The following is a 57,671-nucleotide window of genomic DNA, read 5'->3' as shown; positions in this document are numbered from 1 at the left end:
GAGCGGCCGCTTTCCACAGCCGTCACCACCACCTCGGCGGGCGAGAAGAGAGCGCCGTCGATAGCATAGAAATCGCCGTTGAACTTCTTGAAAACCTCGGCAAACGGGGATCCGTAGTCGCGCGAGGTGCGGCTCGGCAGATTCTTCGACAGGGCTTCCGCCTCGTCGTCCGGGCCGGTGACATAGAGGTGCACCCGGCCGCCGTAGATGATGGCGTCGTTGGTGCGGCCCATGGCGGCGACGAAGTCCGGGTGCGGGGGCGACAGGGGCGCGACGCCGATGCCGTCGATCACGCGCTCCAGCGGGAAGTGCAGGGTGTGGACCTTGTGGAGCGCCACCTCCAGCACGCGGCCGACCACCTGGGTGGCGCCGGCCAGCGACTGGGTGGGAGCGTAGAGGAAGGTGATGCCGTCGGCGGCGACGCCGGTCGCCTCCATCACCTTGGCGACCACACTCTCCGGCGGCGGGCTCGCGGCCTCCAGCACCAAGGCGATGCCGCTGGCATTGTCCTTGTAGGCGAGCTCCTCGTAGAGGGTCTCGACCGCGGCGGTTGCGCGGCCGGGGCCGGAGCCGAGGGCGAACCAGTTGGGATCGTCCTCACCGCCGGCGAGCGCCCAGCCGGCGTACTGGCTGCCGAGGCAGGCGGTCACCGGGTCGGTGGAGCCGACCTGGATGGAATAGGGCCAGATGCCGAGGCTGGAGATCGTCGGCACGATGGTGACCTGGCCGAGACCGCCGAGGCAGATCTCGGTCAGTCGGCGCCCGGCCTCCAGGCCGCCCGGCACGGACGCGCCGGCATCGACGAGACGGCAGCCGCGCGGGCCGGTGGAGACCTTGACGCGCAGGCGTTCGGCGTCAGCGACGAAGGCCTCCACCAGGGGCGCCACCAGGGCGCCGACGCTGGGGCGGCTCGGTTGACCAGTCATGGTGCGTTTCCTCTCAAGAGCTCTTTCAGGGCCTCGGCTCTCATGGCCAGGAGCCGTTCGGCGATGGCGATGGTCGGGGCTGCGGCGGCGACCGTCGCCAGCGGCGCGCCGGATGGAGGGCGGTCGCCGGCGGCCGGCCGGTCCAGCACCCAGCCGGGCCAGCGGACCACGGGGACCGGGGGATAATCCGCCTCCGCGTAGACCACAAGCGTCGCGCGAATTGTCGCATCGGGCGGAGAGAGCGGCGGCAGGCGGCCGGCGGCGGCCTCGCAGTGGGCGGCGAAGAGGGGCGTGCCGAAGAGCGGGCCAGCGGACCCGCCCTCCCCGTCCGCCCAGGCGGCGGCCGAGGCGTCGAGCACGTCGAGGGACGCGCCGGGCCGCGGATTGATCTCCAGGAGGTGCCAGCGGTCGGCGTCGACCATCAGGTCGAGGCTGACGAGGCCTTTGAGGCCGAACCGACGGCTGAGCGCCGCGGCGGCGCCCTCCACGGCGGTGCGGACGGGGGGCGGCGGCTCCACCGGGCCGAGGACGCCGGCGAATCGGAAGGGCTGGTCGAGGGTGGGCGCGGGCGACTGGCGGGTGAAGGCGAGGACGCGGGCGTCGCGGCCGTCGGCAAGGACGGCGGCGGAGACGGGCGCGCCGGGGACACGGGCCATGGCCACGTGGCCCGCGGGGACCGGACCGGCGGCGGTGGCGACACGGATGTGGGTGCCGCCGGTGCCGGCGCGGCGGCGGACCAGCCAGGCATCCGGCTGGAAGGGTGCCGGCACGTCGGTGCGGACGGCCGGGTGCGGCACGGCGAGGTCGCGGCAAGCGTCCGCGAGGGCGAACGGGTCCTTCACCGCCCGAACGGCGGCGGGGTCGGTGCCGATGAGGGGCAGGCGGTCGGCGATGGACGCCATCAGGCGGGTCCGATCCTCAAAGCCGCTGCCGAGGACGACGCCGACCGGCGCGCTGGGCGCCGCGGCGACGAGCGCCTCGATCAGCGGCATCAGGCGGGCGCGGCGGAACCCGCAGCGAAGACCGCCGGGCTGACGGAGCGCGAGGCCGGCGGCGGCGCGGGTGTCGTCGTCGGCGAAGAAGTCGATCGTCAGGGGATGGTAGCCCGCGCGCACGGCGGCTTCCGCCAAGGCGCGCGCGGACTGTGCGACGATCAGGACGACGGGGCGGGTCGCCGGTCCGCTCATCCCTTGATGAAGGCGCGGGCCTCCTCGAAGGCGTGACGGAAGTCGAGCGACAGGGCGGTGTCGGTGGCGATCATCTTCTTGAAGAGCAGATGCTGCGCCTGGTACTTCACGTTGCCGATGGCGAGCGCGCCGAGGGCGAGGCCCTTGGCCGACCCGGGGATGGGCTCGCCGTTGGCCATCACGTCCACGCCGGCGATGCCGGGCGGCGGCACGGCGTTCACGTCGGCGGCGACGAGCAGGCCGGCGACCGACTTGATCTGCTCCTCGTTGAGGATCTGCACGCCGGCCGGACCGGCGGAGAAGATGATCTCCGCGCCGTCGGCGGCGGCGAGATTGGCCTCCGCCGAGGAGCCGTCGGCGGGCTCCACGTCGACGCCGAAGCGAGCCTTCATGTCGGCCGCAATGGCCGTGACGCGCTTGGTGCCGTCGTAGCCAGTGATGACCACGGAGGCGCCTTCCAGCGCCGCGATCACCGCCGAGGAGAAGGCGACGACGCCGGTGCCGCCGTAAATCACCACGCGCTTGCCCTTGAGCGTGGTGTCGAACTTCGTCTTCAGGAGCGCCTCGGTGGACGCCACCATGCCGGCCGCGGTGGTGAAGGAACCGGCCGGATCGGCGAAGAGGTTGACGACGAAGGGCGGCACGAAGGCCTCCTCGGCGCTCTTCATCATGTCGAGCGCCGCGATGGCGTTCTTGCCGGCGAAGAAGATGCCGGTCTTGACCGCGTCGTTCGGCGAGCGGGAGAAGATGGCGTCCTGCACCAGGCCGCGAACCTCCTCGGGCGTCACCGCCTCGTAGGTGGCGAGCACGTCGTAGCCCGCGTCCGCCGCCATGTTGACGTCGAACGGGCTCATGTGCTTCAGCGGCGTGATCATGTGAAGGATGGTCTTGGCCATATTTCCCCCGGACTTCTCGTCAGGACCGGCGACGCTCCCCCGGGCGCGTCGCCGCCAATGGACGCGCCTATGGCGCCATAGATCCAGACATTTGATTCAGTTGACGGTTTCGATCGTCGCGCCCCGGTTTCTGCCCGCCGCGACCACGAAGTTCAAGCGCTCGTTCGTGTGACAGTTCCGCACAAGATGATCCTTGAGGGCAAGGGCCTCGTCCTCGGACGCCACAAGGGCGAACCCGGTGGGCCCCCAGGACGACTGGCCGACACCGGCGGCGCCGGCCTCCGCGGCGCGCGTCAGGGCTTCCGACACGACCGGCGAGGCGAAGCGGCGGCCGCCCTGGGCGGGGGCGAAATGATCGCCGAGACGGGCCTGGATTTCGGTGAGGGCATCGCCGACGGACCCGATGTCGGCCTCGGCGAGGCCGGGCAGCAAGCGCATCATCACGAGGCGGCAGAGGTGGGCGGCGGCGGCTTCGGGAAAGCGCGGCAGATCGCGGAAGGCGGCCGCCTCCTCCTTGCCGTGCACGCCCTCGGCGGCGGTGTCGAGGATGAGGACGATGCGCCAGGCCTGCGGGAAGGATAAGCGGGCGATGACCGGCGGCACGTCGCCCCCGGGCTTGCGGCCGCCGTCGACAAGGAAGCCGCCGTCGAGGAAGGCCGAGACGCCGATGCCGGAGCGGGCACCCCGGTCGAGCGTGCCGCCGAGGGCGCGGATGTCGGCCGCAACGCCGCGGAGCCGGGCGAGGCCCGCCGCCATCGCAAGGGCGATCTGGGTGCCGGAGCCGAAGCCGGCGTGGGCGGGCATGGCCTCCAGGATGCTGACGGAGACCGCATCGGAGACGCCGAGGGCGGCAGCGGCGTCGGTCAGGTAGCGGCGCGCCCGGTCGGCCTCGGGGCCTTCGACGGCGAGGCGGTCGGCGGGGCGAAGCTCGACGACGGCGCGCGGCCGGTCGACCGCAAGGCCGATCGACCCGAAGCTGCGGCCGAGCCCGCCGTGCATGTCGATCAGGCCGAGATGCAGGCGGGCCGGCGCCTCCACACGGACGCCGCCTGCGCGATCCCCTGCAGCCATCCGTCTCCGCTCCCTGACTGTGATTGACGTGGCCGAACCGTTCGGACCTCCGTATCATCCCGGCGACCCGTCCGTCGACCGCCTCGAGGCGCCTGCCGCGCGCGCAGGGCCTCCTTCACCAGGGAGAGAGCACCATGGCCGACAAGACCTATACCGCCGAGGAGGTGACCGCCCGCCTTGCCGCCGAACTGCCCGCCTGGCGGCTGGAGGACGGCTGGATCCGCCGCACCTACAAGACGGCCTCGTGGAAGAGCACGCTGATGGTGATCAACACCGTCGGCCACCTGGCCGAAGCCGCCTGGCACCACCCGGACATCACCGCCTCCTACGCCTGGGTGGAGGTGCGCCTGATGAACCACCACGCCAAGGGCATCACCGACAAGGACTTCGCGCTGGCGAAGAAGATCGAGGAGGTGGTGATGTGGCAGCCGGGCCTCGAGGGCGAGGGCCTGGAAGGCACGCCGGCGGACGACCAGCGGTTCGCGTACATCAAGTACAAGTGAGGGTGTGTGGGGGCCTCGGGGTCGTCGTGGGTCGCGAAGGCGGACCATGACGATGGGGGTGTTCCCGGGCGGCTGGACCGTCGTCCCGGCGGACGCACCGTCATCCCGGCGGACGCCGGGATTCAGCCGAGGGTGCGGGGTCGGTGACGGTGCGGATGAGGGCGCCGACGGTTGGGCCCCGGCGTTCGCCGGGGTGACGACCGGGGGAGAGCGAGGGCGCGCGATCGTCATGGTCCGCGAAGGCGGACCAGCCACGCTTTTCGCGGGGATAGGGTGATGCGTACTGGTTCGAACCGGTAGCGCGGACCCGAATGCGTGGGTGGTCCGCCTTCGCGGACCATGACGATGGGGGTGTTCCCGGGCGGCTGGACCGTCATCCCGGCGGACGCACCGTCATCCCGGCGGACGCCGGGATCCAGCCGAGGGTGCGGGGTCGGTGACGGTGCGGATGAGGGTGCCGACGGTTGGGCCCCGGTGTTCGCCGGGGTGACGACCGGGGGAGAATGGGGCCTCGCGATCGTCATGGTCCGCGAAGGCGGACCAGCCACGCTTTTCGCGGGGATAGGGTGATGCATACTCGTTCAAGCCGGTAGCGCGGACCCGAATGCGTGGGTGGTCCGCCTTCGCGGACCATGACGATGGGGGTGTTCCCGGGCGGCTGGACGGTCATCCCGGCAGCTGCCGGGCGATGTTGCCCCGCCCTACCCTCCCCTTCGCGCCATTGCCCCGTCCTACCATCCCCCCTTCCCCTCCCCGCCAACGACAAGCCCCACCCCCCGCCCGCGACAAACCACGTCAGAGGCGTGCCTTGCCGGGCTTCCGTCGCGGGACCATGATGCGGCCAACGAGAATCAAGTGCGGGGGGAGGCCTTGTCCGTTTTGTCGGGACATCCTGAAACCGGCGCCGACCCGGCGATCGGGCGCGCCGCGGCGCTGCTCGGCGGCGCGCGGCGGCCGGTGATCGCCGGCCTCGGCTGCGATGTGGACGGCGTGCGCGCCGCCCTCCGGCTTGCCGCCGCCCTCGGCGCCAGCGTCGACCACGCCGCACGGGCGCACGGGCGCTCGGAACTGCGCGTGCTCGCCGACAGCGGCGTGATGACCACCACGGTGGCGGAAGCCCGCCACCGGTCCGACCTGATCGTGCTCGCCGGACCCGGCGCGGTCGCCTGGGCCGACCACGCCAAGGCGTTCGCGGATGCGGGCGGGCTCTATTCCTGGCGCGGCGAGCGGGGCGTGCTCTGCCTTGCCACCGGCGGCGCCCGGCCCGCCCACGTGGCGACCGGCACCCCCGTCGCGGCGCTCGGAGACGGGATGTCGCTGCACCGGGTGCTGTCGCTCCTTCGGGCGCGGGTCGGCCAGAAGCCGGTCGCGCCGCTCCCGGGCAACGGGCCGGCGCTCGCCGCCATCGACGCGGTGGCGCTGCAGATGAAGTCCGCCGCGTTCGGGGTGATGATCGTGGACGCCAACGACGCGGACCACGTGACGCTCGACGCCCTGCAGGCGCTGGTCAAGGATCTCAACAAGGAGACGCGCTTCACCACCCTCGGCGTGCCGGCGCACCACCACGGCCGCGGCGCGCACCTCGTTTCCGCCTGGACCACGGGCGGGCATCTGCCGGTCGGGCTCGGGCGCGGCTATCCGGAACAGGACGACTGGGTGCACGACGCGGAACGCCGGGTGACGGCGGGCGAGGCGGACGCGCTCCTTTGGATCGGCGCCCTCGGGCCGGACCTGCCCGCCTGGGCGGCGGGCGTGCCGACGGTGGCGCTCATCCACCACGGCGCGACGGCGAACACGGCGGACGTGGTGATCGAGGTCGGCGTGCCGGGCGTCACCCACGGCGGCGTGCTGATGGACGCGGTGCGGGACGGCTTCGCCGCCGTGGACGCCAAGGCGCCGCAGCCGCTGCCGAGCGTTGCCGCGGTGATCGCCGGCATCGAGGCCGCGCTTATCGGAGGAAACCCATGACGACGATCAGGCTGAAGGGCGGCCGCGTCGTCGACCCGGTGTCGGGCGCCACGAGCCAGCGCGACCTCTATCTGGTGGACGGCCGCGTGGCGGCCGCCCTGCCGGCGGACGGCCGGGTGGACGATACCTACGACTGCACCGGCAAGATCGTGATGGCCGGCGCGGTGGACGTGCACAGCCATATCGCGGGCGGCAACGTGACCATGTCGCGCCTGCTCCTGCCGGAGCTGCACGTCTCCGAGGTGGCCGGGCCGGACGGCATGCCCTTCTCCACCGCCAAGTGGTCGGGCTGGGAGACGGGCCGGCTCTACGCGGAGATGGGCTACACCACAGTGATCGAGCCGGCGCTCGCCCCGGTGCACGCGCTGCAGACGCACCTGGAGCTCGCCGACATCCCGCTGATCGACCGCGGCGCCCTGACGGTGGTGGGCAACGACGACCACTTCCTGTCGCTTCTGCGCGACCGGGAGGGCGAGACGGCGATCCGCGACGCGGTCGCCTACCAGCTGGCCACCTCCAAGGGCCTCGGCCTCAAGGTGATCAACGCGGGCGGACCGGCGGCCTTCCACTCGGGGCTTCGCACGTTCGAGCTCGACGACGTGGTGCCGCACTATGGCGTGTCGTCCCGGCAGATCCTGACGACGCTCCTGACCGCCGTCGACCAGATCGGCGTGCCGCATCCGCTCCACGTGCACGCCAACAACCTCGGCGTTCCGGGCGCGCCGCTGACGATCGAGGACACGATCGCGGCGGCGGAGGGGCGGCGCATGCACTTCGCCCACATCCAGTTCTATTCCTACGGCAAGGACGCCGAGGGCATGATGACCTCCGGCGCCGAGGAGATCGCCCGGTCGCTGGAGGCGGCGCCGAACGTGTCGTGCGACGTCGGCCAGGTGATGTTCGGGCCGACGGTGACCATCTCGCTCGACCTGATGAAGCAGTGGCAGGGCGCCGCCTACGCCAGCCCGAAGAAGTTCTCGCTGACGGACGGCGACGCGGAGGGCGGCGGCGTGGTGCCGCTGGTCTATGCGAAGACCAACTGGATCAACCAGCTGCAGTGGGCGATCGGGCTTGAGATCTTCCTCCTGTCGCCGGATCCCTGGCGCGTGATGATGACCACCGACCATCCGAACGGCGGTTCGTTCACAACCTATCCACAGATCATCCACCTGTTGATGGACAGTGGAGAACGCGCCCGCTGGATGGAGGCGATGCCGCAGAAGGCCAAGGAGCGCACCGGCCTTGCCGATCTCACCCGCGAGTACACGATGGAGGAGATCGCCATCATGACCCGGGCGGCGCCGGCGAAGATCCTCGGCCTTCACGACCGCGGACATTTGAAGGACGGCGCGGTGGCGGACGTGGCGGTCTACGACGACCTCGCCGACCGCACGGCCATGTTCAGCCGCGCCCGCTACGTGTTCAAGAGCGGCCGCCTGACGGTGCGCGACGGCCAGGCGCTCGGCTGGATCAGCGGCCTCACCTCCATCCTGGCGCCGGAGGTGGACACCCAGATGGAAAGCCGCATGGCCGACTACATCACCGACCGCTTCGGCGTCGGTCCCGCCGCCTTCGCGGTGCCCGAGCGCGCCTTCGGCGACCGCACCATCTTCAAGGTGGAACCATGCCAGACCTGAGCCTCAACGGCGTTCGCATCGACGACACGTTCGCCGAGGCCTTCGACATGGCGGCGACCGGGGTGATCATCACCGCGCCGACCGCCAAGTGGGCGGAGATCGCGGCGAAGACCATGACCGGGTTCGCCACCTCGGTGATCGCCTGCGGCTGCGAGGCCGGCATCGACCGGGTGCTGTCGCCGGAAGAGACGCCGGACGGCCGGCCGGGCGTGCGCTGCCTGATCTTCGGCTTCGACGCGGCGGGCCTGGAGCTGCAGCTGCGCAACCGGGTGGGCCAGTGCGTGCTGACCTCGCCGGGGTCGGCCTGCTTCTCCGGCATCGACGGCGGCAAGCGCCTGAAGCTCGGCGCCACGCTGCGCTTCTTCGGCGACGGGCACCAGATCTCCAAGAAGCTCGGCCCCAAGCGCTACTGGCGCGTGCCCGTGATGGACGGTGAGTTCACCGTGGAGCACGACACGGGTCTGGCCGAAAGCACCATCGGCGGCGGCAACATCCTGATCCTCGGCAAGACGTTCGATCAGGTGCTGGTGGCGGCCGAGGCGGCCGTGGAGGCGGCGAGCACGGTGGACGGCGTGATCCTGCCCTTCCCGGGCGGCATCGTGCGGTCGGGGTCCAAGGTCGGGTCCAAGTACCCGGTCCTGATGGCCTCCACCAACGACGCCTTCTCGCCGGTGCTGCGCGGCAACGCCAACAGCCTTCTGGAGCCGGACACCGGCGCCGTGCTGGAGCTGGTGATGGACGGCCTCGACTTTGCCGGCGTGAAGGAGAGCATGCGGCGGGCGCTGCACGCGGCCTGCTCGCTCGGACCCAACAGCGGCATCCAGCGGATCTCCGCCGGCAACTACGGCGGCAACCTCGGCCGCCATCACTTCCACCTCCGGGATCTCCTCTGATGGCCGCGCTCACCTTCACGCTGAAAGCGACGCCGCCGGAACGGCTGGACCTCTCGGCCCTGGTGCTGGAGCGGCTGACCGGCCTGGACGCCGACGCCATCAAGGCCCTCGTGGTCGGCACCAGCCGGGACGGGCTGACGGTCGGCGACCTGTTCGACGTCAGCGGCGACGACCCGGCCGACATCCGCCTCTCCGGGGACGAGCGGCTCGACAACATCGGCCGCGGCCTGAAGGGCGGGCGGATCACGGTGGAGGGCGACGCCGGCATCTATCTCGGCCGCGCCATGAAGGCAGGGCTGATCGCCGTGTCCGGCTCCGTGCGCGGGCCCTACGCGGGCACCGCCATGACGGGCGGCACCATCCGCATCGCCGGGGACGCGGCGGACGCGGTAGGCGGCGCCGTGCCGGGCGCCATGCACGGGCAGGCCGGCGGGCTGATCACGGTCGCCGGCCACGTGGGCGCCTACGCGGGCGACCGCATGCGGCGCGGCGTCTTGGTGGTGGAGGGCTATGTGGGCGACGCGGCCGGCGCGCGCATGGTGGGCGGCACCATCCTCGCCCGCACGCTCGGCACCCGGGCGGGCGCCGGCATGAAACGCGGCACGCTGATCGCCAAGACCGTGGCCGACCTGGAGCCGACCTTCGTGCCGACCGGCACCTACGCCATGCCCTTCCTGACCATCCTGCGGAAGTGGGTGGAGAGCGAGGTGCCCGGCGCCGGCGCGCTGGTGCCGTCGAACCCCATGCGCTACCGCGGGGACATGGCGGCGCTAGGCAAGGGCGAGGTGATCGTGGGGTAGGTGGGGTGGGTTGGGAAGGCGTGGATGGTCCGCCTTCGCGAACCATGACGATCGTGTGCGTCGGGCGGCGGGTGAACGCATTCGTCGACCGGGCTGCGGCCGATGCCCACCAATCCCTCGACCTCGTCATGGTCCGCGAAGGCGGACCACCCACGATTTCGGGCCGCGCGGACAGGACAGTGCGTGGGTGGTCCGGCTGAACCGGACCATGACGAGGTTGAGGTGACGGGCGGAATATCCGGCCAGGGTCGTTCGCGCGCCTTCCTCACGATCGTCATGGTTCGCGAAGGCGGACCATCCACGCTTTTCGTGACCCGCTCCGATCACCCTCCCGCCGCCTTCAGGTGTTCCAGGAACTGGGCGCGGGCGGGTGTGAGGGGTTCGCCGCGGGGGGTGGCGACGTGGCGGTCGAGGAAGTAGCCGGTCAGGCGGAAGGCGGCGAGGAGGTCGGCGGGGGTCGGCACCTCGGCTTCGCCGCCGGGGGCGAGAAAGCGCGGGAGAGGCAGGAGCTTGTCGCGGTAGGGGGCGCCGGCGGCGGCGCTGACCGCGCGGGCGCTCTTCGGGCTGACGTAGACGAGATCGGTGATGGCGCCGGTCGCCGCGCAGGCGGTGAGGTCGAGGCCGAAGCCGAGGTCGTCGAGGACCGCGAGTTCAAAGCGGACGAGCAGCCGGCCGGCGTCGATCGGGTCGGCCAGATGGTCGGCCGCGATGGTGGCGGCCTCGAAGAGGGCGGGATGCGGATCCCGCTCCGGCAGGTAGCGCAGGAGCGCGGTCAGCACCTGCACGCCATAGACGCCCGCGGCGGTCTCCATCAGGCGCGCCGCCCGGCCGGTGACGAGCTCGGCGGTGAACATGCCGAGGTGGGCGTCGAGCCGCGCCCGCCAGGTGAGCTGCACGGTGTTGCCGGGCTGCAGGATGGGGGCGACGCGGCGGGACCGGCCGCCTTTCACGAGCCCCAGGTGCCGCCCGCGCTCGCCCGTCATTACCTCCAGGATGACGCTGCCCTCGCCATGCGGCCGGCTGCCGAGAACGAGGGCTTCGGACGTCCATTCCATGCGCGACCTGCAGGTGCGGGGTTGAGCCCCACAGATACCCGGTTCGGCGCGGCCGTCCAGGGTCGCCGTGGGGCCGAACACGACCCAGCCCGTCCAGCCTCCCGCTCATCGGGGTCTGGTTCAACCGGACGAGCCACCGATGCGGCGCGGTCAGACAAGGAAAGCGTGGGTGGTCCGCCTGCGCGGACCATGACGATCGAGGTGGGACACCTCGGGCGGTGCGGCCTTGGGTGGTGCCCTACTTGCGCGGATACTCCAGGCCCATCTCGCGGTAACGCTCCGGGTCGTCGGACCAGTTCTCGCGGACCTTGACGAAGAGGAAAAGGTGGACCGGGCGCTCCATGATGCCCTGCAGCTCCTCGCGGGAGGCCATGGAGATGGCCCGGATGGTCTGGCCGCCCTTGCCGAGGACGATCTTCCGCTGGCTCTCGCGCTCCACGAAGATCACCTGCTCGATGCGCACGCCCCCGTCCTTCAGCTCCTTCCAGCCTTCCGTCTCCACCGTGGAGGCGTAGGGCAGCTCGTCGTGGAGGCGCAGGAAGACCTTCTCGCGGGTGATCTCGGAGGCGAGCATGCGCATGGGGAGATCGGAGATCTGGTCTTCCGGATAGAGCCAGGGGCTCTCCGGCAGGGTCTTGGAGAAGTGGCGCAGGAGATCCTTCACGCCGGAGCCGTTCAGCGCCGACACCATGAAGGTGGCGTCGAAGTCGACGCGGGCGTTGAGGTCGGCGGAAAGCGCCAGGAGGCTGTCGCGCTTGACCGTGTCGATCTTGTTGAGGATCAGGATCTTGCGGCGCTTCAGGTCGCGCAGGCGATCGACGATGGGGGCGATGTCCGCGTCGATGCCCTTCTTCACGTCGATGAGCAGCGCCACCATGTCGGCGTCGGCGGCGCCGCCCCAGGCGGTGTCCACCATGGCGCGGTCGAGCCGGCGCTTGGGCGCGAAGATGCCCGGCGTGTCGACGAAGATGACCTGCGCCCGGCCCGTCATGGCGATGCCGCGCATGATGGCGCGGGTGGTCTGCACCTTGTGGCTGACGATGGACACCTTGGCGCCGACGAGCTGGTTGAGGAGCGTCGACTTGCCGGCGTTGGGCGCGCCGATGAGGGCGACGAAGCCGGCGCGGGTCGGGGCATCCGGATCAGCGTCGTCGGCGTCGTCCTCGGCCTCTTCATCCTCGTCGCCGTCGTCGTCGAGGTCGTCTTCGCTTTCGATGTCGTCCGCGTCGTCGAGACCCTCGGCGCTGAGGTCTTCGTTGTCGTTGTCGGCGGCGGTGTCCAGATCGTCGGCGGCGGGCGTGGGCGCGAGGGCCTCGGGCTCAGTCGGTCCGGCGTCGTCTCCGCGCTTGCGGTCATCCATTGTCGGCACTCCAGATCCCCTCACGGACCAGAACGCCCGTGGCGGCGGTCATTTCCGCCTCGCGTTTCGATTTTCCCCGCCCCTCGCCGCACGGACCGCCCGTGATGCTCACCGCGACGGTGAACTCGGGGGCGTGGTCCGGGCCGGAACGGTCGGTCATGACATAGGTCGGCGTGGGCAGGCCCTTGCCCTGCGCCCACTCCTGAAGGGTCGTCTTAGCGTCGCGGAGCGGCCCGGACAGGGCCTCCATACGGGGCCGCCAGTTGCGGTCCACGAAGGCGCGCGCCGCGTCGAACCCGCCGTCAAGATAGATAGCGGCAATCACCGCCTCGGCCACGTCGGCGAGGATCGCGCCCTTGCGCCGGCCGCCGGACTGCCGCTCGCCGGCGCCAAGCCGGATGCCGGCGCCGAGATCGAGAGCGATCGCCACCTCGGCGCAGGTCTCCTTGCGGACGAGCTGGTTGAGCCTGCGGGCGAGATCGCCCTCGTCGGCCCGCGGGTGGGCGCGGATCAGCATATCGGCGACGACGAGGGCGAGCACCCGGTCGCCGAGGAATTCGTCGCGCTGGTAGCTTTCGTGGGCGACCCGGTCACCCGGCACCGCGCTGCGGTGGGTGAGCGCCCGCGCCACGAGCGACCGGTCGCGGAAGGCGTAGGCGATCCGCTGCTCCAGGGCCTCGATGGCCTTTTCGAAGTTCGGTGACATTATCCAAGCGTCTGGAGCATGCGATCCCACCGGACGGACCATGGCCATGTCCAGACCATCCAGGGCTTCGCGTTCTCGTCCATGGAGAAGAAGATGATGTCGGCCCGGCCGATCAGGTTCTCGAACGGCACGTAGCCGACGCCGGAGCCGGCCACGCGGCTGTCGGCGGAGTTGTCGCGGTTGTCGCCCATCATGAAGTAATGGCCCGGCGGCACCTCGAACACCGGCGTGTCGTCGGCGGAGGAATCGGGCACGAGGTCGAGCGTGTAGTAGCTGACGCCGTTCGGCAGCGTCTCGCGGTAGCGCGGCACGCTGACGGTGCGGCCGAGGGGATCGGTCTCGACGAAATCCTCCACCCGCTGACGTTGCACCGGCTGGCCGTTGAGGAAGAGCGCGCCGCCCTGCATCTGCACGGTGTCGCCCGGCAGGCCGACGACGCGCTTGATGTAGTCGGTGCTGTTGTCGGCCGGCAGCTTGAACACCGCCACGTCGCCCCGCTCCGGTGCCGCCGACCAGAGCCGCCCGTCGATCGGCGCGAGGCCGAACGGGAAGGAATAGCGGCTGAAACCATAGGAGAATTTAGAGACGAACAGATAGTCGCCGACAAGGAGAGTCGACTTCATGGAGCCCGAGGGAATCGAGAAGGGCTGGTAGAGGAAGGTTCGGACCACCAGCGCCAGAAGCAGCGCCTGAATGATCACCTTCACGGTTTCGCCGATCCCGCCCTTTGCGGAGTCCTTGTCGCTCGTCACGCTCATCGTCACTTCCATGGAGGGGGATCGTCAACCTTCAGGCGCCTTGTACCGGGTCGACCGCAAGGGCGCAACGCGTGACGCTGAAAACGAGCGGAATTGCGGCGGTGACGGCCGGGTCGAGACGGGGCGGCACGCGGCGCCGGACGCCGGGCCGACCGGTCGCTGGACGCCGGGCCGACCGGTCGCTGGACGGCCCCGATCCGGCACCAGGAGCCGCGCGTATACCCTTCCTTCAGCACGCTCATGCGATGTTATGCATAGCGGACCGGCGCCAAGAACATGGGCGACAAACGGCTGATCCGTACATATCGCAACGGAGGACATGCCTCATGGACACGGCCGCGCGGCTGCAACCCGCTCTCCGACCGACGCCCGCCGGGCCCTCCGAAACGGCCGACGCCTATGCCTACCTGCCGCGGACGGCGCTGCGCGCCATGTTGGCGATGGGCGGACAGCAGAAGGGGCCGCCCGCCGCCGGGCTGGTGGCGACCGCGGCGGCACGGCCGGAGATTCTCGCCGAGGTGGTCGGCGCCCTCACCGACCAGGACCCGGACGTGCGACGCCACGCGGCGCGCGTGATCGACGCCCTGGTGCGGGCCGGGCAGCGGGTGCTGGAGCCGCACGCCGGCCGGATCCGCGCTCTCTTCATGAGCCACGACGATGCCCACGTGCAGGCGGCGCTGGCGGCGGCGGTCAGCGGCCGGCGCTGGTCGGACGCCGAGATCCCGGCGATCGCAGACCGGTTGATGGTGCTCAGGGCCGGCCCTTCGGCCGCCGTCCGCAACGCGGCGCTCGACGCACTCTTCCGTCTGTCGCGGCGGTCCACCGCAGTGGCGGCGCTCTATGCGGCCGAGTGGGAGAAGGCGAACGTCGGCACCGCATCGGAGAAGGCGCGCGCCCGGGTGCTCGCCAAGGCGGCCGCGGCACCGCCGCCCATGGGCCGGCGCTCCACCGACCACGTGGTCCAGATCGCCCGCCGCCGTCAACCGGCGGCGTGAGGGCCGACGCGACGCTCCTCATTTCAAGCGCGGGGCGGCCAGACCTCGGGCCAGGCAGAGATGACCACGAAGGCCTGCGCCAGCGGATAGTCGTCCGTGATGGTGAGGTCGATCCGGGCCACGAGGCCCGGCGGCGTGAGGCTCTGCAGCCGTTCCAACGCCGACCCGGTGAGCGTCAGGGTGGGCTGGCCGGACGGCAGGTTGACGACGCCCATCTCGCGCCAGTTCACCCCCATGCGGATGCCCGTGCCGAGCGCCTTGGAGCACGCCTCCTTGGCGGCGAAGCGCTTGGCGTAGGAGGCCGCGCGCTCGTGGCGGCGGTCGGACCGGGCGCGCTCGATCTCGGTGAAGACGCGGTTGGTGAAGCGCTCGCCGAACCGCTCCAGGGTCTTCTCCACCCGGCGGATGTCGATCAAGTCGCTGCCGATGCCGACGATCATGGTGCCACGCTCTCGCTCTGCGGCGCGGTCTGAAGCGCCGCGCGTCCGCGCCGGATCCGTTCGCGGCGGCGGTTCTGGAAGCCGCTGACGGCCGGATAGACCACGACGAAGCAGATGAAGCCGGCAATCAGGCCGAGCGGCACGCTGCCGACCAGCATGGGCTTCAGCACCGGCCAGAGCCGGTGAAAGCCCGCCTGGAACAACCCCTCGGTGAGGACGGCGGTTCCGTTCGAGGCCGCGACCTCCACCGGCGAGGCGATCGGGTTGGCGCCGCCGGAGAGGACCCACTTGCCGACCTCGTGGGTGGCGGCCCAGATCAGCGGGAAGGTCAGCGGGTTGCCGACCGCCGTGCCGAGCGCCGCCGCCAGCATGTTGGCGCGCACCAGGTAGGCAACCAGGAAGGCCAGCAGGAAGTGGAGCCCGATGAAGGGCGTGAAGGACGCGAAGGCCCCGGCCGCGACGCCGGCCGCGATGGCATAGGGCGTCGCCGTCAGCCGGATGATCCGCTTCCAGACGTAGGCGGACGTGCGCCTCCAGCCCCGCTTCGGCCAGAGCGCATGCCGCACGCTCTGCCGCCAGTCCCGCCTGTGACGCCGTGCGAACACCCGTTCCCGTCTCCCTCACGCGCCACCGGGGCACCCTCCCCCCATGTAACGGGAGAGGGCGGGGAAATCCAGATGCGGGGTGGGAAGGGGGTGGGGGTGAGGCGGGACGGGGGGGGGGGGGGGGGGGGGGGGGGGGGGGGGGGGGGGGACGCCGCTCCGGCTCGACGTCATCCCGGCGAAGGCCGGGATCCAGCCGACGGCGGCGGTGCGTGGAGCGTCGAGGCGGTCGGAGAGGACGGTTGGGCCCCGGCGTGCGCCGGGGTGACGATCTGGGGGGAGGTGGAGGGAGCGGGTTGAACCGCGGTCGTTCCGCCAGCGGTTGCGGTGGTTCCGCAAGCGGTAGCGTTCTTTCCGCCGGCGGTAGCGGTCGTTCCGCCGGCGGTCCACGGACCATCTCCGCCGCCCTTGCCACCGCGCCGACATCGTCATGGTCCGGTTCAGCCGGACCAGCCACGCATTCCGCCATGCACTGTTGCCCGACGAACATGCGTGGGTGGTCCGCCTCCGCGGACCATGACGATCGAGAGCGTGGTGCAGCGGCGGTCCACGGACCATCTCCGCCGCCCTTGCCACCGCGCCGACATCGTCATGGTCCGGTTCAGCCGGACCAGCCACGCATTCCGCCATGCACTGTTGCCCGACGAACATGCGTGGGTGGTCCGCCTCCGCGGACCATGACGATCGAGAGCGTGGTGCAGCGGCGGTCCACGGACCATCTCCGCCGCCCTTGCCACCGCGCCGACATCGTCATGGTCCGGTTCAGCCGGACCAGCCACGCATTCCGCCATGCACTGTTGCCCGACGAACATGCGTGGGTGGTCCGCCTCCGCGGACCATGACGATCGAGAGCGAGTGCCGTCCGGGCACGCCGCCGTGCAAACGGGTGCTTGGTGCCGTCCGGGCACGCCGCCGTGCGATCGGGGGCGTGGTGCTATCGGATCATGCCGGTCTGCAAGCGATCAGAGGCCCTTCGCCATCCGGTCACGCCGCTGCCCATGTCCGCCCCCACCCCCCTCACACGCGCACGACCCCCCTCAACCCGCCCTACCCGTTCACCCGCTCCACGCGGCTGACGTTCGGGACGGTGCGCAGTTGGTTGATGATGCGGTTGAGGTGTTTCAGGTCGTAGACTTCCAGGTCGATAACCACCTCGTGGAAGTCGGAGGTGCGGCGGGCCATGCGGATGTTGTCGATGTTGCCGTCGTTGTCCGAGATCGTCTGGGCGATGCGGGCGAGCGAGCCCGGCTCGTTGAAGGAGTGGATGGCGATCTGGGCCGGGAAGCGGACGGGGTCGTGGGCGTCGATGTCCCAGCGCACGTCGAGCCAGACGTCCGGCTGCTCGTCGTAGGCCTTCAGGGCCGGCGACTGGATCGGGTAGATGGTGATCCCCTCCCCCGGCGTGATGATGCCGACGATGCGGTCGCCCGGCACGGCGCCGCCGTTCGGGGCGAAGCGCACGGGCATGTCGGCCGCGATGGAGCGGACCGGCAGGCCGCGGCCGCCGGTCTCGTCGGAATTCATGTGGCGGAACTTCATGCCGGTCTGGCCGGCGAAGGAGAACCAGCCCTCCTCGGCCCGGTTGAGCTCGCCGCGGACGGCGACCGAGGAGGCGCGCTCGTCCTTGTAGTCCGGGTAGGCGGCCTTGAGGACGTCGTTGGACGGGATCTCGGCGCGGCCGACGGCGGCGAGAAGATCGGCCACCGACGGCTGGCCGAGGCGCGGCAGGGCGAGTTCCAGGAGGCTGTCGGTGAGGTCGCGCTTGGCGCGGGCGAAGGCGGTCTGCAGCACCTGCCGGCCGAGGCTGGCGAACTGCTTGCGGGTGGCGTCGCGCGTCGCCCGGCGGATGGCGGCGCGCGCCTTGCCGGTGATGGCGATGGTCTCCCAGGTGGGCGGCGGCACCTGCGCCTTGGAGCGGATGATCTCCACCTCGTCGCCGTTCTGGAGTTGGGTGACGAGCGGCATGATGCGGCCGTTCACCTTGCAGCCGACGCAGGTGTTGCCGACGTCCGTGTGCACCGCGTAGGCGAAGTCGATGGGCGTCGCGCCGCGCGGCAGGTTGATGAGCCGGCCCTTCGGCGTGAAGCAGAACACCTGGTCCTGGAAGAGCTCCAGCTTGGTGTTCTCCAGGAACTCCTCCGGGCTCGATCCGTCGGAGAGGGATTCGATGGTGCGGCGGAGCCAGGCGTAGGCGCGGCTCTCGTCGGAGAGCTGGGGCTGCACCGCCAGACCGGCGGGCCGCGCACCCGGCGCGTCCTTGTAGAGCGCGTGGGCGGCGATGCCGTACTCGGCGATGCGGTTCATGTCCTGGGTGCGGATCTGCAGCTCGACGCGCTGGCGGTGCGGGCCGACCACGGTGGTGTGCAGCGACCGGTAATCGTTCTGCTTCGGCGTGGAGATGTAGTCCTTGAACCGCCCCGGCACGGACGCCCAGATGGTGTGGACGACGCCGAGGGTGCGGTAGCAGGTGTCGAGATCGTCGACGAGCACGCGGAAGCCGTAGATGTCCGACAGCTGCTCGAAGCCGAGCTGCTTGGTGATCATCTTGCGGAAGATCGAATAGGGCCGCTTCTGGCGCCCCTTCACCACGGCGCCGATGCCGCGCTGGCCGAGATGGTCGGAGAGCTCCCGCTCGATGTCGCCGATCAGCGACAGGTTCTTGGAGCGGATCTCGTCGAGCCGCTGGGAGATGGTCTGGTAGGCCTCCGGATGGAGGGTCTTGAAGGCGAGGTGCTCCAGCTCCTCGCGCATGTCCTGCATGCCCATGCGGCCGGCGAGCGGCGCATAGATGTCCATGGTCTCCTCGGCGATGCGGCCGCGCTTGTGCTCCGGCACGTAGTGGAGCGTGCGCATGTTGTGGAGCCGGTCGGCGAGCTTGACGAGGAGAACCCGCACGTCCTCGGCGATGGCGAGGAGGAGCTTGCGAAGGTTCTCGGCCTGTTCGGTGCGCTTGGAGACGAGGTCCAGCTTCTTCAGCTTGGTGAGGCCCTCCACCAGGTTGCCGATCTCCGGCCCGAACAGGGTGTCGATCTCCTGGCGGGTGGCGTCGGTGTCCTCGATCGTGTCATGCAGGAGCGCGATCACGATGGTGGCCTCGTCCACATGGAGGCCGGTCAGGATGGCGGCGACCTCCAGCGGATGGGAAAAGTAGGGGTCGCCGGAGGCGCGCTTCTGCAGGCCGTGCTTCTGCATGGCGTACACGTAGGCACGGTTGAGGAGGCCTTCGTCGCAATCGGGATTGTAGGTCTGAACCCGCTCCACGAGTTCGTATTGCCGCATCATCGAAGCCAGCACCCTCTGAGCGCGCGGATCCCACCAGACTGTCGCGCGGGCCCGACGCGGCGGGCCTCCTCCGCGCGGGGTCCGGCGCCGGTGCTCCCGCGGGCACCGGCCGATCATTGGCGCCCGGCAAGGCGCGCCGCCCGGGGGCGATCGCCCGGGCGCCTTCACGACGAAGGCCCCGCACCCGGCGCTGGTGCCGCCAGGGTGCGAGGCCATCGGTCGATCGGGTCTGGTACCCGGCTCATGCCGGCCGGTTACATCCGACCCTCATGAGCGTTGCGGCCTGACCGGTCGGCGCCCCGACGGGTGCGCCGCCGGGATCAGATCTCTTCCACCTTCTCCGGCGGCACGAGACCTTCCAGGCCCTTCAAAAGCTCTTCCTCCGACATCTGGTCGAAGGCGATCTCGTCGTCCGGCGCGTCGTCGCTGGCACTGCCGATGAGGCCGGCGACCGGCTCCTGCTCGGGCTCGTCCACTTCCACGTACTTCTGCAGGGAGTGGATCAGGTCCTCCTTGAGGTCCGACGTGGAGACGGTCACGTCGGCGATCTCGCGGAGCGCCACGACCGGGTTCTTGTCGTTGTCGCGATCGATCGTCAGCGGCGAGCCCGACGAGATCATCCGGGCGCGGTGACTGGCGAGGAGAACCAATTCGAAGCGGTTCTCGACCTTGTCGATGCAGTCTTCGACGGTGACACGGGCCATAATGCTATCTCCTCGGCATCCGGATCGGGCGTGGCGGCGGCTGGGTCGGGGCGAACCGGCCACAGGACGGTGGGCGCCACCATGCGCCATCCGAAGGTGCGCGTTCCGAAAGGGTTCGGTGGCGCCCAGCGGCGGCGGTTGAACGCGGCGCCGGAGACATTTCCACCTGTGTGCTCGTGTGGTGACATAAATCGCGCTCGACAGGAATGCAAGCCTCGCCTATCCTTTCGGCGATTGCGAACAAGAGACAACGATCCTATCGGTCCCATCCCCAGGAACTTTCTTCCGCGCCGATCAGGGTTCGATTGACCCGTCGGCGTCGTCCGACGTCGTTCTCTGAAATCTATTCGTGCTCTCTGAACCTATTCGTTTTTTTTGACATTCCCGATGATCGCCGCGGCCCGGTCGCTCCGGTCGGACCCAGACAATCGCCGGATCCCAGGCTGCCGGAAACATGGATCGATCCGGTCGTTCCGATCACCCGTGGCGTCGAACCGGGTGATCCGACCTTCCGTCTCGCCCTCGGGCGTTCCAGTCCGGCAGGCTTTCGTCAGGAAAAATTAGGGTTAGAGCCTTAACTAAGAACAAGCCTTGAGCTGAAGAAGAGGTGAGAAGTTTTCCTGATGTTCGACGAACGCGAAAAGATCGCCCTGTTCATCGACGGCGCCAACCTCTATGCGACCGCGAAGGCACTGGGCTTCGATATCGACTACCGTCGACTCCTGAAGGAGTTCAGCGCGAAGGGGTATCTCCTTCGGGCGCTCTACTACACCGCGCTTGCCGAGGACCAGGAGTATTCATCGATTCGGCCGCTGATCGACTGGCTGGATTACAACGGCTACAAGGTCGTCACAAAGCCGACGAAGGAGTTTTTCGACAGCACAGGGCGCCGGAAGATCAAGGGTTCGATGGATATCGAACTTGCCGTCGACGCCATGGAGCTGGCTGAATACATCGATCACATCGTTCTCTTCTCCGGCGACGGAGATTTCCGGTCGCTGGTCGAGGCGATCCAGCGCAAGGGCCGGAAGGTGAGCGTGGTGTCCACGCTTCAGACGCAGCCGGCCATGGTGGCCGACGAGTTGCGCCGGCAGGCCGACCACTTCATCGACCTCGCCACCCTGGCGGCCCGAATCGGCCGCGACCCGGCCGAACGGGCGGCGCGCGCCGCCGAGCGCGCCACGCAGGCGCAGCAGGAAGACGACCGGGACTGATTCGCCGGCGCCTGCCTGAAGACCGGACCGCCATCCCCGGCGGGACCGGCCCGCGCCGGGCGCGGTGCCCGCTCTCCCGCCGCCCGCCAGACAAGGGAATCGCGGCCCCGCGCCGCGCCTTTTCCGCACCAGCCGAGCGGCCATGCCACCAATGCCCCTGCCCGATGACGCCCCCTTCGGCCTCGAGCCGCCGCGGGACTGCCCGCGCTGCCCGCGCCTCAAGGCCTTTCGCGAAACCCACCGCGCGCTGGAGCCCACCTGGCACAACGCCCCGGTGCCGTCCTTCCTGCCGGTGGAGGGACCGGGCGCGGCGCGGCTGATGGTCGTCGGCCTGGCGCCCGGCCTTCGCGGCGCGAACCGGACCGGCCGGCCGTTCACCGGGGATTTCGCGGGCGACCTTCTCTACGACACCCTGATCGACTTCGGCTTCGCGGCCGGCACCTTCCGGGCCGACCCGGACGACGGCCTGCGGCTGACCGACGCGACCATCACCAACGCGGTCCGCTGCGTGCCGCCGGAGAACAAGCCGGTGGGCGCCGAGATCGCCAACTGCCGGCCGTTCTTCGCGGCGACGCTGGCGGCCGGCACGGGGGTGCGGGCCATCGTGGCGCTCGGGCGAATCGCCCACGACCAGGTGCTCCGGACGCTGAACCGCCCGGCCGCCTCGGCCCCGTTCGCGCACGGGGCGGTGCATGAGTTGGACGGACGGCGCGCGCTCTACGACAGCTACCACTGCTCACGGTACAACACGAACACGGGCCGGCTGACGCGGGCGATGTTCCGGGCGGTGTTCGAGCGGGTGCGGGCGGATCTGGAGGGGTGAAGGGGGGGTGGGACACACCGACGTGCTTCCTCTCCCCTTGAGGGAGAGGGGGACCGTCGCGGATGCGGAATGCGGGGGTGGGCGACGTTGGGCGGGGGTCGCCAGACCCTCCGACGCGCCCCCTCTCCCCTTGAGGGAGAGGGTTGGGGTGAGGAGTGTCGGCGCCGAGGCGTGGGGGGAGGCGTTGATGGGGTGTGAGACGGCTGGCGGAGGCGGTTCACCCCTCTCCCCAACCCTCTCCCTCAAGGGGAGAGGGAGAATGGTGGGGCCCGGACGACAGGAGGAGGCGGTTCACCCCTCTCCCCGACCCTCTCCCTCAAGGGGAGAGGGGGACCGTCGCGGATGCGGGAGAGGGGGTGTGTCGCGGATGCGGAATGCGGGGGTGGGCGACGTTGGGCGGGGGTCGCCAGACCCTCCGACGCGCCCCCTCTCCCCTTGAGGGAGAGGGTTGGGGTGAGGGGTGTCGGCGCTGCGGGATGAGGGGCGGCGTTGAGGGAGTGTGAGACGGCTGGCGGAGGCGGTTCACCCCTCTCCCCGACCCTCTCCCTCAAGGGGAGAGGGGAGTATGTCGCGGGTGGGGGGCCGTCGCGGGGTGGACCGTCGCGAGTGAAAGGACCGTCGCGGGCGGTCTGCTCGATGACGCGCCTCAGGCGACCAGTTCCACCTCCACCACGCCGGGGACGGAGCGGAGGGCGCCGGCGATCTGGGGGGAGACCTTGTAGCCGCCGGGGAGTTTGACTTCGACCTCGCCCTTGCCGCCTCCGGAGACGACGATGAGCGAGACGGGGCTGTCGCCGGTGGGCTCCAGGCGCTTGGCGATGGCCTCCAGGGGCTGATCGTCGCGCAGGAACACGCGGAGGCTGTTCTTCAGCCGGCCGGCGGCCTGGTCGAGCGGTTCGACCGTGTCTATGCGCACCGAGATGCCCTCCGGCTTGTCCTCGGCGGAAACGAGCAGGATGACCGAGTGGCCGGGCTCCAGGAGCTCGCGGTAGTGGTTGAGGCCCTCGGAGAAGATCACCGCCTCGTACTGGCCGCTCGGGTCGGAGATGCCGAGGATGCCCATCTTGTTGCCGGTCTTGGTCTTGCGCTCCTGGCGGGCGACCACGGTGCCGGCGAGGCGGCCGGCGGTGGAGCCGCGCTTCACGGCGGCGGAGAACTCGCCCCAGGTCTGCACCCGCAGGCGGCCGAGGATGGCCTGATAGGCGTCGAGCGGGTGGGCGGAAAGGTAGAAGCCGATGGCGCCGTGCTCGCGCTGGAGCCGCTCCTCCTGCAGCCAGTCCTGCACGGCCGGAAGGCGGACCGGTTCGGGCTCCCCGCCCCCACCGAACATGTCGTTCTGTCCGCTCGTCTGAAGGTCGACCCGGCGGGCCGCGACGGCGAGGATGATGTCGAGCCCTTCCACGATGCGAGCGCGGTTCGGCTCCAGGCCGTCGAAGGCGCCGGCGGCGGCGAGGCTTTCCAGCACGCGCTTGTTGAGCGCCTTCGGCTGGATGCGGTCGGCGAAGTCGGCGATCGAGGCGAACGGCCGGTCGCCGCGCACCTCCACGATATGCTCCACCGCCTGCCGGCCGACGCCCTTCACGGCGGCGAGCGCGTAGAGGATGCGGCCGTCCCGGACCTCGAACTCCACGTCCGATTCGGTGACGGACGGCGGCTGGACCTTGATGCCGAGGCGGATGGCGTCGCGGCGGAAGTCGTTGATCTTGTCGGTGTTGGCCATGTCGAGCGTCATCGACGCGGCGAGGAACTCGGTCGGGAAGTTGGCCTTGAGGTAGGCGGTCTGGTAGGCGACGAGGGCGTAGGCGGCGGCGTGGCTCTTGTTGAAGCCATAGTCGGCGAATTTTGCCAGAAGGTCGAAGATCATGTCGGCCTGCGCCTTGTCGATCCCGCGCTCCACCGCGCCGGAGACGAAGCGGGCGCGCTGGGCGTCCATCTCGGCCTTGATCTTCTTGCCCATGGCGCGGCGGAGGAGATCGGCCTCGCCGAGGGAATAGCCCGACAGGATCTGGGCGATCTGCATCACCTGCTCCTGGTAGACGATGATGCCGTAGGTCTCCTTCAGCACCGGTTCCAGGCTCGGGTGCAGGTAGTCCGGCTCTTCGAGGCCGTACTTGCGGGCGCCGTAGACGGGGATGTTGGCCATCGGGCCCGGCCGGTAGAGGGCGACGAGGGCGATGATGTCCTCGAACCGGTCCGGCTTGATCTCCGAGATGGCCTTGCGCATGCCCATGGATTCCAGCTGGAACACGCCGACGGTCTCGGAGCGGGCCAGCATGGCGTAGGTGGGCGCGTCGTCGAGCGGCAGGGCCGAGAGGTCGATGGTGACGCCCTTGCGCTCGATCAGGCGGAGCGCCTTTTCCAGGACGGTGAGGGTCTTCAGGCCGAGGAAGTCGAACTTCACGAGGCCGGCGCTCTCCACCCACTTCATGTTGTACTGGGTGACCGGCATGTCGGAGCGCGGGTCGCGGTAGAGCGGCACCAGCCGGTCGAGCGGCCGGTCGCCGATGACGATGCCGGCCGCGTGGGTGGAGGCGTGGCGGTAGAGTCCTTCCAGGCGCAGCGACATGTCGATCAGGCGGTCGACGATGGGCTCGTCGCGCCGGGCCTCGCGCAGGCGCGGCTCGTCGGTGATGGCCTGGGCGAGCGTGACCGGGTTGGCGGGGTTCTGCGGCACCAGCTTGCAGAGCTTGTCCACCTGGCCGTAGGGCATCTGCAGCACGCGGCCGACGTCGCGAAGGACCGCGCGGGCCTGGAGCGTGCCGAAGGTGATGATCTGCGCCACCTGCTCGCGGCCGTACTTCTGCTGCACGTAGCGGATCACCTCCTCGCGCCGGTCCTGGCAGAAGTCGATATCGAAGTCCGGCATCGACACGCGTTCCGGGTTGAGGAAGCGCTCGAAGAGGAGCGCGAACCGCATGGGATCGAGATCGGTGATGGTGAGCGCGAAGGCGACGAGGGAGCCGGCGCCGGAGCCGCGGCCCGGGCCGACGGGGATGCGGTTCGCCTTCGCCCACTTGATGAAGTCGGCCACGATCAGGAAGTAGCCGGGAAATTTCATCTTGGTGATGATGCCGAGCTCGAACTCCAGCCGGTCGCGGTAGTCCTGCTCGCTGGTGCCGGGGGCGCAGCCGTGGACCTTGAGGCGCGCGTCGAGGCCCTCCCAGGCCTGACGGGTGAGCTCTGCCGCCTCGGCGCGCTCCGCCTCGGCCACGTCCCCGACGTCGCCGCCGGCAAAGCGCGGCAGGATGGGCTTGCGCTTCTTCGGCCGGTAGGCGCAGCGCATAGCGATCTCGACCGTGTTGTCGACCGCCTCCGGCAGATCGGCGAACACGGCCCGCATCTCGCGGCGGGACTTGAAATAGTGCTCCGGCGTCAGGCGGCGGCGGTCGTCCTCGGCAAGGACGCGGCCCTCCGCGATGGCGATCAGGGCGTCGTGCGCCTCGTAGTCGTCGCGGGCGGGAAAGAAGCAGGCGTTGGTGGCGACGAGCGGGATGCCCCGGTCGTAGGCGAAGTCGATGAGGTCCGGCTCGACCTGCCGCTCCTCGTCGGTGCCGTGGCGCTGCAGCTCCATGTAGAGTCGGTCGCCGAACAGCTCCTCCAGCCGGGTGAGCCGGGCGGCGGCGCTGTCCCGGTCGCCGCGGACGAGCGCCTGGTCGACCGGCCCGCCGGGGCCGCCGGTGAGGGCGATGAGGCCGGCGGTCACCCCCTGGAGCGCGGCAAGCGGCACGTGCGGCCGGGCGCCGGGCTCGGTCTCCATGAAGGAGCGGGAGACGAGGAGGACGAGGTTGTCGAAGCCCGCCTCGGTGCCGGCGAGGAGCACGATCGACGGCAGGCTCGCCGGCATGCCGCCGCGCCGGCGGTCCACCGGCTCGTCGCCGAAATCGACGGTGAGCTCGCAGCCGACGATAGGCTGGATGCCCTTCTCGGCGGCTTTCTCGGAAAACTCCAGGGCGCCGAACAGATTGCCCGTGTCGGTGACCGCGATGGCCGGCTGGCCGTCCGCGTCGGCGAGCTTCAGGATCTTGCCGAGCGGCAGCGCGCCTTCCAGGAGCGAATAGGCGGAGTGGACCCGAAGGTGCACGAATCCGAGATCGTCCGCGCCCCGTTCGCCCGCCACGACACAGCCTCCTCACCCGTTCTTCCGCCCGCCGTACCCTGTGTCGCAAGGCGCGGCCCGATGCTCAATCGTCAGAGCCCGCGACGGCGGCCTTATGCACAGATCCCGGCCCGGCGGGACGGCGACGTCAGAGCCCCGGGTCGCCGCCGAGGATGAGAGCCAGCATGGTGGAGAAGAGGATGAGCGCCCCGAAGGCCGCCACGTCGCGCACCAGGGCTGCCTGCACGAGGCTCGCGGCAAGGCGGCGGTGAGGCGGGATCATGAAGTCGGCGACCGTGAGCACCATGGTGTCGTCCGCTTCGCGCGCCCGGATCAGCGGCACCAGCGGCGCGCGGCGGCCGGGCTGGCGGCGCGCCGTCAACCGGGCCGAAGCCGGACCGCGGGGCGCGGGCGCTGCGAGGGTCTGGGTGCTGGTCCGCATGATGTCCTCCAATCCTGTTCTGTTTTAAGAATGTTCCTCTTATGTTCTTTCGTCAAGAGCCTTTCATCCTCCATCCGGGTGATGCGCCGCCCAAGACCGCGTTCGTTTGTTCGCGTCGTGTCCTGTTTGTCGCAGCGCCGCGACCGCGATGGCTGAACCGTCACTGTACGGCACGGTCGTCGGCGCCCTATGGTCGGCGGCGGGCGCGGCGGGGCCATGAGCCTGCCGACGGTAGCGTCCGTTGCTGACATCCCCTGTCCGCATTGGCGTCCATGGCTCGCCCGGGCCGACAGAGCTTGGAGAGCGTTGCATGATCGGCGACAGGTCGCGGGGACTGGGCATCGCGCTGGTGGCCGGCGGGACGGTGCTCTGGAGCACGGCCGGGCTCTTCATGCGGGCGCTGGACCTCACCCTCTGGACGGTGCTCGGCTGGAGGGCGCTCTTCGGCGGGCTCGCCCTGGCGCTGATCGTCGTCGTCCGGCACGGCCGGCGGTCCGGCGAGGCCGTCCGCTCGCTCGGGGTCGCCGGGCTGGTGGCGGTGCCGCTGACGGCGGTGTCCATGCTCTCCTATGTGGCGGCGTTGAAGCTGACCACGGTGGCGAACGTGCTGGCGGTCTACGCCACGGTGCCGTTCCTGGCGGCCGGGATCGCCTGGCTCTGGCTCGGCGAGCGGGCGACCGTTCGGGTGATGCAGGCGAGCGGCATCGCGCTCGTCGGCATCCTGGTGGTGACCGGCTTCGCGGCCCGGCCTGACGACGTGGCGGGCAGCGCCCTCGCCTTCGTGATGACCGCCTCCTTCGCGGTGGTGCTGGTGATGGCGCGCCGCTATCCGAACATGGAGATGGCCTCGCTCAACGCGCTCGGCGCCGGGCTCTGCGCGCTCGTCTGCTGGCCGCTGATGAGCGAGGGGATTCCCTCGGCACGCGATCTGGTGATCCTGGCCGGGTTCGGCATCGTGACCTCGGGAATCGCCTACCTGCTCTTCCTCATCGGCGGGCGGCTGATCCGCTCCAGCGAGGCGGGCCTCATCGGCACGACGGACGTGGTGATGGGTCCGCTCTGGGTCTGGCTGGTGTTCGGCGAGGATCCGGGCCGGGCGGCGATCATCGGCGGCGCCATCGTGATCCTGGCGGTCGCCTGGTATCTGGCGGACGCGCTGAAGGCCGACGCGGTGGCGCCGGCCGCGTGATCGCGCCGGGGCCGGCGGAGGATGCCGCGCGCGCCCCATGGCCCCGCCGCCCCGCATGCGCTAAAGCCGGGCGACCCTGTCCGCCTTCCTGGTCTTCCGCAGCCCCGCCCCATGCGCCCTCACCTTCTCAACCCGCTGTTCGCGCCGCTCTCCGCCCTCCCCGGCGTCGGGCCGAAGCTGGCGCCGAAGCTTGCCCGGCTGGTGGGGCCGACCGGCGAGACGGCGCGCGAGGCGGTGATCGCCGACCTCCTTCTCCACCTGCCGCGCGAGGTGGTGGACCGCTCGCGCGAGGCGCTGGTGGCGACGGCGCCGGAGGGCGCGATCGTGACGCTCCGGGTGCGGGTGGACCGGCACAAGCCGTCGCCGCCGAACAACCCGCGCATGCCCTACCGGGTGATGGTGCAGGACGAGAGCGGCGAGCTGGCGCTCACCTATTTTCACGCCGAGAAGGGCTGGCTGGAGAAGCTGTTTCCCGTGGGGGAGACGCGGCTCGTCTCCGGCCGCATCGAGTGGTTCGCCGGCTCGCCGCAGATGGTGCATCCGGACCACGTGGTGAGCCTGGAGGCGGCCGAGACGCTGCCGCGCATGGAGCCGGTCTACCCGCTGACGGAGGGGGTTTCGGCCAAGGTGCTGCGGAAGGCCGCCGAGGCGGCGCTCGACCGGCTGCCGGAATTGCCGGAGTGGCAGGATCCTTCCGTGCTGCGGCAGGAGGGCTGGGCCGGGTTCGGCGAGGCGCTGCGGCGCCAGCACCGGCCGCTGGAGCCCTCGGACCTTGCCGAGGACAACCCCTATCTCGCCCGCCTCGCCTATGACGAGCTGATGGCCGACCAGCTGGCGCTCGCCCTGGTGCGGCGGTCGCTGCGCACCATCAGCGGGCGGGTGCGCCGGCCGACGGGCGCCCTTTCGGGCAAGCTTCGGGCCGCCCTGCCCTTCTCGCTCACGGGCTCGCAGGAGGCGGCGATCCGCGATGTGGTGGCCGACATGGCGGCGCCGACGCGGATGATCCGCCTCGTTCAGGGCGACGTCGGGTCCGGCAAGACCATGGTGGCGCTGTTCGCGGCCGCCGCGGCGGTGGAGGCGGGCGGACAGGCGGCCTTCATGGCGCCGACGGAACTCCTCGCCCGCCAGCACGCCCGCTCAATGGCGCCGCTCTGCGAGGCGGCCGGCATCCGCCTTGCGGTGATGACCGGCGCCGACCGGCCGAAGCAGCGCAAGGAGACGCTGGAGGCGGTGGCGATCGGCGAGGTGGACATCCTCGTCGGCACCCACGCGCTGTTCCAGCAGGGCATCCAGTTCCGCGACCTGGCGCTCGCCGTGGTGGACGAGCAGCACCGGTTCGGCGTGCACCAGCGGCTGGCGCTTTCGGCCAAGGGCGACCGCACCGACCTGCTGGTGATGACCGCGACGCCGATTCCGCGGACGCTGCAGCTCTCCTATTTCGGCGACATGGACGTCTCGCAGCTCACCGAGAAGCCGGCGGGGCGCAAGCCCATCGTGACGCGGACCGTGTCGCTCGACCGGCTGGACGAGGTGGTGGAGCGGATCGAGGCGGCGGTGGGACAGGAGGGCGCCAAGGCCTATTGGGTCTGCCCGCTGGTGGAGGAGAGCGAGGTGAGCGACCTCGCCGCCGCGACGGAACGCTACGAGATACTGCGGACGGTGTTCGGCGAGGCGGTCGCCCTCGTCCATGGCCGCATGAAGCCGGCCGAGAAGGAGGCCGCCATGAAGCGCTTCGCCTTCGGCGAGGCGCGGGTGCTGGTAGCGACGACGGTGATCGAGGTGGGCGTCGACGTGCCGGACGCCACCATCATGGTGATCGAGCACGCGGAACGCTTCGGCCTCGCCCAGTTGCACCAGCTGCGCGGGCGGGTCGGCCGCGGCAAGGCGGCGTCCACCTGCCTGCTCCTCTTCAAGGGGCCGCTCGGCGAGACCGCCAAGGCGCGGCTCGCGGTGATGCGCGAGAGCGAGGACGGCTTCCGCATCGCCGAGGAGGACCTCCGCCTCCGCGGCGGCGGCGAACTGCTCGGCACCCGCCAGAGCGGCACGCCGGGCTTCCGGCTGATGCGGCCGGAGATCCACGGCCGGCTGGTGGAAATGGCCCGCGACGACGCGGCGCTGGTGTTGACGCGGGATCCGGACTTGAAGGGCGAGCGGGGCCAGGCGCTTCGGGTGCTGATGTACCTGTTCGGGCGGGACGAGGCTGTGCGGCTGATCCGGGCGGGATAGGAAAGGCGGGATGCGATTGCACTCGCACGGCATGGGCGTCGGTTGTAGTCTGGGCATACCGACTTGGAGCTCAGGATGACGGACGGGAACGAACGCGCTGAAGTCGTCGATCGTGCCAACGATGGCGCGGATGCTGGCGAGCGCGTGTCGGGTCGCCCGCGTCGGACGGCGACGCAGACGGAGATCGACGCCTACCGGGAGGAGAACCGGGCCGCCGCGCTGGCTTGGAACCGTTGGCTTGAAGAGACTGGAAATCCATTCGACGGTGATCAACTGATCTGATGGGCCGGTTCGCGGTGCACCGCTACCCCCGCGGAAGTACCGGATTGGTTGTGGACGTCCAGGCCGATGGCTTGGCCGACCTTTCCACCCGCGTGGTCATCCCACTGGTGAGAAGGCCTGAATTTTCCGCGGCAATGCGTGCCCTGCATCCGACGCTCGTCATCGACGGTGCGGACTATGTGCTTGCGACACACTTGATGACGGCTATTCCCCGGCAACGACTGGGACCCCAGGTCGGCACAGTCGCGCCCATTGCGGATGTTGTGAAGAGGGCGCTTGATCGCCTGCTTTTCGACATCTGAGCGATGTGCTCGCCGCATTCGCGTCTGCTGCGACCCGGGTGCGGAGCGGCAAGGATCGGGAGATGTGCCCTTGCCGGCCAAGTGATCGACGAGCAGCGGGAGAGGCCATTTCACCACCCCAGCCATCGTCATGGTCCGGTTCAGCCGGACCAGCCACGCATTCCCTTGAAGCGATCGAGAAAGCGTGGCTGGTCCGCCTGCGCGGACCATGACGATCGAGGAGGATGGGGCGGGGTGTAGGGCGAACGCACCAAAGCAGGCGCGGCCGGTTTGTTCCTCACCCACCATCGTCATGGTCCGGTTCAGCCGGACCAGCCATGCATTCCCTTGAAGCGATTGAGAAAGCGTGGGTGGTCCGCCTGCGCGGACCATGACGATCGAGGCGAGGAGGCAGTCCGGCGCGTCGCACGGGTGACGGACGAACTACATCCTTCAATACCACCCCCACCCTCGTCATGGTCCGGTTCAGCCGGACCAGCCACGCATTCACTCGACGCTCTGGAGAAAGCGTGGGTGGTCCGCCTGCGCGGACCATGACGATCGAGGCGGATGGGGCCGGGTGTGGGGCGAACGCAGCGCTGCGGGAGAGGCCGGTTTGCCCCTCCCGCGCGTATTGTGTCTCCTCAGGTGATCACGTCCGGGGCTTCGCGGCCGGTGCGGGTCTTGATCTGGGCGAGCGTCTCGGCGGCCTCGATGACGGGCTTCAGGGCGTCCTGGGCGTCGAGGCCGTGGCGGGCGGGGTCTTTTTCGTAGTTCTCCAGGTAGACGCGGAGGGTGGCGCCCTCGGTGCCGGTGCCGGAGAGGCGGAAGACGAGGCGTTCGCCGCCCTTGAAGAGGATGCGGATGCCCTGCTTCGTGGTGGTCGAGCCGTCGATCGGGTCGAGGTAGGAGAAGTCGTCGGCGGTGGTGACGGTGAGGCCGGCGACGGTCTGGCCGGGGAGGTCCGGCAGCATGGCGCGGAGGTGCTCCATCAGGCCTTCCGCCGAGGGGGCGTCCACCGCCTCGTAGTCGTGGCGGGTGTAGAAGGTGCGGCCGAACTCGGCCCAGTGCTTCTCCTGGATGGATTTCAGGCTCTCCTTGCGGACGGCGAGGATGTTGAGCCAGAGGAGCACCGCCCAGAGGCCGTCCTTCTCGCGCACATGGTCGGAACCTGTGCCGGCGCTCTCCTCGCCGCAGAGGGTGCAGAGGCCCGCGTCGAGGAGGTTGCCGAAGAACTTCCAGCCGGTCGGCGTCTCGTAGGCCTTGATGCCGAGCTTGGCGGCCACCCGGTCGACGGCGCGGCTGGTGGGCATCGAGCGGGCGACGCCGGCGAGGCCGCGCTTGTAGCCTTTGGCGAGGTGGGCGTTGGCGGCCAGCATGGCGAGGCTGTCGGACGGGGTGACCACGGCGCCGCGGCCGAGCACGATGTTGCGGTCGCCGTCGCCGTCTGAGGCGGCGCCGAAGTCGGGCGCGTCCGGCCCGGCCATCAGGTCGTAGAGCTCCTTGGCGTAGATGGGATTCGGGTCCGGGTGGCCGCCGCCGAAGTCGGGCAGAGGGACGGCGTTGACCACCGTGCCCTCCGGGGCGCCGAGGACGTCCTCCAGGATGCGCTTGGCGTAGGGGCCGGTCGCCGCGTGCATGGCGTCGAAGCGCATGGTGAAGCCGGAGCGGAAGAGGGCCGCGATGGCGTCGAAGTCGAACAGGTGCTCCATCAGGCCGACGTAGTCTTCCACCGGGTCAACGATGTCGACCACGCTGTCGTCGAGGGCGGCGGTGCCGAGGGTGTCGAGCCGGAGGTCGGCGACGGCGGTGAAGTGGAACTCGCTGATGGTCTTCGTGCGGGCGAAGATCTCGGCGGTGACGCTTTCCGGCGCCGGGCCGCCGTTGGCGCCGTTGAACTTGATGCCGAAGTCGCCGTCCTCGCCGCCGGGATTGTGGCTGGCGGAAAGGATGATGCCGCCGAAAGCGCCGAGCTTGCGGATCATGTTGGATGCGGCGGGGGTGGAGAAGAGGCCGTTGCGGCCGACCACCAGGCGCTTCACGCCGTTGGCCAAGGCCATCTTGATGATGATCTGGATGGCGGTGTCGTTGAAGAAGCGGCCGTCGCCGCCGATCACGAGGGTCTGGCCCTTGATGCCGCCGACACCGTCGAAGATGGCCTGCACGTAATTCTCAAGGTAGCCGGGCTCCATGAAGACGCGGGTCTTCTTGCGAAGGCCCGAGGTGCCGGGCTTCTGGCCCTCGATGGGGGTGGTGGCGACGGTCGTGATGGTCATGCCCCGTGCTCCGCGGTTGTCTTGGTCGGGCGTTTGCGCTTGTCGAGGACGCCTTCGGCAAAGGCCAGGATCGAGCGACCCTGCATTTCGAGGGTGCGTCCGGGCGGAAGTGTGGCCGTGGCGGACGGCAGGCCCGCCGGGGCGTCGGTGGCGAGGACCGGCTGCCAGCCGTGGCCGGCCTTGCCGCGCGGCAGCGTGACAGGCATCGACTCAGCCCCGGCATTGACGAAGAGGAGGACAGCCGGGCCTTCGTCGTCCTGGTGCGGCAGGGCGGCGCCGCGAAGGACGACGCCGAACGCCCGCATGGTGCGCTGGCGCCAGTCGTCGGCCCCGGCGGCGTGGCCGCGGGTGTTGAACCACTGCACGTCGAGCATGCCGTCGGACGGCCGCTCCTCCGCGTGGAGGAAGCGGCTCTGGCGGAGCACCGGGTAGGTGCGCCGGAGCGTCGCCAGATGGGCGGTGAAGGCGACGAGGTCCGGATCGCGGGACAGCGCCGGCCAGTCGACCCAGCCGGTGGGGTTGTCCTGGCAGTAGGCGTTGTTGTTGCCGCCCTGGCTGTTGCCGAGCTCGTCGCCCGCCGTCAGCATGGGCACGCCCTGGCTGAGGAAGAGCGTGGCAAGAAAGTTGCGCACCTGCCGCCGGCGGATCGCGAGCACGCCCGGCAGGCCGGTCGCCCCCTCGACGCCGTAGTTGGCGGAGTGGTTGTCCGAGTGGCCGTCGCGGTTGTCTTCCAGGTTCGCTTCGTTGTGCTTGTGGCCGTAGGAGACCAGGTCCTGCAGGGTGAAGCCGTCGTGGGCGGTGACGAAGTTGAGCGACGCCCAAGGCCGCCGGCCGCGCCGGTCGAACAGGTCGGCGGAGCCGAGGAGGCGGGCGGCGAACTCGGGGGCGACGCCCTCGTCGCCGCGCCAGAAGCGGCGGACCGTGTCGCGGAAGCGGTCGTTCCACTCGGAATGGCCGGGCGGGAAGTTGCCGACCTGGTAGCCGCCGGGGCCGATGTCCCAGGGCTCGGCGATGAGCTTGACGGTGGAGAGAACGGGATCCTGCCGGAGCGCGCCGAGGAAGCGGCCGTTCGGGTCGAACCCGGTGGGCTCGCGGCCGAGGGTGGCGGCGAGATCGAAGCGGAAGCCGTCGATGCCGATCGCGGTGACCCAGTAGCGCAGGCTGTCGAGGACGAGCTGGGTGACGCGCGGGTGGCCGACGTTGAGCGTGTTGCCGGTGCCGGTGTCGTTCACGTACCAGCGCGGCCGGTTGGGGTTGAGCCGGTAGTAGCTGGCGTTGTCGAGGCCGCGGAAGGAGAGCGTGGGGCCGAGCTGGTCCACCTCGCCGGTGTGGTTGTAGACCACGTCGAGGATGACCTCGATGCCGGCGGCGTGGAAGCGGTCCACCATGGCGCGCACCCGCTCCACGGTGCCGATGCCGCGGCTGGTCTGGTCGTAGCGCGGCTCCGGGGCGAAATAGGCGATGGACGAATAGCCCCAGTAGTTGGTGAGGCCCTTCCGGACGAGGAAGCCCTCGTCGACGAAGGCCTGGATCGGCAGGAGCTCCACGGCGGTGACGCCGATCCGCACCAGATGCTCCAGGATGGCCGGGTGGGTGAGCGCCTCGTAGCGGCCGCGCACCTCTTCGGGCACGGCCGGGTGGCGCATGGTGAGGCCGCGGGCGTGCGCCTCGTAGAGAATGCTGTCGGCCATCGCCCGGTTCGGCCGCCCCGTGACCGGCGGCAGGAGATGCGGGTCGGCGACGAGCGCCTTCGGCACCACGGGAGCGCTGTCGCGGGTGTCGAAGGTGAGATCGTCGTGGGTCAGCGCCTGGTAGCCGGCCATCACGTCGGCGGTGCGGATGCGGCCCGTCAGCACCTTGGCGTAGGGGTCGATGAGGAGCTTGTTCGGGTTGAACCGGTGACCGGCCTCCGGGTCGTAGGGCCCGTGGGCCCTAAGGCCGTAGACGGTGCCGGGCTTCAGCCCCGCGATGTGGCCGTGCCAGACCTCGTCGGTCAGCTCCGGCAGGCGGACGCGGGCGTATTCGTGGCCGGTCAGCGGGGCGAACAGGCAGACGTCGATGGCGGTCGCGTGGGCGGAGAAGACGGCGAAGTTCACGCCGTCGCCGTCGAAGGTGGCGCCGAGCGGATAGGGCCGGCCGGTGGTGGCGGCGACCGCCGATCCCGCGCTCATGTCAGACGGAGCGAGTGCCGAGGAGGTCATCGTAGAGCGCCATGTATTCTGCGGCGGAGGATTCCCAGCCGACCGGGTGAGCCATCGCCTTGGCCTGGATCTTCTTCCACGTCTTCTTGTCGGCCCAGAGGTCGAACGCCCGTTCGAGAGCAAAGCCGAGGCCGGCGGCGGTGACCGGCGAGAACTGGATGCCGGTGGCCGTGCCGGTGCGGACCGCCGCCTCGTTGGCGTCGATCACCGTGTCGGCGAGGCCGCCCGTGCGCGACACGATGGGCAGCGTGCCGTAGCGAAGCCCGTAGAGCTGGGTGAGGCCGCAGGGCTCGAACCGCGACGGGATCAGGATGGCGTCGGCGCCGCCCTGCAGGCCGTGCGCCATTACCTCGTCATAGCCGATGACGGCCGCGACCCGGCCCGGGTAGCGGGCGGCGGCCTCGGTGAAGTGGCGCTCCAGGCCCGGCTCGCCGGTGCCGAGCACGGCGAGTTGGCCGCCGCGGGCGACGATGCTGTCGAGGTGCGGCAGCACCAGGTCGAGGCCCTTCTGGCCGGTCAGCCGGCTGACGACGCAGAAGAGAAGCGCCTCCGGATCGTCGGCAAGACCCAGACGGCGTTGGATCTCGGCCTTGCAGCGAGCCTTGCCCTGGGGTCGGCGGGCCGAGTAGACGGCCGGCAGGAGGGGGTCCGTCTCCGGATCCCACTCGCCGTCGTCGATGCCGTTGACGATGCCGGAGAGCACCTCCGCCCGCTCGTTGAGGATGCCCTCCATGCCGAGGCCAAACTCGGGCGTGCGCAACTCGCGCGCATAGGTGGGGCTTACGGTGGTGAGCCGGTCGGCGAAGACGAGGCCGGCCTTCATGAAAGAGGCGTTGCCGTAGAATTCCACCCCGCCGGGGGAGAAGAACCAGCTGGGCAGGCCGAGCCCGGCGAACTCGCTGGCCGAGCAGACGCCCTGGAAGGCCACGTTGTGGATGGTGAAGACGACCGGCGGGTGCGGATCCTCCGAGACGGCCAGATAGGCGGGGGTGAGACCGGCCTGCCAGTCGTGGGCGTGGACGACGTCCGGGTGCCAGCCGCTGGCGCCGAAGCGGGCGACGGACGCGCCGATCGCCCCGAGGGCGGCGAACCGGCGCGGGTTGTCGGACCAGTCGCGGCCCTCCGGCCCCACATAGATGCTGCCCGGCCGGTCGTAGAGGTGCGGCGCTTCCAGCGCCATCACCTTCAGGCCGTCGCGGGTGGTGCCGAGAAGGAGGCGGCCCGGCCCGCCGAACACGTCGCCATAGGTGGCGACCTCCTGGACGGCGTCGAGCTTGTCGACCACGCCGCGGTAGGCCGGGATCATCACCCGCACGTCGCCGCCGAGGCGGCCGAGCGCCAGCGGCAGCGCGCCGACCACATCGGCGAGGCCGCCGGTCTTGATCAGCGGGTAGCATTCCGAGGCGACGAAGAGAATGCGCACGTAAGAGAGCTCCGTTCAGGCGCAGATCGAGACCAGACCAACCGGTATCGTACGCGGACGCGTCGCGTCCGTGGCTTCCGTCGTCGTGTGAGGGATCAGTGTCCGCCCCGCCCCGTTCGTGAGGGCGGACCGGGATCAGCCCACCCTCGTCTCATGACGGCGCCCGCCTTCGGGGCGGGCGCCAACTGGTATCGCCGACCGCGTCGCGCCGAGGCGCGCGCAGGCGGTCAAATGGGTTGGGCAAGGACCCGACTGCCCGGCCCCCGCCGGACGCGCGCGTTCCCACCCTTCTGCCTCAGCCCACCGCCTTGTCGACCATCTGCTGGGTGACCAGGCAGATGCCGGCCTCGGTGCGCCGGAACCGGCGCGCATCTTCGTCCGGGTCTTCGCCGATCACAAGCCCCGCCGGGATCACGACACCCCGGTCGATGACGCACCGCTTCAGGCGGGCGCCGCGGTTGATGGTCACGTAAGGCATCGCCACGCAATGCTCCAGATCGGAGAAGGAGTGCGCATGGACGCCGGTGAAGAGCAGCGACTTGTCGATGCGCGCGCCGGAGATGATGCAGGCGCCCGACACGAGCGACGACGTGGCCATGCCGCGCCGGCCGTCCTCATCGTGCACGAACTTGGCCGGCGGCACGATCTCCGCGTAGGTCCAGATCGGCCAGTCGCGGTCGTAGAGGTCGAGAGCGGGGACGAAATCGGTGAGATCGATGTTCGCTTCCCAGAAGGCGTCGATGGTGCCGACGTCCCGCCAGTAGGGCTCCTCCTCGGTGGAGGCGCGCACGCAGCTCTCGGAAAACTGGTGGGCGACCGCCTTCCCGTTCTTGACGATGTGCGGGATGATGTCCTTGCCGAAGTCGTGGCTGGAGTTGGCGTCGTCCTCGTCCTGGCGGAGAAGGTCGAGCAGGAAATCCGTCCTGAAGACGTAGATGCCCATGGAGGCGAGCGCCACGTCCGGTTTGCCGGGCATGGCCGGCGGATCCTCCGGCTTTTCCACGAAGGCCAGGATCCGGCCGGTCTCGTCGATGTGCATGACGCCGAAGCCCGTGGCTTCCATGCGTGGCACCTCGATGCAGCCCACCGTCACGTCCGCCGCGGACGTGATGTGCTGCTCCAGCATGATCTCGTAGTCCTGCTTGTAGATGTGGTCGCCGGCCAGGATGATGATGTATTCCGGCGCGTAGCTCTCGATGATGTCGATGTTCTGGGTTACCGCGTCGGCGGTGCCGAGATACCACTTGTCCTCGGCGACGCGCTGGGACGCCGGCAGGATGTCGAAGCTCTCGTTGCGCTCGGGGCGGAAGAAGTTCCAGCCGTTCTGCAGGTGGCGGATCAGGCTGTGAGCCTTGTACTGGGTCGCCACGGAGATGCGCCGGATGCCCGAGTTGAGGGCGTTGGAGAGCGCGAAATCGATGATGCGGCTCTTGCCGCCGAAGTAGACCGCGGGCTTCGCCCGCCGGTTGGTGAGTTCCTTCAGGCGACTGCCGCGACCGCCCGCGAGCACGAATGCCATGGCGGATCGTGCGAGCCGACGCTGCCCTCGATGATCGTCCCTCATGCCGTCCTCCCATCACCGGCGACTGGCCCGCCCGCCCCGAGGACCCGCGCGGCGGCGCCGCAGCAACCCTCGACAGGACGACCACAGCCGCGAATCGCTTCTGCGACTTTCACATGCCCGGCACACGTCACTATGGCGGTTCAGGTGCGGTTTGTCTCCCCCCGCGCCACCCCCGCGGAGGCGGCCGCGGCGCGGAAAAGGGATGAGGGAACAGGCGACTGCCTCTGTTTTCAGAGGATAGGGAGTCCGTGCCGAACCGTTTCGGGAAAGACAATGCATGGGTGGTCCGCCTTCGCGGACCATGACGGAGCAGGAGCGCGGGTCGCACACCTAAGCCAGCCGGTCCCCGGTGGTTTTGGACACCCTCCGGAGCAGTTGGAAAAGGTCACGAATAGAGCGGGTTGCCCTCGACGACCGCGACCTCGGTGCCGGTGGGGATGCGCTCGTAGAGGTCGATGGCGTCCTGGTTGATCATGCGGATGCAGCCGGAGGAGACGTTGGAGCCGATGGTCCAGGGCTCGTTGGTGCCGTGGATGCGGTAGAGCGTGTCGCGGCCCCCCTGGTAGAGGTAGAGCGCGCGGGCGCCGAGCGGGTTGGCGAGGCCGCCGGGCATGCCGTTGGCCCACTTGGCCGATTCCGGATCGCGCTCCTGCATCTCCACCGGCGGGTGCCAGGAGGGCCATTCGGCCTTGCGGCGGATCACCGCGCGGCCGGACCAGCCGAAGCCCTCCCGGCCGACGCCGATGCCGTAGCGCATGGCCCGGCCGCCGGGCTGCACGAGGTAGAGGTACTTGTCGTAGGGCTCCACCACGATGGTGCCGGGCGCTTCGTCGGTGATGTAGTCGACCTCGCGACGGAAATAGCGCGGATCGATCTGGCGAAGGTCGATCGCCGGGATCGGGAAGGCCTCGTTCGGCTGCGGTCCGTACATGGCGAGGTAGCGCGGGTCGCGGCGCGGGTCGGTCACGATCTCGGCCATCGGCACCCCGCCGCCGGCGCAGGCCGACAGGGCGAGCGGGAGGCCGGCGAGAAATAGCCGGCGGGACACCACCGAAGGCGACGATCCACGACCGGCGGTGGACCCGAATTCATCTTGCATGGGAAACCTTCGAGACAAAAAACAGACAAGACCATGTTCATCCGGTGAACGCCGCCACAATGCAGCGGGTTCGACGGCCAGAGCGTCACATGGGCGTGAGGTAAACCGGGATTGAAGAACGCCGCGCCGTTCTGTTGCCGAGGAGACACATGGTTCGTTTCCTAAGGGAAGTGACGATCGCGCACGCGGCACGCCTATCCACAAGCCGGTGACCGGCGCGCGTGACGGCGAACCGGGCCTTGAGAGGCGTCGAAACGGGCGATCTCGACAGGGCACCGATGTTCTTCTAGGACATTCGACACCGCCGTGCCTGCCGTTACGCCGCGTTTCCGTGCGGTGTCCGCGGGCCGGGCCTCCTCTTTCGACCGGACGGAGCCGAACGCGCTTGACCGACACGCCCGCCTTCCTCCGTCCGCCGGCGCTGAACCCGCTGCTCGTCGCCACCGACGTGCCGCCCATCCCGGCGGCGCAGGGCTGGGCGGCCGCCTACGACGGGCGTCACGGTCCGCTCGTCAACCTCGCGCAGGCGGTGCCGGGCGATCCGCCGCCGACGGCGCTGCTCGACCGGCTGGCCGCGGCGGCCGCCACGCCGGCGGCGGCGACCTACGGCTCGATCTTCGGCGATCTCGCCCTTCGCGAGGCGCTGGCGGCGGACGTGTCGGCGCTCTACGGCGGGACGGTCGGGGCGGACGCGGTGGCCATCACGGCGGGCTGCAACCAGGCCTTCTTCGTCACCGCCCTGGCGCTCGCCGGGGCCGGCGACGAGATCATCCTGCCGACGCCCTGGTACTTCAATCACAAGATGACGCTCGACATGCTCGGCATCCGCGCCGTTCCCCTGCCCTGCCGGGCGGCGGACGGCTTCGTGCCGGACGTGGAGGCGGCCGGCGCCCTGATCGGGCCGCGCACCCGCGCGATCCTCCTTGTGACGCCGAACAACCCGACCGGCGCCGCCTACCCGCCGGCCGTGGTGGCGGCGTTCGCGGATCTCGCGGAGCGGTCCGGGATCGCCCTGGTGCTGGACGAGACCTACCGGGACTTCCTGCCGCCCGGCACCGGGCGGCCGCACGACCTCTTCGCCGCGGACCGGACGGCCAACGTGATCCAGCTCTATTCCTTCTCCAAGGCCTACGCGATCCCGGGCCATCGGCTCGGATCGGTGATCGCCGCGCCGGCGGTGATCGCCGAGATCGGCAAGGTGCTGGACTGCGTGCAGATCTGCCCGCCGCGCGCCGCGCAGGCGGCCGTCGCCTGGGCCGTGGCCGGGATTGCGCCCTGGCGGCAGGAAACGCGCGACCGCATCCACGCCCGCGCCCGCGGCTTCGCCGACCTGGTGGCGGCGGCGCCCGGCTGGTCCATCTCGGCAATCGGCGCCTACTTCGCCTATGTGCGGCACCCGTTCGCGGCGACCGGCGAGGCGGTGGCCGAACGGCTTGCCCGCGAGGCCGGCGTGCTCGCCCTGCCCGGCGCCTTCTTCGGCCCGAAGGGCGACGCCGACCAGGACCGGCACCTGCGCTTCGCCTTCGCCAATGTGGACGAGGCCGCCCTCTCGGTGGTGCCCGCGCGCCTCGCCGTTCTCGCCTCCTGATCCTGCCGGAAACCGAAGCGTCTGCCATGTCCGATCCGCATCCCGCTGCCGACCTCCTGACCGTCCGCGATCTCCTGCGTTATGCGGTCAGCCGCTACCGGGAGGGCGGGGTCGTCACCGGCCACGGGGTGACGGGGGAGCTGGACGACGCGGTGTTCCTGATCCTGGAGACGCTGCGCCTTCCGATCGACGACGTGAACCCGTGGCTCGACGCGCGGCTGACGACGGCGGAGCGGCGGCGGATCGTGGACCTCGTCGAGACCCGCGTGGCGACGCGCCGGCCGACGCCCTACCTCGTCGGCCGCGCCTACATCCAGGGCCTGCCGTTCCGGGTGGACGAGCGGGTGCTGATCCCGCGCTCCTTCATCGGCGAAATCCTGTTCTCCGACCGCATCGGCGGCGATGAATTCGCGCTGGTGGACGAGCCGGAGGCGGTCGGGCGGGTGCTCGACCTCTGTACCGGATCCGGGTGCCTCGCGATCCTGGCCGCCATGGTGTTCCCGAATGCCGCGGTGGACGCGGTGGACATCTCAGCGGACGCGCTCGCCGTCGCCCGGGCGAACGTGGACGACCACGGCGTCGCCGACCGGGTGACGCTGATCGAGGGCGACCTCTTCGCCCCCCTTCACGGGCGGACCTACGACCTGATCCTCACCAACCCGCCCTACGTGGAGGCGGCGGTGATGGACGCCCTTCCGGCGGAGTATCGCCACGAGCCGGACCTCGCGCTGGCCGGCGGCGAGGACGGGCTCGACATCGTCCGCCGCATCCTCGCCGCCGCGCCCGCGCATCTGGCGCTCGGCGGCGGCCTCCTCTGCGAGATCGGCACCGGCCGGGAGATCCTCGAGGCGGAATACCCGGACCTTTCCTTCCTGTGGCTCGACACGGAGGAAAGCGACGGCGAAGTGTTCTGGCTGGAGGCCGATCATCTATCGGGCGCCTGAGCCGGAGAGCCGTTTATTCGACTGCGGAGGCGGCGACGCGCCGCCACGCCATGGCCGTTTTCGTCCGGTAATCGGACAATAATCGGCGGACGCTCCCCCGCCTTGCACTCACGTCAAGGCGCTGGGCCGAGGCACCGCTTGAATGCATAGTTCGCGGGTTGGTTTTTACGAATTTTACCCACATAACGGGCATAGTGGGTGCGTTGCGGTTCGGCGTCCTGGACGGGGCGGGGCCGGCATCGAGATCTTGACGGGGCAGCGGCAGCCCGACACCGGACGATGATGGCCCCCGCCATCGACCGGCTGACGGGCGCTAACGGCAGTGAAAATCGGGCACGCATGCGGGCACCTTTGGGCCGCACCGCAGACGCGCGACTTCAAACCGGCCCCCAGCGGAGGGGATGACGCATGAACATCAAGCCGGACAATCAGGCCGCCATGACGGCCTCGGCCGAGCCGAGGCCAATCGACGCGGAGGCGCTGAAGCGCGCCATCGTGGAGAAACTCGCCTATGTGGTGGGCAAGGACCCGACGCACGCGACGGTGCGGGACTGGTCCACCGCCCTCTCCATGGCGGTGCGCGACCATGTGGTCGACGCCTGGTTCGAGTCGACCCGCCGCGGCTACATGAAGCAGCAGAAGCGCGTCTACTATCTTTCCATGGAATTCCTGATCGGCCGGCTGCTCAATGACGCGGTCGCCAACCTGCAGCTCGAGACGGCCGTGCGCGCCGCCGCCGAGGATCTCGGGGTGGACTACGAGACCCTCGTCAAGCAGGAGAGCGACGCCGCGCTCGGCAACGGCGGCCTCGGGCGCCTCGCCGCCTGCTTCCTGGACAGCATGTCGACCGTCGGGATCCCGGCCTTCGGCTACGGCATCCGCTACGAGCATGGGCTGTTCCGCCAGCGCTTCCATGACGGCTGGCAGGTGGAGGAGCCGGAGGACTGGCTCGTCTCCGGCCACGTGTGGGAGTTCGAGCGGCTGGAAGTCGCCTACCCGATCAAGTTCGGCGGGCACATCTCGTTCGACAGCCGGGGCAAGACCTACTGGCATGCGGAGGAGACCGTTCTGGCGGTCGCCTACGACACCCCGATCGCCGGCTGGAAAGGGCGCCACGTCAACACCTTGCGGCTTTGGGCTTCCAAGCCGGTGGAGGTGCTGGACCTTCGCCGCTTCAACCACGGCGACTATGTGTCGGCGGCCGAGAAGGGCATCCGCGCGGAGACCATCAGCCGCGTGCTCTATCCGGACGACACCACGCCGGAGGGCAAGGAACTCCGCCTCAAGCAGGAGTATTTCTTCACCTCCGCCTCGCTGCAGGACCTTCTGCGCCGCTACACGTCGGAGTTCGACGACATCCGCCAGCTCGGCGAGCATGTGGCGATCCAGATGAACGACACGCATCCGGCGATCGCGGTCGCCGAACTGATGCGGCTGCTTGCCGACGAGCACGGGCTGACCTTCCCGGACGCCTTCGAGATCACCCGCAAGTGCCTGTCCTACACCAACCACACGCTGATGCCGGAAGCGCTGGAGCGGTGGACCACGAGCCTGTTCCGCCGCGTGCTGCCGCGGCACATGCAGATCATTGAGTGGATCGACTACCACCATCTGGCCGAGGTCCAGGGCCGCGGCGTCTCGGTGTCGCTCGATGCGGTGCGCATCATCGAGAACGGCAACGAGATCAAGATGGGCAACCTCGCCTTCATCGGCTCGCACCGGGTGAACGGCGTGTCGGCGCTGCACACCGACCTGATGAAGCAGACGGTGTTCCGCGACTTCCACACCCTCTACCCGGACCGGATCGTCAACCAGACCAACGGCATCACGCCGCGCCGCTGGCTCTACGAGTGCAATCCGGGCCTGCGCCAGCTCCTGCTCGACACCATCGGCGACGGCTGGGTGGACGACCTGGAAAAGCTGACCGAGATCACGCCCTATGCGACGGACGCCTCGTTCCGCGAGCGCTTCTCCGCCGCCAAGTACGCCAACAAGGTGCGCCTTGCGGCGGAGATCGAGCGGCGGATCGGCCTCAAGGTGGACCCGAGCGCGCTCTTCGACGTGCAGATCAAGCGCATCCACGAGTACAAGCGCCAGCTCCTGAACCTTCTGGAGACGGTGGCGCTCTACCAGGCGATCCGGCGCACGCCGGGCGCGGAGTGGACGCCGCGGGTGAAGATCTTCGGCGGCAAGGCGGCGCCCGGTTACCACATGGCCAAGCTGATCATCAAGCTCGGCAACGACATCGCGCGGACCATCAACTCCGATCCGATCGTCGGCGACCGGCTGAAGGTGGCCTTCCTGCCGAACTACAACGTGTCGCTCGCCGAGGTGATCATCCCGGCCGCGGATCTGTCCGAGCAGATCTCCACCGCCGGCATGGAAGCCTCCGGCACCGGCAACATGAAGCTGGCGCTCAACGGCGCGCTCACCATCGGCACTCTCGACGGCGCCAATGTGGAGATCGGCGAGCAGGTCGGCCCGGACAACATCTACATTTTCGGCCTGACCGCCGACAATGTGGCCGAGATCCGCACCCGCGGCTACGACTCCCGCGGCACGATCGAGGGCGACCCGGTGCTGAAGGGCGTGATCGACGCCATCGTGGCCGGCGAGTTCTCGCCGGACGACCACAACCGCTTCCACCAGATCGCCGACCGGCTCTGGAATGCGGACTGGTTCCTGGTGACGGCCGACTTCCAGGCCTACTTCCAGCGCCAGCGCGATGTGGACCACGATTACCGGGACACCCAACGCTGGACCGAACGGGCCATCCTCAACACGTCGAACGTGGGCTGGTTCTCCTCCGACCGGACCATCCGCGGCTATGCCCGGGACGTGTGGAAGGTGCCGACGGTCTGACGGCGGATCGGATCGGGGATTGTCGACAGGACATGCGGCCCGCCCATCGGCGGGCCGTTTTTGCTGCCGGACTGTCGAACCGGGGGAATGGGTCGGGCTGCCGAACCCGGCGGGCGGGCCGCCATCCCCGGTGTCATCCACAATTTGTTGCCATGCCGGGGCGGACCATCTCCGACCTGCGCCGTCGTCCTACCGGCGGACTCCAGGATCCAGCCGTCGGGCCAGACACCGGACGGGGCGGAAGACGGATGAGACGGTTGGACCCCGGCTCCCGCCGGGGTGACGTCCAGAATGAAAGGGTTTCGCCACTGGCGTGGCCCGCGCGCACCGCGATCGAGCGCATGCGGCGGACCACGAAGCCCGATCAGGCGGCAAGGGTCGTGGGGCGGCGGGCGCGGCGCCAGGCGAGGTAGCCGGCGAGGGCGACCAGCGGGAAGGCCGCGCCGGCTTCGGGCGCCGGAACCGGGATGGTGTAGTTGCGCGCCAGGCCTTCGAAAGACACCGGATCGCCGAATTCGTCGTAGGTTTCCTCGAAGCCGAGCACTGCGACTTTGAAATCCCCGTTCTTCAGGAAGCTCCCGATGGTCGCGGCGAACTAATAGCCGTCGCTCGGAAACCCGTCGTCGACACTGAAGTCGCCTTCGAAGGGATAGGCACCGGGCGGGATCCAGGCGAGGTTCGCGGGCACCCAGATGTCGGCGAACTGCTGCAGGGTGCAACCGGTGAAGTAGTTGAAATCGGGGTCGTTGCAGGCGGCGGCGGAACTCGGGGCGATGGCCACCGCGAGCGTGAGGGCTGCGGCGCCGAACAGGGCGTTCTTCATGGTGTGATCCCGAAACGCATGAGGGAAAGCGATGCTTGCAATGCAGCATCACCCTACCAAATGCAGCCATATTGTCAAAACTGACAAAAAGAAGAACGCTGCTGGAAGCTCCGGTGTGGAACTGCACCGTGGTGGAGGCGCGGCGTTCGGCGATCGTGCTTGTCCCCAGAGTTATCCACAGGCGATCCACAGCGGACGGGGGCGTGTGAACCGGGTGGGATGACGATACCGGGTTGGGGCCGGCCCGACTGACGGTTGGCTTGCTCCGCCACGCCGGTCTCGATCGGAAACGGGATGTGGTCCCCTGCCCCGGTGTTGACTGCCGATGAAGACGACCTCCGCGAGCCCCGCTTTCGATGCCTGAAAGCGAACGGACCATCAGGGTGGCGTCGCCAGCCCGATCCTTTCGGGCAGGCCCGTTCCGCAGACGGCCCCCTCCCCCTCAGGCGATGCCGAGGCTCTTCAGTTTGCGGTGGAGGGCGGAACGTTCCATGCCGACGAACTCGGCGGTGCGGGAGATGTTGCCGCCGAAGCGGTTGATCTGGGCCTTGAGGTACTCGCGCTCGAAGATCTCGCGGGCGTCGCGGAGCGGCATGGCCATCAGGTGCTCGCCGCCGGTGGAGGTGGGCAGCGACGGCAGCATGGTGCCGACCTCGGACGGTAGCAGGTCGGCGGTGATCACCGCCTCCTCGTCGCCGCGGGTGAGGATCATCAGCCGCTCCACATTGTTGCGCAGCTGGCGGAGGTTCCCCGGCCAGTCGTGGGCCTGGAGCACCGCCATGGCATCCTCGCCGATGCGGCGGATGGGCAGGCCGGTGGCGCGGGCGATCTGGTTCATCATGTGATCGATGAGAAAGGGGATGTCCTCGCGCCGCTCCGAGAGGCCGGGCACGCGCAGCGGCACCACGGACAGGCGGTGGAAGAGATCCTCGCGGAAGCGGCCCTCGGCGATCTCGCGCTCCAGGTCGCGGGCGGTGGAGGAGACGATGCGCACGTCCACCTGCACCCGCTGGGTGCCGCCGACCCGCTCGAACGACTGGTCGACCAGCACCCGCAGGATGCGGTTCTGGGTCTCGCGCGGCATGTCGCCGATCTCGTCGAGATAGAGCGTGCCGCCGTGCGCCTCTTCCAGCGCGCCGACCTTGCGGCGGCCGTCGTCGTCGGCCTCGGTGCCGAACAGCTCGATCTCCATGCGCTCCGGCGTGATGGCGGCGGCGTTCATGGCGACGAAGGGGCCCTTGGCGCGGGCGGAGTGATCGTGGATGGCGCGGGCGACCACCTCCTTGCCGGAGCCGGACGGCCCGGAGATGAGGATGCGGCTGTTGGTCGGCGCGATCCGGTCGATCGTGTTGCGCAGCTGGTTGATCAGCGACGACTGGCCGACGATGCCGTCCTGCCGGTCGGAGCGCAGGGTCAGTTCCTTGACCTCGCGCTTGAGCTTGGAGGCCTCCAGCGCCCGTTCGGCGACGAGGATCAGGCGGTCGGCCTTGAAGGGCTTCTCGATATAGTCGTAGGCGCCGCGCTTGATGGCCGAGACGGCGGTCTCCACGTTGCCGTGGCCGGAGATCATCACCACCGGCAGGTCCGGATGGTCGACCTTGATCTCGTCGAGAAGCGCGAGGCCGTCGAGCCGGCTGCCCTGCAGCCAGATGTCGAGGAAGACGAGGTTGGGCCGGCGCGCCGTGATGGCGGCGAGCGCGCTGTCCGCGTCCCCGGCCTTACGGGTGCCGAAGCCTTCATCCTCCAGGATGCCCGCCACGAGTTCCCGGATGTCCGCCTCGTCGTCGACGATGAGAATGTCGGAAGCCATGTTGTCCTTCGGTCTTGTTCTTGAAAGAGGTCTTCGGGGGCTAGCATGCGGCGAGGGCCGCGATCGTCGGTGACGCCGGGCGTCACCCGGAGGCGGCGGCCGGCACGGCCTCCACCCGGCCCGCGAGCGAGGGCTCCGGCGGCAGCGTCACGCGGACCATGGCGCCGCGTCCGCCGGCCGCCACGGCGGGCGAGTCCAGGAGGTCGATGCGGCCGTCGTGCTCCTCGATGATCTTGCGCACGATGGCAAGGCCGAGGCCGGTGCCCTTTTCCCGAGTGGTCATGTAGGGCTCCAGCAGCTTGTGCCGGTCCGTCGCCGGCAGGCCGACGCCGGTGTCGATGACGTCCACCACGAAACGGCCGTCCTCCACCCGCGCCTTCACGTCCACCCGGGCGCCGGCGCGCTCGTCCGCCGGCAGCGCCGTGATGGCCTCCACGGCGTTCTTCACAAGGTTGGTGATGGCCTGGCTCATCAGGCGGTGGTCGTAGCGGCCGATCATGGGCTCTTTCGGCAGGTGTGTTTCGAAGGCGATGTCCGGGTGCGCGACGCTGAGGAGGAAGACCGCCTCGCGGATGGCGTCGCCGAAGTCGCGCTCTTCCATGGTGGGCTTCGGCATGCGGGCGAAGGCGGAGAACTCGTCCACCATGCGGCCGATGTCGCCAACCTGGCGGACGATGGTGTCCACGCACTGGTCGAACACCGCACGGTCGTCGTTGGCGATGGCCTTGCCGTAGCGCCGGCGGATACGCTCGGCGGAGAGCTGGATGGGGGTCAGCGGGTTCTTGATCTCGTGGGCGATGCGCCGGGCGACGTCGGCCCAGGCGGAGGTGCGCTGGGCGGTCATCAGGTCGGTGATGTCGTCGAGGGTCACCACATAGCCGTGCTCGCGGTCGGGCGACCTGTCGGAGGCGACGCGCACGGAAACGGTGCGCTCCTGGCCCTTGCGGACGAGGGTGATGGTGGCCTGGTGCACCCGCGCGTCGTCCCGCATGGCGGCGGCCAGGAGCGGACGGAGCTCCGGCACCTCGTCGACGAGGCGCTTGCCGATCAGGTCGAACTCGTCGAGGCCGAGGAGGAGCGTCGCCGAGCGGTTGGCGATCGACACGTGGCCGTCGTTGGAGACACCGACCACGGCGGCGGTGACGCCGGTCAGCACGGCCTCGGTGAAGCGGCGGCGGCGATCGACCTGGTCGTTGGCGGCGAGCAGCTCGTCGCGCTGGGTGCGCAGCTCGGTGGTCATCTTGTTGAAGGTGGCGCCGAGGCTGGAGAGGTCGTCGTGATTGTCCTCCACCGGCACCTGGGCGGTGAGGTTGCCGTTGGCCACCTCGTCGGCCGCCCCGATCAGCCGGCGGATGGGCGCCACCAGCCGGTTGGCGAACGAGAGGCCGAGCCAGACGGCGCCGAGCAGGAAGACGAGCGCCAGGGCGGCGAACACCATGGCGGAGCGCCACTGCAGCGTCTTCCGGCTCGCCTCCAGCTGGCGGTATTCCACGGCGCTCTCGCGGGCGAGGCGGAGGTTGTCGAGCACCGTCGCGTCGAGCATGCGGACGACGTAGAGATAGGTCTCGTCGTAGCTCTTGAGCTTCAGGATGCCGCCGACCTGGTTGGAGCTGCCCGGCGAAATGAGCACCGCCCCGCCCTTCTGGGCGTCGGTCATGGCCCGCTGGGGCGGCATGATGGTGCGGGCGAGAGGATCGCGCTCGGTGCGCAGGAGCACCGTGCCTTCCTTGTCGAGCAGGTAGGCGCTCTGAAGCCCCCGCAGCGTCGCCTGGGCCTCGAAGAAGGAGTCGAACCGGCGGGGTTCGAAGTCGTAGAGCGGCTTGGCGCTGTCGAGGGCGGTGGCGATGCCGATGAGGTCGGCGCGGAGCACGCGGGTGTGCTCCTGCATATAGGCGCTGGCGACCGTCAGCACATTCTCCACGATCGTCCGCGTGCGGTTCTCGAACCAGCGGTCGAGACCCTTGTCGAGGGTGATCACGAAGGCGGCGGAGACGAGGAGCGCCGGCAACGCCGAGATCAGCGAGAAGAGCGCGACGATGCGAAGGTGGAGCCGCGCGGCGGCCCGCCCCTGGTACCAGCCGAGCCAGACGCGCCAGGCCTCGTAGCCGACGAGGATCAAGAGCCCGATCACCGGCACGCTGTTGATCCAGCGGGCGGTTGCCAGGATCTCCGGCGTCGGCTCGATGGGCGTCAGATTGGTGAGGAGGGCGAAGTGGCCGAGGGAGACGGCGACGGAGATGAAGACCAGCATCAGGCCGAGGGTGCGGCGGATGCGGCCCTCGCCGTTCCGGTGCGACGCGCTCCGCCCCGGTTCCGCCGGGCGATGCGGCGAAACGGGAACGTCCGCGCTGTCCAAACCGATCGCCACCCGCAGCACTCCTGCCGTTCTCGTTGTGCCAGACCCGGCCGGCAACCGTCCTGATTCGCGCGGCCGTGACACGGGCGAGAATCCGATGGGCCAAGGGAGTACCACGAATGTTGCAAAATTGCGACACAGCTCGGACAGAGCCGTCAGCCTCGGTCAAAAGGCCCGCCCGGCGCGCGCTTGACAGAGGGGGTTCAAGTCTGGCCATTAACGGACAAGGACTATAGAGACACCGCCGGAACACCGGTTCCGCTCCCGAACGGCATGCGTATGCAGAAGATCCGAACCGCCCGCTTCCAGATCGGTGATGTGGTGAAGCACCGCGTCTACCCGTTCCGGGGCGTCATCTTCGACGTCGACCCGACATTCTCCAACACGGACGAATGGTACGAGGCGATTCCGGAAGCGATGCGGCCGTCCAAGGACCAGCCCTTCTATCATCTCTACGCCGAGAACGCGGAGAGCGAGTACGTCGCCTACGTGTCCGAGCAGAACCTGGAGCCGGACGACAGCGGCATGCCGATCCGCCATTCCGAGGTGGAGGAGACGCTGGTGGCGACCGACGACGGGGGGTATCGGTTGCCGCCGGCGCAGTTCCATTGAGCGGGTGGGGCGGACGGGTCGCGTCGAGGTCAGGGGGAATGCGTGGGTGGTCCGCCTGCGCGGTCCATGACGGCGGGTGGGGATGAGGGTAGAGCCTCATCCGGTTCCGTGCTGCATTCCGGTTCCGTATTCCCCTCCAGTTCCGTCCCCTCCTCCATCGTCATGGTCCGCGAAGGCGGACCACCCACGCATTCCAGACCGAACCATCATCCAACGAAAAAGGGCGCCCGACCGGCCGGTCGGGCGCCCTTCGTGCGTGATCGGCCGTCAGGCCCGGCGGGTCAGTTGCCGGCGGCCTTCTGGGCGTCGATGAGCTTCTGCTGGGCTTCCTTGGCCTTGCGCTGAAGCTCGGACTGGAGCTCCTGCTGCTGGCGCTGGAGCGCGGCGGTGTCGAGGGCGGGGCCGTCGAAGGCGGCGGTGAAGCCGGAGAGCGACAGCTTGAAGTTCACGCCCTTGGCCTGCTGGTTGAGCGTGGTCAGGATCAACTCGTTGCCGCGCTTCATCTGGGCGACGAAGTCGTCGGTGATCGGCAGCTCGGCGAAGCAGGCGTTCGGGAAGCAGATGGTGTACTTGGCCGCTTCCTGCTTGTTCTTGTCGATCTGCACGCGCATGCCCGGCTGGATCAGCATGCCGACCGGCGTCTGCACGAGGAGGATCTTGCGCGCTTCGCCGGCCACCTGCCGCACGCCCGCGGAGGCCAGGAACTGGCCGCTGTCGGTGCGCAGCTCGCGCTGCACGAAGCAGATCTCCTTCTTGGCGGCCTTGTCGTCGCCGCAGAGCTTGACCCAGGCGTTCTCCGCCGCCGGCGCCGGCGCGGCGGGCGCGGCCTGGGGGGATGCCGCCTGGGCGAACGCCAGGGACGTGGCCAGTGTGGAGGCGACGAACCCGGCCGCCACAGTCCAGGCGATCCGAGCCGCCCGCGTCTTCATAGTCGTCGCCATCACATCAGGTCCTCGATAGGGTGTCGATCCCGATCTCGGCCGGATCCTTCCGGCCGCCCCTTCGGGCCGCGGCACCGCGGGAACGGGCATCAACGGCGCCCGCCCGGTCCGCACTGGATCGCCCGTCGTGTGAACGGAAAATGGGGCGACACGGTGACTGCCCGGGCGCCTGTCATAGACCAGCGTCCGGCGGTTTTGAAGCCGAGGTGATGCCCTATTCGGGAACGTGGTATCTTCGCAACAGATTCGGTTTCGTTGGCGAGGAGCGTCTCGGTGGTCTCTGGGTTTCGGTTGCTGGTCCCTGTCCTTTCCGCATACGCCTCGAAGGTCCTGACCTTGACTGTTCTGGCCTTGGCGACCGGCGCGTTGCCGGCGTTCGCCGAGCCATCCCACGGCATCGCCATGCACGGCGAGCCGGCCCTTGCCGCCGACTTCCCCCACTTTCCCTATGTGAACCCGGACGCGCCGAAGGGCGGGCGGATGGCGCTCGGCTTTCCGGGCACGTTCGACAGCCTCAATCCCTTCATCGTCAAAGGCAACGCGCCGCGCGGGCTGACCGACGCGCTCTACGGCAACAACGTCTGGGACACGCTGCTGATGCGGTCCGCCGACGAGCCCTTCACCCTCTACGGGCTTCTGGCCGCCACGGTGGAGGTGCCGGACGACCGCTCCTTCGTGGAATTCCGGCTACGGCCGGAGGCCCGCTTTTCCGACGGCACGCCGCTGACGGTGGATGACGTGATCTTCACTGCCGACCTCCTGAAGACCAAGGGCCGGCCGATCTACCGCAACCGCTTCGGCAAGGTGGCGTCGATCGAGAAGGTGGGCGACACCGGCGTGCGCTTCGTGTTCGGTGACGGCGCGGACCGGGAACTGCCGCTGTTGATCGGCCTGACGCCCATCCTGCCGGCGCACGCCATCGATCCGGCGACCTTCGACCAGTCGAGCCTGACGCCGCTGATCGGGTCGGGACCCTACACGATCGCGTCCGTCAACGCGGGCGCTCAGGTGGTGCTGAAGCGCAACCCGGACTATTGGGCCAAGGACCTGCCGATCAAGCGCGGCATGGACAATTTCGACGAAATCCGCATCGAGTATTTCCGCGACGGCAATGCCTATTTCGAGGCGTTCAAGACCGGCGCCTTCGACGTTCTGATCGAGAGCGACCCGCAACGCTGGAAGACCGGCTACGACTTCCCGGCGGCGACATCGGGCAAGATCGTGCGCGAGGAGATCGCCAGCGGCACCCCGAAGGGCATGGCGGCGCTGGTGATGAACACCCGCCGGCCGCTGTTCCAGGATCGCAAGGTGCGCGAGGCCATGGGACTGCTGTTCGACTTCGAATGGATCAACCGCAATCTCTACGAAGGCGCCTACAGCCGGACCGGCAGCTATTTCCAGGGCTCCAGCCTTTCCGCGCTCGGCGTGCCCGCGGGCGAGCGGGAGATCGCGTTGCTCGCCCCCTACCCGGATGCGGTGCTGCCGTCGGTGATGGACGGCACGGACGCGCCGCCGGTCTCCGACGGATCGGGGCGCGACAGGGCCAAGCTGCGCAAGGCGCTGGACCTCTTCGCCGAGGCGGGCTGGACGCTGAAGGACGGGGTTCTGACGAACGCCGAGGGCACGCCCTTCCGGTTCGAGTTCATGGCCAAGACGCGCGAGGAGGAGCGGCTGGCGCTCGCCTGGCAACCCTCGCTCAAGCGGCTCGGGATAGACATGGCCATCCGGAGCACCGACAGCTCACAGTACTACGATCGCCAGAAGACCTACGACTTCGACATGATCCAGATGCTCTGGACCGCTTCGCTGTCGCCCGGCAACGAGCAGAACAACCGGTGGTCTTCGGAGAGCGCCACGACAGAGGGCACGTTCAACTACGCCGGTGTCGCCGTTCCGGCCGCGGACGCCATGATCGACGCCATGCTGGCGGCGCGCGAGCGGGCGGACTTCGAGGCCGCGGTGCGGGCGCTCGACCGGGTGCTGATCTCCGGCCGCTACGTGGTGCCGCTCTTCCATCTGCCGAAGGACTTCGTCGCGCGCTGGACCCACATCGCCCGGCCGGAGACGACGGCGCTCACCGGCATCCAGCCAGTCACCTGGTGGTCCACCCAACCCTGAGGCGTCCGCCCAGCCTTCCGAGGAGACAGGTCATGATCCTGACGCCCGAATCCCGCATCCGCGATCATGTGGCCTCCGGCGCCTGGACCCGCGAGACGGTGGACGACCTCATCCGCGCGGCGATGGCGGCGGTGCCGGACCGGACGGCCGTGATGGATGCCGGGACCGTGCCGGTGCCGGGCGTCTCGGCCCGCTACAGCTTTGCCGAGATGGAGCGGCGGGTCGCCGGCCTCGCCGGCTTCCTGGGGGGCGTCGGCCTGAAGCCCGACACGGTGGTGGGCATCCACCTGCCGCCCTGCGCCGACGCGGCCATCGTGATGCTGGCGGCGCTTCGCGCCGGGCTGGTGGTGGCGCCGCTGCCGCTGCATTGGTCGAACGGCGAGATCGAGACTGCCATCGGGGTCGCCGGCATCAAGGCGATCGTGACCGCCTCGTCGGTGGAGAGCGACCTCACCGGCGAGCGCATGCGCGACGTGGCCGCGGAGGTGTTCGCCATCCGGTTCGTGTTCGCCCTCGGCGAGGGTCTGCCGGACGGACTGATCGACCTTGCCGCCGTGATGGCCGAGATCGACGCCTTCCCGCCGGCGCCGGGCGTTGCCCGCCGGGGCGAGGCGGCGGACCATATCGCGCTTCTGAGCTTCGCGCGCACCGGCGACGACCGGCTCTGCGCGGTTCCGTTCAGCCACAGCCACGTGGTGGCGCTCGCCCGGGCGCACATGGCGGAGGCGGGCGCCAGCACGGACGACGTGCTGCTGGTGCCGATGCATCCGGCCAGCCTGCCGGGATTCGCCGGCGGGTTGGTCGGTGCGCTCGCGACCGGCGGCACCGTGGCCTACCACTACGGTCAGACGCTCGGCGGGATCGCCGGCGCGGCAGCCGAGACGGGCGCCACGCGCGTCGTCGCACCGGTGGCGCTCGGACCGGCGCTCGCCGCCGTTCTGGAGCCGGGCGTCGGCCTGTCGCTCGCCGACCGGCGGGTGGCCGGCGGGAACCGCGCGCGGATCGGCGGCGGCCGGCCGGTGGTCGATCTCCTGTCGTTCGGCGACGTGACGCTGCTGCCGCGCCTTCGTGGCGCCGACGGGCGCCCCACTGCCATCCCGGCCGGCCCGGTGCGCGCGGCGGGGAGCGATGCCGTCCTGGCGGAGCTTCGCACCAAGGGCCGCACCCGCGTTGCCGACAGCCGGCGCACGCCGGCCGAACTGACGCTCTCCGGCCCCCTGGTGCCGGACACGCCTTGGCCGGAGCCCATGTCGGGTAACGCGGGCGGCGTGCTCGCCTTCACGAGCGACGGGTCGCTGCGCACCGGGCTCAACGTGATCGCCGATCCGGACGGCGGCAGCTTCGACATGATCGGCCCGGCGCACGAGATCGCCATGGTGGCCGGCCATCCGCTGTCGCTGCCGCGGCTCGACGCGCTGGTGCGCCGGCATCCGGGCGTGGCGGACGCGGCGGTGTTCCCCATTCCGGACGGCCTGATCGGCGCGCGCATCGGCGTGGCGGTGGTGCCGCGGCCGGGCACACCCCTGTCGCTCCAGGATCTGACCGACTGGCTCGCCACCGCCGGCGTCGGGCCGCTGGAGCGGCCGTCGGCGCTGGTGCCGGTTCCGGTGATCGCCCGCACGGCGGACGGCGGCGTGCAGCGGCAGAGCCTGCTCCTGGAGCGGGTGGCCTGATCCGGCGGGGCGCCCTTCCGGGACGGAACGGGCGAACCAACGGCCCCTCCCCTCGTTCTTGTGATTGGTGCGCCGGCCTTCCCGGTTGATAGTCTGGCGCCTTTCGTGCTCGGCTCGTGAAGCTCGGACTTGTCCGATCTTCACGCGCGGTGCGGCCTGACCGGCCGACGCCCGATCGGGCCTGGTATCAAACGCGGCCGGCCTTGCCTCCCTCTCGGGGGCCCACCTGACGGAGAGACGCCATGTCCCGCCCCGCCCTGACATTCGATGTCGTGATCGACGTCGTCTGCCCCTGGTGCTTCATCGGCAAGCGCCGCCTGGACCAGGCGATCGGCCAGCTGGAGGATAGCTACGCCGTCACGGTGAACTACCGGCCGTTCCAGCTCGACCCGACCATCCCCGACGAGGGGATCGCGCGACGCAAGTATCTGCTCGACAAGTTCGGCGATCCGGGCCGGGTGGCGGAGGTGCACGCGCGCATCGAGGGGATCGGCACCGAGCTCGGCATTCCGTTCGCGTTCGAACGGATCGAGACCTCGCCGAACACCCTCGACGCGCATCGGATCCTGCGCTGGGCGCAGGAGGAAGGGCTTGGCGACGAGGCGGTGGAGACGCTGTTCTCGCTCTACTTCCTGGAAGGGGCCGACCTCACCCGCCGCGAGGTGCTGGTGGCCGCCGCCGAGACCATCGGGCTCGACCGGGACGAAGTGGAGGTGAAGCTCGACGACGGCACCGACCGCGAGGGGATCAAGGAAGAGATCGCCTATGCGTCGAAGCTCGGCATCACCGGGGTACCGTGCACGATCATCGCCGGCCGCTACGCGGTGTCGGGCGCCCAGACGCCGGACGTGCTGGTGGATGCGGTGCGTCAGGTGATGGCCGAACTGGAGAAGACCGGCACCGGCTGAAGCCGGACGACGGCGGAGACAAGCTCGATCAGGCCTTCTCCAGCACCCGTTCGGCCGCCTTCTGGATCCGGTCGCGCGCCACCTCGCCGGTTTCGGCCGAGACGAGGCCGAAGGAGATCACCAGCTTGGCGGCGTCCTCCACCGAGATGTCGAGAGGGATGGTCTCGCGCAGGGGCAGGAAGAGCAGGAAGCCGCCGGTGGGGTTCGGCGTCGTCGGGACAAAGACCGTGACGGCTTCCTCGTCGAACGGCAGGCGCGCGCGGGTCTCGCCCCGGGTCGGGCCGGCCACGAAGCCGATGGTCCAGAGGCCGCGGCGCGGGTATTCCAGGAGCACGGCGGTCTGGAAGGACGAGCCGCGCTCGGCGAGCACCGTCTCGAAGATCTGCTTCAGGCCGCGATAGAGGTTCCGCACCACCGGCATCCGGTGGAGCATGTGCTCGCTGTAGCCGAACAGGGTACGGCCGACGATGTTGGCGGTGAGAAAGCCGATCGCCATGATGAGGATGACGCCCACCACGAGGCCGAAACCGGGCACCGGGAACGGCAGGTAGGTATCCGGATTGTAGCTCGCGGGGAGATAGGGCTTGACCCAGCTGTCCACCCACGACACCAGCGCCCAGGTGAGGTAGAGAGTGATGCCGGCCGGACCCGCCACAACAAGACCTGTCAGGAAATAGTTGCGCAACCTCGTCACGTGTGTCGGCCCCTTCGAATCGTCAGCCGGACATGGGCCCGGATCGCCAGCAGAGTCGCCAGCGAGAGAGGCGAAATTGGGCCCCGCTCTTGCCCGGTCGACCTCAGCATAAGCATATTGCCGCCGCACGACAGTCCGCCGTTCGACATTCGAATAAAATCCAGCGCCCGACCCGACCGGGTGCCCCTGGAGCCTCGATGCGCCGCTCGCTCTACCTGGTACTCGGCTATGTGCTCCTCGGGCTGGGGGTGGTGGGCGCCTTCCTGCCGATCCTGCCCACGACCATCTTCATCATCCTCGCCGCCGCCGCCTTCGCGCGCTCGTCGCCGAAGCTGGAGGCGCGGCTGCTCGCCCATCCGCAATTCGGGCCGCCGCTGCGCCGCTGGCGCGAACGGGGCGCCATCGCGCCGGCCGCCAAGGCGATGGCGCTCGGCGGCATGCTGGTGGGCGTTGCGGTGTTCTGGTTCACCGCCAAGCCGTCCCTGCCGGTCGCCGCCGCCGTCGGCCTAGTGATTGTGGCCTGCGCGCTCTATGTGGGCACCCGGCCGAGCGCCTGATCGGCGCCTGACCTTCGATAGCGGTGAAAAAAGTCTCTCCAACGTCCTTCATATGCAGCTTAATCTTGCCGTGCGGCAACGCTTCCCGTCTCATGACTCATTGGACGTCGCAGATTCGGCGGGGCGATGATGAGGCGCGTGGCGTGAGGAGCGGAGCAAACGATCCGTTTGATCCTCTCGGCCCCGAGGAAGGGGAGCCGAGCGGCTTCGTCGTGCTCGCCTGGTCGGCGCTGGCGGCGGTGGCGCTGCTGATGGCCATGGTGGCCTGGCAGTATGGCGCGCCCGACCGCAATGTGGCCGCCCGCACGCTCAACGACGACGCGACCTACGCGGACGAGATCACCGGCAGCATCGACCGGATCGGCGTCACCTCCGGCCGCGGCGATCTCTCCACCACGGATCCGGCCGGACCGGACGGCGAGGCGGACCTCGGCGCCCTCAAGGTGGAGAACGCGGGCCTCCGCCATACGGTGGAGGTGCTGCGCGGCCAGATGGACGGGCTGTCGGAACGCGTCGCCCTCCTGGAGGAGCGCCTCGGCGACCTCACGGGCAGCGTCTCCGCCCCGGACAAGAAGAGCGTGCGGACCACCCAGATCACCGCGACGCCGCCGGTGCCGGTCACCAACCGCGACCGGGCCGCACTGGCGAGCGACCCGCCGGTGAGCCGCACCCAGTTCGGCGTGGAACTCGGCACCTACCGGGACCTCGCGTCGGTCCAGGCCGGCTGGCGCACCCTTCGGTCGGGCAAGCCGGAGCTCTTCGGCGGCCTCAACCCGCTCGCCACCGTGCGCGACCGCGGCGGACGGACGGAACTGCTGCTGGTGGCCGGGCCGTTCGCCAACGCCCAGGCGGCGGCCGACCTTTGCGCCCGCGCCACGGCGGACGG

At 69.8% G+C, this 57,671-nt stretch carries 46 protein-coding genes (2 of these 46 running past the window's edge); 21 read left to right on the top strand and 25 right to left on the bottom strand.

Going from position 1 to position 57,671, the window contains the following annotated elements:
• The 4 genes from mch to BUQ68_RS14615 all read right to left on the bottom strand — a co-directional run.
• Positions 1–926, bottom strand: partial view of a methenyltetrahydromethanopterin cyclohydrolase gene (gene mch, locus BUQ68_RS14630; RefSeq protein ID WP_075216722.1) — the 5' portion only. It extends 52 nt beyond the left edge of the window; only the first 926 of its 978 coding nucleotides appear in the window; its start codon is at positions 924–926; its stop codon lies off the left edge, out of view.
• Entirely contained in the window at positions 923–2,041 is a 1,119-nt protein-coding gene (locus BUQ68_RS14625; protein ID WP_175577824.1) for an ATP-grasp domain-containing protein, read from the bottom strand. The genes mch and BUQ68_RS14625 overlap by 4 nt, the downstream gene beginning before the upstream one ends.
• A 68-nt stretch (positions 2,042–2,109) precedes the next feature.
• Positions 2,110–3,009, bottom strand: coding sequence for an NAD(P)-dependent methylenetetrahydromethanopterin dehydrogenase (locus BUQ68_RS14620; RefSeq protein ID WP_075216720.1), 900 nt, complete (start codon positions 3,007–3,009; stop codon positions 2,110–2,112).
• A 96-nt stretch (positions 3,010–3,105) separates the two neighbouring features.
• Positions 3,106–4,080: a beta-ribofuranosylaminobenzene 5'-phosphate synthase family protein gene (locus BUQ68_RS14615; protein ID WP_075216719.1), complete on the bottom strand. Its 975-nt coding sequence runs from the start codon at positions 4,078–4,080 to the stop codon at positions 3,106–3,108.
• A 134-nt stretch (positions 4,081–4,214) separates the two neighbouring features.
• On the opposite strand from BUQ68_RS14615, the gene BUQ68_RS14610 reads away from it, so the two are divergent.
• The 5 genes from BUQ68_RS14610 (at position 4,215) to BUQ68_RS14590 (ending at position 9,881) form a co-directional block, all read left to right on the top strand.
• On the top strand, positions 4,215–4,583 hold the full coding sequence (locus tag BUQ68_RS14610) for a 4a-hydroxytetrahydrobiopterin dehydratase (RefSeq protein ID WP_075216718.1): 369 nt from the start codon (positions 4,215–4,217) through the stop codon (positions 4,581–4,583).
• Positions 4,584–5,462: 879 nt separating this feature from the next.
• Positions 5,463–6,551 carry a molybdopterin-binding domain-containing protein gene (locus tag BUQ68_RS14605; RefSeq protein WP_075216717.1) on the top strand — a complete coding sequence of 363 codons (1,089 nt, stop codon included), beginning with the start codon at positions 5,463–5,465 and terminating at the stop codon, positions 6,549–6,551.
• Positions 6,548–8,188, top strand: a complete 1,641-nt coding sequence (locus tag BUQ68_RS14600; protein ID WP_075216716.1) for a formylmethanofuran dehydrogenase subunit A — start codon at positions 6,548–6,550, stop codon at positions 8,186–8,188. Before BUQ68_RS14605 ends, BUQ68_RS14600 begins: the two co-directional genes overlap by 4 nt.
• Positions 8,176–9,081, top strand: a complete 906-nt coding sequence (gene fhcD, locus BUQ68_RS14595) for a formylmethanofuran--tetrahydromethanopterin N-formyltransferase (RefSeq protein ID WP_075216715.1) — start codon at positions 8,176–8,178, stop codon at positions 9,079–9,081. Before BUQ68_RS14600 ends, fhcD begins: the two co-directional genes overlap by 13 nt.
• Positions 9,081–9,881, top strand: a complete 801-nt coding sequence (locus tag BUQ68_RS14590) for a formylmethanofuran dehydrogenase subunit C (protein WP_075216714.1) — start codon at positions 9,081–9,083, stop codon at positions 9,879–9,881. Before fhcD ends, BUQ68_RS14590 begins: the two co-directional genes overlap by 1 nt.
• A gap of 323 nt (positions 9,882–10,204) precedes the next feature.
• Here BUQ68_RS14590 and recO read toward each other — a convergent pair whose 3' ends face one another.
• The 4 genes from recO to lepB all read right to left on the bottom strand — a co-directional run bounded on the left by recO (position 10,205) and on the right by lepB (position 13,760).
• Entirely contained in the window at positions 10,205–10,936 is a 732-nt protein-coding gene (gene recO, locus BUQ68_RS14585) for a DNA repair protein RecO (RefSeq protein ID WP_075216713.1), read from the bottom strand.
• 238 nt (positions 10,937–11,174) lie between these two features.
• The gene (gene era, locus BUQ68_RS14580) at positions 11,175–12,296 is read right to left on the bottom strand and encodes a GTPase Era (protein WP_083656590.1); all 1,122 of its coding nucleotides are present in this window, start codon (positions 12,294–12,296) and stop codon (positions 11,175–11,177) included.
• Complete coding sequence (gene rnc / locus BUQ68_RS14575) at positions 12,289–13,002, bottom strand: ribonuclease III (RefSeq protein ID WP_075216712.1); 714 nt, start codon at positions 13,000–13,002, stop codon at positions 12,289–12,291. Before rnc ends, era begins: the two co-directional genes overlap by 8 nt.
• Complete coding sequence (gene lepB, locus BUQ68_RS14570) at positions 13,002–13,760, bottom strand: signal peptidase I (RefSeq protein WP_075216783.1); 759 nt, start codon at positions 13,758–13,760, stop codon at positions 13,002–13,004. The genes rnc and lepB overlap by 1 nt, the downstream gene beginning before the upstream one ends.
• Before the next feature lie 326 nt (positions 13,761–14,086).
• Between lepB and BUQ68_RS14565 the strand changes: the two genes are divergently transcribed.
• Positions 14,087–14,755, top strand: a complete 669-nt coding sequence (locus BUQ68_RS14565) for a hypothetical protein (RefSeq protein WP_075216711.1) — start codon at positions 14,087–14,089, stop codon at positions 14,753–14,755.
• A gap of 23 nt (positions 14,756–14,778) precedes the next feature.
• Here BUQ68_RS14565 and acpS read toward each other — a convergent pair whose 3' ends face one another.
• The 4 genes from acpS to rpoZ form a co-directional block, all read right to left on the bottom strand.
• A complete protein-coding gene (acpS, locus tag BUQ68_RS14560; protein WP_075216710.1) occupies positions 14,779–15,195 on the bottom strand; it encodes a holo-ACP synthase in 417 nt (138 codons plus the stop codon).
• Positions 15,192–15,800, bottom strand: a complete 609-nt coding sequence (locus BUQ68_RS14555) for a DUF2062 domain-containing protein (RefSeq protein ID WP_245293262.1) — start codon at positions 15,798–15,800, stop codon at positions 15,192–15,194. Before BUQ68_RS14555 ends, acpS begins: the two co-directional genes overlap by 4 nt.
• 1,044 nt (positions 15,801–16,844) lie before the next feature.
• Positions 16,845–19,079, bottom strand: a complete 2,235-nt coding sequence (locus tag BUQ68_RS14545) for a RelA/SpoT family protein (protein ID WP_075216707.1) — start codon at positions 19,077–19,079, stop codon at positions 16,845–16,847.
• 320 nt (positions 19,080–19,399) lie between these two features.
• The gene (gene rpoZ, locus BUQ68_RS14540) at positions 19,400–19,783 is read right to left on the bottom strand and encodes a DNA-directed RNA polymerase subunit omega (RefSeq protein WP_075216706.1); all 384 of its coding nucleotides are present in this window, start codon (positions 19,781–19,783) and stop codon (positions 19,400–19,402) included.
• 623 nt (positions 19,784–20,406) lie between these two features.
• Here rpoZ and BUQ68_RS14535 point away from each other — a divergent pair.
• Positions 20,407–20,997: a LabA-like NYN domain-containing protein gene (locus tag BUQ68_RS14535; RefSeq protein ID WP_075216705.1), complete on the top strand. Its 591-nt coding sequence runs from the start codon at positions 20,407–20,409 to the stop codon at positions 20,995–20,997.
• A gap of 142 nt (positions 20,998–21,139) precedes the next feature.
• The gene (locus BUQ68_RS14530; RefSeq protein ID WP_245293261.1) at positions 21,140–21,820 is read left to right on the top strand and encodes a uracil-DNA glycosylase; all 681 of its coding nucleotides are present in this window, start codon (positions 21,140–21,142) and stop codon (positions 21,818–21,820) included.
• A gap of 646 nt (positions 21,821–22,466) precedes the next feature.
• On the opposite strand, the gene dnaE is transcribed toward BUQ68_RS14530, so the two are convergent.
• Together dnaE and BUQ68_RS14520 are read right to left on the bottom strand one after the other, a co-directional pair.
• Entirely contained in the window at positions 22,467–25,937 is a 3,471-nt protein-coding gene (gene dnaE, locus BUQ68_RS14525) for a DNA polymerase III subunit alpha (protein ID WP_075216703.1), read from the bottom strand.
• Between the two features lie 127 nt (positions 25,938–26,064).
• A complete protein-coding gene (locus BUQ68_RS14520) occupies positions 26,065–26,358 on the bottom strand; it encodes a hypothetical protein (protein WP_139315248.1) in 294 nt (97 codons plus the stop codon).
• A gap of 310 nt (positions 26,359–26,668) precedes the next feature.
• Between BUQ68_RS14520 and BUQ68_RS14515 the strand changes: the two genes are divergently transcribed.
• The 4 genes from BUQ68_RS14515 (at position 26,669) to BUQ68_RS14505 (ending at position 30,357) form a co-directional block, all read left to right on the top strand.
• Positions 26,669–27,547: a DMT family transporter gene (locus BUQ68_RS14515; RefSeq protein WP_075216701.1), complete on the top strand. Its 879-nt coding sequence runs from the start codon at positions 26,669–26,671 to the stop codon at positions 27,545–27,547.
• Between the two features lie 111 nt (positions 27,548–27,658).
• Positions 27,659–29,773: an ATP-dependent DNA helicase RecG gene (gene recG, locus BUQ68_RS14510; RefSeq protein WP_075216700.1), complete on the top strand. Its 2,115-nt coding sequence runs from the start codon at positions 27,659–27,661 to the stop codon at positions 29,771–29,773.
• A gap of 75 nt (positions 29,774–29,848) precedes the next feature.
• A complete protein-coding gene (locus tag BUQ68_RS23330) occupies positions 29,849–30,055 on the top strand; it encodes a hypothetical protein (RefSeq protein ID WP_139315247.1) in 207 nt (68 codons plus the stop codon).
• Positions 30,055–30,357 (top strand): CcdB family protein, encoded by a 303-nt coding sequence (locus BUQ68_RS14505; protein WP_075216699.1) that lies wholly within the window; start codon positions 30,055–30,057, stop codon positions 30,355–30,357. The genes BUQ68_RS23330 and BUQ68_RS14505 overlap by 1 nt, the downstream gene beginning before the upstream one ends.
• A 623-nt stretch (positions 30,358–30,980) precedes the next feature.
• Here the strand turns inward: BUQ68_RS14505 and BUQ68_RS14500 are convergent.
• From BUQ68_RS14500 to BUQ68_RS14480, 5 genes are all read right to left on the bottom strand, one after another.
• A complete protein-coding gene (locus BUQ68_RS14500; RefSeq protein WP_075216698.1) occupies positions 30,981–32,612 on the bottom strand; it encodes an alpha-D-glucose phosphate-specific phosphoglucomutase in 1,632 nt (543 codons plus the stop codon).
• A complete protein-coding gene (gene glgX, locus BUQ68_RS14495) occupies positions 32,609–34,813 on the bottom strand; it encodes a glycogen debranching protein GlgX (protein ID WP_210215647.1) in 2,205 nt (734 codons plus the stop codon). The genes BUQ68_RS14500 and glgX overlap by 4 nt, the downstream gene beginning before the upstream one ends.
• On the bottom strand, positions 34,785–36,236 hold the full coding sequence (gene glgA, locus BUQ68_RS14490; protein ID WP_075216696.1) for a glycogen synthase GlgA: 1,452 nt from the start codon (positions 36,234–36,236) through the stop codon (positions 34,785–34,787). Before glgA ends, glgX begins: the two co-directional genes overlap by 29 nt.
• 295 nt (positions 36,237–36,531) lie before the next feature.
• A complete protein-coding gene (gene glgC / locus BUQ68_RS14485; RefSeq protein ID WP_075216695.1) occupies positions 36,532–37,800 on the bottom strand; it encodes a glucose-1-phosphate adenylyltransferase in 1,269 nt (422 codons plus the stop codon).
• Positions 37,801–38,185: 385 nt separating this feature from the next.
• Positions 38,186–38,899 (bottom strand): L,D-transpeptidase, encoded by a 714-nt coding sequence (locus BUQ68_RS14480; protein ID WP_083656589.1) that lies wholly within the window; start codon positions 38,897–38,899, stop codon positions 38,186–38,188.
• Between the two features lie 385 nt (positions 38,900–39,284).
• Between BUQ68_RS14480 and BUQ68_RS14475 the strand changes: the two genes are divergently transcribed.
• The 3 genes from BUQ68_RS14475 to BUQ68_RS14465 all read left to right on the top strand — a co-directional run bounded on the left by BUQ68_RS14475 (position 39,285) and on the right by BUQ68_RS14465 (position 44,293).
• Positions 39,285–40,487: an aminotransferase gene (locus BUQ68_RS14475; RefSeq protein WP_075216694.1), complete on the top strand. Its 1,203-nt coding sequence runs from the start codon at positions 39,285–39,287 to the stop codon at positions 40,485–40,487.
• Between the two features lie 26 nt (positions 40,488–40,513).
• Positions 40,514–41,431, top strand: coding sequence for a 50S ribosomal protein L3 N(5)-glutamine methyltransferase (gene prmB, locus BUQ68_RS14470; RefSeq protein WP_075216693.1), 918 nt, complete (start codon positions 40,514–40,516; stop codon positions 41,429–41,431).
• A 408-nt stretch (positions 41,432–41,839) separates the two neighbouring features.
• On the top strand, positions 41,840–44,293 hold the full coding sequence (locus BUQ68_RS14465; RefSeq protein ID WP_083656588.1) for a glycogen/starch/alpha-glucan phosphorylase: 2,454 nt from the start codon (positions 41,840–41,842) through the stop codon (positions 44,291–44,293).
• A gap of 364 nt (positions 44,294–44,657) precedes the next feature.
• On the opposite strand, the gene BUQ68_RS14460 is transcribed toward BUQ68_RS14465, so the two are convergent.
• The 4 genes from BUQ68_RS14460 to BUQ68_RS14445 all read right to left on the bottom strand — a co-directional run bounded on the left by BUQ68_RS14460 (position 44,658) and on the right by BUQ68_RS14445 (position 49,294).
• Positions 44,658–44,837 carry a hypothetical protein gene (locus BUQ68_RS14460; RefSeq protein ID WP_075216692.1) on the bottom strand — a complete coding sequence of 60 codons (180 nt, stop codon included), beginning with the start codon at positions 44,835–44,837 and terminating at the stop codon, positions 44,658–44,660.
• Between the two features lie 51 nt (positions 44,838–44,888).
• Complete coding sequence (locus tag BUQ68_RS14455) at positions 44,889–45,116, bottom strand: hypothetical protein (protein WP_075216691.1); 228 nt, start codon at positions 45,114–45,116, stop codon at positions 44,889–44,891.
• A 442-nt stretch (positions 45,117–45,558) separates the two neighbouring features.
• A complete protein-coding gene (gene ntrX / locus BUQ68_RS14450) occupies positions 45,559–46,926 on the bottom strand; it encodes a nitrogen assimilation response regulator NtrX (RefSeq protein ID WP_075216690.1) in 1,368 nt (455 codons plus the stop codon).
• An 82-nt stretch (positions 46,927–47,008) separates the two neighbouring features.
• A complete protein-coding gene (locus tag BUQ68_RS14445; protein ID WP_210215646.1) occupies positions 47,009–49,294 on the bottom strand; it encodes a sensor histidine kinase NtrY-like in 2,286 nt (761 codons plus the stop codon).
• Between the two features lie 267 nt (positions 49,295–49,561).
• On the opposite strand from BUQ68_RS14445, the gene hspQ reads away from it, so the two are divergent.
• Positions 49,562–49,894 (top strand): heat shock protein HspQ, encoded by a 333-nt coding sequence (gene hspQ / locus BUQ68_RS14440; protein WP_075216689.1) that lies wholly within the window; start codon positions 49,562–49,564, stop codon positions 49,892–49,894.
• 281 nt (positions 49,895–50,175) lie between these two features.
• Here the strand turns inward: hspQ and BUQ68_RS14435 are convergent, their stop codons facing one another.
• A complete protein-coding gene (locus tag BUQ68_RS14435) occupies positions 50,176–50,835 on the bottom strand; it encodes an invasion associated locus B family protein (protein ID WP_245293260.1) in 660 nt (219 codons plus the stop codon).
• Positions 50,836–51,129: 294 nt separating this feature from the next.
• On the opposite strand from BUQ68_RS14435, the gene BUQ68_RS14430 reads away from it, so the two are divergent.
• The 3 genes from BUQ68_RS14430 to BUQ68_RS14420 all read left to right on the top strand — a co-directional run bounded on the left by BUQ68_RS14430 (position 51,130) and on the right by BUQ68_RS14420 (position 55,534).
• Positions 51,130–52,953: an extracellular solute-binding protein gene (locus BUQ68_RS14430; RefSeq protein WP_075216779.1), complete on the top strand. Its 1,824-nt coding sequence runs from the start codon at positions 51,130–51,132 to the stop codon at positions 52,951–52,953.
• Between the two features lie 32 nt (positions 52,954–52,985).
• Positions 52,986–54,626 carry an AMP-binding protein gene (locus BUQ68_RS14425; protein ID WP_075216687.1) on the top strand — a complete coding sequence of 547 codons (1,641 nt, stop codon included), beginning with the start codon at positions 52,986–52,988 and terminating at the stop codon, positions 54,624–54,626.
• A 242-nt stretch (positions 54,627–54,868) separates the two neighbouring features.
• Positions 54,869–55,534 carry a DsbA family oxidoreductase gene (locus BUQ68_RS14420; protein ID WP_075216686.1) on the top strand — a complete coding sequence of 222 codons (666 nt, stop codon included), beginning with the start codon at positions 54,869–54,871 and terminating at the stop codon, positions 55,532–55,534.
• A gap of 28 nt (positions 55,535–55,562) precedes the next feature.
• Here BUQ68_RS14420 and BUQ68_RS14415 read toward each other — a convergent pair whose 3' ends face one another.
• Positions 55,563–56,228 (bottom strand): DUF502 domain-containing protein, encoded by a 666-nt coding sequence (locus BUQ68_RS14415; protein ID WP_075216685.1) that lies wholly within the window; start codon positions 56,226–56,228, stop codon positions 55,563–55,565.
• 197 nt (positions 56,229–56,425) lie between these two features.
• Here BUQ68_RS14415 and BUQ68_RS14410 point away from each other — a divergent pair, with 197 nt between their 5' ends.
• Together BUQ68_RS14410 and BUQ68_RS14405 are read left to right on the top strand one after the other, a co-directional pair.
• Positions 56,426–56,785: a YbaN family protein gene (locus BUQ68_RS14410; protein WP_083656587.1), complete on the top strand. Its 360-nt coding sequence runs from the start codon at positions 56,426–56,428 to the stop codon at positions 56,783–56,785.
• 143 nt (positions 56,786–56,928) lie between these two features.
• A protein-coding gene (locus BUQ68_RS14405) for an SPOR domain-containing protein (protein ID WP_139315246.1) crosses the window boundary here: on the top strand, positions 56,929–57,671 show its 5' portion. 52 nt of this gene lie beyond the right edge of the window; 743 of the gene's 795 nt are visible here — the first part of the coding sequence; its start codon is at positions 56,929–56,931; the stop codon falls past the right edge of the window.

The sequence above is a fragment of the Mongoliimonas terrestris genome, from assembly GCF_001927285.1.
Lineage (GTDB): Bacteria > Pseudomonadota > Alphaproteobacteria > Rhizobiales > Pleomorphomonadaceae > Chthonobacter > Chthonobacter terrestris.
The sequence above is the reverse complement of the archived record's forward strand: the minus strand, read 5'-3'. Positions and strand labels throughout refer to the sequence as shown.

Excerpts from the sequence above, each read along its gene's own strand:
- BUQ68_RS14620 (WP_075216720.1), bottom strand. The coding sequence starts at position 3,009 with ATGGCCAAGACCATCCTTCACATGATCACGCCGCTGAAGCACATGAGC.
- BUQ68_RS14615 (WP_075216719.1), bottom strand. The coding sequence starts at position 4,080 with ATGGCTGCAGGGGATCGCGCAGGCGGCGTCCGTGTGGAGGCGCCGGCC.
- BUQ68_RS14610 (WP_075216718.1), top strand. The coding sequence starts at position 4,215 with ATGGCCGACAAGACCTATACCGCCGAGGAGGTGACCGCCCGCCTTGCC.
- BUQ68_RS14600 (WP_075216716.1), top strand. The coding sequence starts at position 6,548 with ATGACGACGATCAGGCTGAAGGGCGGCCGCGTCGTCGACCCGGTGTCG.
- fhcD (WP_075216715.1), top strand. The coding sequence starts at position 8,176 with ATGCCAGACCTGAGCCTCAACGGCGTTCGCATCGACGACACGTTCGCC.
- BUQ68_RS14590 (WP_075216714.1), top strand. The coding sequence starts at position 9,081 with ATGGCCGCGCTCACCTTCACGCTGAAAGCGACGCCGCCGGAACGGCTG.
- recO (WP_075216713.1), bottom strand. The coding sequence starts at position 10,936 with ATGGAATGGACGTCCGAAGCCCTCGTTCTCGGCAGCCGGCCGCATGGC.
- era (WP_083656590.1), bottom strand. The coding sequence starts at position 12,296 with ATGGATGACCGCAAGCGCGGAGACGACGCCGGACCGACTGAGCCCGAG.
- rnc (WP_075216712.1), bottom strand. The coding sequence starts at position 13,002 with ATGTCACCGAACTTCGAAAAGGCCATCGAGGCCCTGGAGCAGCGGATC.
- lepB (WP_075216783.1), bottom strand. The coding sequence starts at position 13,760 with ATGAGCGTGACGAGCGACAAGGACTCCGCAAAGGGCGGGATCGGCGAA.
- BUQ68_RS14565 (WP_075216711.1), top strand. The coding sequence starts at position 14,087 with ATGGACACGGCCGCGCGGCTGCAACCCGCTCTCCGACCGACGCCCGCC.
- acpS (WP_075216710.1), bottom strand. The coding sequence starts at position 15,195 with ATGATCGTCGGCATCGGCAGCGACTTGATCGACATCCGCCGGGTGGAG.
- BUQ68_RS14545 (WP_075216707.1), bottom strand. The coding sequence starts at position 19,079 with ATGATGCGGCAATACGAACTCGTGGAGCGGGTTCAGACCTACAATCCC.
- rpoZ (WP_075216706.1), bottom strand. The coding sequence starts at position 19,783 with ATGGCCCGTGTCACCGTCGAAGACTGCATCGACAAGGTCGAGAACCGC.
- BUQ68_RS14535 (WP_075216705.1), top strand. The coding sequence starts at position 20,407 with ATGTTCGACGAACGCGAAAAGATCGCCCTGTTCATCGACGGCGCCAAC.
- BUQ68_RS14530 (WP_245293261.1), top strand. The coding sequence starts at position 21,140 with ATGCCACCAATGCCCCTGCCCGATGACGCCCCCTTCGGCCTCGAGCCG.
- BUQ68_RS14520 (WP_139315248.1), bottom strand. The coding sequence starts at position 26,358 with ATGCGGACCAGCACCCAGACCCTCGCAGCGCCCGCGCCCCGCGGTCCG.
- BUQ68_RS14515 (WP_075216701.1), top strand. The coding sequence starts at position 26,669 with ATGATCGGCGACAGGTCGCGGGGACTGGGCATCGCGCTGGTGGCCGGC.
- recG (WP_075216700.1), top strand. The coding sequence starts at position 27,659 with ATGCGCCCTCACCTTCTCAACCCGCTGTTCGCGCCGCTCTCCGCCCTC.
- BUQ68_RS23330 (WP_139315247.1), top strand. The coding sequence starts at position 29,849 with ATGACGGACGGGAACGAACGCGCTGAAGTCGTCGATCGTGCCAACGAT.
- BUQ68_RS14505 (WP_075216699.1), top strand. The coding sequence starts at position 30,055 with ATGGGCCGGTTCGCGGTGCACCGCTACCCCCGCGGAAGTACCGGATTG.
- BUQ68_RS14500 (WP_075216698.1), bottom strand. The coding sequence starts at position 32,612 with ATGACCATCACGACCGTCGCCACCACCCCCATCGAGGGCCAGAAGCCC.
- glgX (WP_210215647.1), bottom strand. The coding sequence starts at position 34,813 with ATGACCTCCTCGGCACTCGCTCCGTCTGACATGAGCGCGGGATCGGCG.
- glgC (WP_075216695.1), bottom strand. The coding sequence starts at position 37,800 with ATGAGGGACGATCATCGAGGGCAGCGTCGGCTCGCACGATCCGCCATG.
- BUQ68_RS14480 (WP_083656589.1), bottom strand. The coding sequence starts at position 38,899 with ATGCAAGATGAATTCGGGTCCACCGCCGGTCGTGGATCGTCGCCTTCG.
- prmB (WP_075216693.1), top strand. The coding sequence starts at position 40,514 with ATGTCCGATCCGCATCCCGCTGCCGACCTCCTGACCGTCCGCGATCTC.
- BUQ68_RS14465 (WP_083656588.1), top strand. The coding sequence starts at position 41,840 with ATGAACATCAAGCCGGACAATCAGGCCGCCATGACGGCCTCGGCCGAG.
- BUQ68_RS14455 (WP_075216691.1), bottom strand. The coding sequence starts at position 45,116 with ATGAAGAACGCCCTGTTCGGCGCCGCAGCCCTCACGCTCGCGGTGGCC.
- ntrX (WP_075216690.1), bottom strand. The coding sequence starts at position 46,926 with ATGGCTTCCGACATTCTCATCGTCGACGACGAGGCGGACATCCGGGAA.
- hspQ (WP_075216689.1), top strand. The coding sequence starts at position 49,562 with ATGCAGAAGATCCGAACCGCCCGCTTCCAGATCGGTGATGTGGTGAAG.
- BUQ68_RS14435 (WP_245293260.1), bottom strand. The coding sequence starts at position 50,835 with ATGGCGACGACTATGAAGACGCGGGCGGCTCGGATCGCCTGGACTGTG.
- BUQ68_RS14425 (WP_075216687.1), top strand. The coding sequence starts at position 52,986 with ATGATCCTGACGCCCGAATCCCGCATCCGCGATCATGTGGCCTCCGGC.
- BUQ68_RS14420 (WP_075216686.1), top strand. The coding sequence starts at position 54,869 with ATGTCCCGCCCCGCCCTGACATTCGATGTCGTGATCGACGTCGTCTGC.
- BUQ68_RS14410 (WP_083656587.1), top strand. The coding sequence starts at position 56,426 with ATGCGCCGCTCGCTCTACCTGGTACTCGGCTATGTGCTCCTCGGGCTG.